Origin of the sequence: Streptomyces sp. NPDC097619 (genome assembly GCF_040302735.1) — a bacterium.
Classification (GTDB): domain Bacteria; phylum Actinomycetota; class Actinomycetes; order Streptomycetales; family Streptomycetaceae; genus Streptomyces.
Map to the genome: position 1 here is coordinate 1 of NZ_JBEOSD010000016.1, position 57,671 is coordinate 57,671.

At 71.2% G+C, this 57,671-nt stretch carries 46 protein-coding genes (1 of these 46 running past the window's edge); 36 read left to right on the top strand and 10 right to left on the bottom strand.

The window, feature by feature from the left end:
* Positions 1-164, bottom strand: a 164-nt coding sequence (locus tag ABTZ17_RS06845; protein ID WP_352194516.1) for a DUF397 domain-containing protein, incomplete at its 3' end; no start/stop codon positions are given.
* A gap of 5 nt (positions 165-169) precedes the next feature.
* On the bottom strand, positions 170-1,039 hold the full coding sequence (locus ABTZ17_RS06850) for a helix-turn-helix domain-containing protein (RefSeq protein WP_352194447.1): 870 nt from the start codon (positions 1,037-1,039) through the stop codon (positions 170-172).
* 377 nt (positions 1,040-1,416) lie between these two features.
* Between ABTZ17_RS06850 and ABTZ17_RS06855 the strand changes: the two genes are divergently transcribed.
* The 8 genes from ABTZ17_RS06855 to ABTZ17_RS06890 all read left to right on the top strand — a co-directional run bounded on the left by ABTZ17_RS06855 (position 1,417) and on the right by ABTZ17_RS06890 (position 7,111).
* On the top strand, positions 1,417-1,905 hold the full coding sequence (locus ABTZ17_RS06855) for a hypothetical protein (protein ID WP_352194448.1): 489 nt from the start codon (positions 1,417-1,419) through the stop codon (positions 1,903-1,905).
* Positions 1,906-2,201: 296 nt separating this feature from the next.
* Positions 2,202-2,771, top strand: coding sequence for a class I SAM-dependent methyltransferase (locus ABTZ17_RS06860; protein ID WP_352194449.1), 570 nt, complete (start codon positions 2,202-2,204; stop codon positions 2,769-2,771).
* A gap of 341 nt (positions 2,772-3,112) precedes the next feature.
* Positions 3,113-3,544, top strand: a complete 432-nt coding sequence (locus ABTZ17_RS06865) for a hypothetical protein (protein ID WP_352194450.1) — start codon at positions 3,113-3,115, stop codon at positions 3,542-3,544.
* Positions 3,545-3,767: 223 nt separating this feature from the next.
* The gene (locus tag ABTZ17_RS06870; protein ID WP_352194451.1) at positions 3,768-4,400 is read left to right on the top strand and encodes a hypothetical protein; all 633 of its coding nucleotides are present in this window, start codon (positions 3,768-3,770) and stop codon (positions 4,398-4,400) included.
* On the top strand, positions 4,397-5,005 hold the full coding sequence (locus tag ABTZ17_RS06875) for a hypothetical protein (RefSeq protein WP_352194452.1): 609 nt from the start codon (positions 4,397-4,399) through the stop codon (positions 5,003-5,005). Before ABTZ17_RS06870 ends, ABTZ17_RS06875 begins: the two co-directional genes overlap by 4 nt.
* On the top strand, positions 5,002-5,841 hold the full coding sequence (locus ABTZ17_RS06880; RefSeq protein ID WP_352194453.1) for a Scr1 family TA system antitoxin-like transcriptional regulator: 840 nt from the start codon (positions 5,002-5,004) through the stop codon (positions 5,839-5,841). The genes ABTZ17_RS06875 and ABTZ17_RS06880 overlap by 4 nt, the downstream gene beginning before the upstream one ends.
* 107 nt (positions 5,842-5,948) lie before the next feature.
* Complete coding sequence (locus ABTZ17_RS06885; RefSeq protein ID WP_352194454.1) at positions 5,949-6,548, top strand: zinc metalloprotease; 600 nt, start codon at positions 5,949-5,951, stop codon at positions 6,546-6,548.
* Positions 6,549-6,553: 5 nt separating this feature from the next.
* The gene (locus ABTZ17_RS06890) at positions 6,554-7,111 is read left to right on the top strand and encodes a hypothetical protein (RefSeq protein WP_352194455.1); all 558 of its coding nucleotides are present in this window, start codon (positions 6,554-6,556) and stop codon (positions 7,109-7,111) included.
* Between the two features lie 109 nt (positions 7,112-7,220).
* Here the strand turns inward: ABTZ17_RS06890 and ABTZ17_RS06895 are convergent, their stop codons facing one another.
* Both ABTZ17_RS06895 and ABTZ17_RS06900 read right to left on the bottom strand, forming a co-directional pair.
* Positions 7,221-8,540, bottom strand: coding sequence for a UDP-glucose dehydrogenase family protein (locus tag ABTZ17_RS06895; RefSeq protein ID WP_352194456.1), 1,320 nt, complete (start codon positions 8,538-8,540; stop codon positions 7,221-7,223).
* 100 nt (positions 8,541-8,640) lie between these two features.
* Entirely contained in the window at positions 8,641-9,876 is a 1,236-nt protein-coding gene (locus ABTZ17_RS06900) for a hypothetical protein (RefSeq protein ID WP_352194457.1), read from the bottom strand.
* 159 nt (positions 9,877-10,035) lie between these two features.
* Here ABTZ17_RS06900 and ABTZ17_RS06905 point away from each other — a divergent pair, with 159 nt between their 5' ends.
* Positions 10,036-11,223 (top strand): helix-turn-helix domain-containing protein, encoded by a 1,188-nt coding sequence (locus tag ABTZ17_RS06905; protein WP_352194458.1) that lies wholly within the window; start codon positions 10,036-10,038, stop codon positions 11,221-11,223.
* 389 nt (positions 11,224-11,612) lie between these two features.
* On the opposite strand, the gene ku is transcribed toward ABTZ17_RS06905, so the two are convergent.
* Positions 11,613-12,434 (bottom strand): non-homologous end joining protein Ku, encoded by an 822-nt coding sequence (ku, locus tag ABTZ17_RS06910; RefSeq protein WP_352194459.1) that lies wholly within the window; start codon positions 12,432-12,434, stop codon positions 11,613-11,615.
* A gap of 208 nt (positions 12,435-12,642) precedes the next feature.
* On the opposite strand from ku, the gene ABTZ17_RS06915 reads away from it, so the two are divergent.
* From ABTZ17_RS06915 to ABTZ17_RS06935, 5 genes are all read left to right on the top strand, one after another.
* Positions 12,643-13,098: a hypothetical protein gene (locus tag ABTZ17_RS06915; protein WP_502994611.1), complete on the top strand. Its 456-nt coding sequence runs from the start codon at positions 12,643-12,645 to the stop codon at positions 13,096-13,098.
* A gap of 64 nt (positions 13,099-13,162) precedes the next feature.
* Complete coding sequence (locus ABTZ17_RS06920) at positions 13,163-13,522, top strand: hypothetical protein (RefSeq protein ID WP_352194461.1); 360 nt, start codon at positions 13,163-13,165, stop codon at positions 13,520-13,522.
* Position 13,523: 1 nt separating this feature from the next.
* Complete coding sequence (locus ABTZ17_RS06925; protein ID WP_352194462.1) at positions 13,524-15,929, top strand: phage portal protein; 2,406 nt, start codon at positions 13,524-13,526, stop codon at positions 15,927-15,929.
* 56 nt (positions 15,930-15,985) lie between these two features.
* Complete coding sequence (locus ABTZ17_RS06930) at positions 15,986-31,669, top strand: helicase-like domain-containing protein (RefSeq protein WP_352194463.1); 15,684 nt, start codon at positions 15,986-15,988, stop codon at positions 31,667-31,669.
* 13 nt (positions 31,670-31,682) lie between these two features.
* Positions 31,683-31,907 (top strand): hypothetical protein, encoded by a 225-nt coding sequence (locus ABTZ17_RS06935; RefSeq protein WP_352194464.1) that lies wholly within the window; start codon positions 31,683-31,685, stop codon positions 31,905-31,907.
* Here ABTZ17_RS06935 and ABTZ17_RS06940 read toward each other — a convergent pair.
* Positions 31,897-32,145 (bottom strand): hypothetical protein, encoded by a 249-nt coding sequence (locus ABTZ17_RS06940; RefSeq protein WP_352194465.1) that lies wholly within the window; start codon positions 32,143-32,145, stop codon positions 31,897-31,899. The genes ABTZ17_RS06935 and ABTZ17_RS06940 overlap by 11 nt on opposite strands.
* Entirely contained in the window at positions 32,142-32,384 is a 243-nt protein-coding gene (locus ABTZ17_RS06945) for a hypothetical protein (RefSeq protein WP_352194466.1), read from the bottom strand. Before ABTZ17_RS06945 ends, ABTZ17_RS06940 begins: the two co-directional genes overlap by 4 nt.
* An 84-nt stretch (positions 32,385-32,468) precedes the next feature.
* Between ABTZ17_RS06945 and ABTZ17_RS06950 the strand changes: the two genes are divergently transcribed.
* From ABTZ17_RS06950 to ABTZ17_RS06970, 5 genes are all read left to right on the top strand, one after another.
* On the top strand, positions 32,469-33,029 hold the full coding sequence (locus ABTZ17_RS06950; protein ID WP_352194467.1) for a hypothetical protein: 561 nt from the start codon (positions 32,469-32,471) through the stop codon (positions 33,027-33,029).
* A gap of 176 nt (positions 33,030-33,205) precedes the next feature.
* Positions 33,206-35,191 (top strand): HK97 family phage prohead protease, encoded by a 1,986-nt coding sequence (locus tag ABTZ17_RS06955; protein WP_352194468.1) that lies wholly within the window; start codon positions 33,206-33,208, stop codon positions 35,189-35,191.
* A 165-nt stretch (positions 35,192-35,356) separates the two neighbouring features.
* Complete coding sequence (locus tag ABTZ17_RS06960) at positions 35,357-36,658, top strand: phage major capsid protein (protein WP_352194469.1); 1,302 nt, start codon at positions 35,357-35,359, stop codon at positions 36,656-36,658.
* Between the two features lie 82 nt (positions 36,659-36,740).
* The gene (locus tag ABTZ17_RS06965; RefSeq protein ID WP_352194470.1) at positions 36,741-37,010 is read left to right on the top strand and encodes a hypothetical protein; all 270 of its coding nucleotides are present in this window, start codon (positions 36,741-36,743) and stop codon (positions 37,008-37,010) included.
* On the top strand, positions 37,007-38,254 hold the full coding sequence (locus ABTZ17_RS06970; RefSeq protein ID WP_352194471.1) for a hypothetical protein: 1,248 nt from the start codon (positions 37,007-37,009) through the stop codon (positions 38,252-38,254). The genes ABTZ17_RS06965 and ABTZ17_RS06970 overlap by 4 nt, the downstream gene beginning before the upstream one ends.
* Before the next feature lie 11 nt (positions 38,255-38,265).
* On the opposite strand, the gene ABTZ17_RS06975 is transcribed toward ABTZ17_RS06970, so the two are convergent.
* Positions 38,266-38,919, bottom strand: coding sequence for a hypothetical protein (locus ABTZ17_RS06975; RefSeq protein WP_352194472.1), 654 nt, complete (start codon positions 38,917-38,919; stop codon positions 38,266-38,268).
* Between the two features lie 111 nt (positions 38,920-39,030).
* On the opposite strand from ABTZ17_RS06975, the gene ABTZ17_RS06980 reads away from it, so the two are divergent.
* From ABTZ17_RS06980 to ABTZ17_RS07025, 10 genes are all read left to right on the top strand, one after another.
* Positions 39,031-39,513 (top strand): IPT/TIG domain-containing protein, encoded by a 483-nt coding sequence (locus ABTZ17_RS06980; protein WP_352194473.1) that lies wholly within the window; start codon positions 39,031-39,033, stop codon positions 39,511-39,513.
* 105 nt (positions 39,514-39,618) lie between these two features.
* A complete protein-coding gene (locus tag ABTZ17_RS06985) occupies positions 39,619-40,080 on the top strand; it encodes a hypothetical protein (RefSeq protein ID WP_352194474.1) in 462 nt (153 codons plus the stop codon).
* 59 nt (positions 40,081-40,139) lie between these two features.
* Positions 40,140-41,870: an SGNH/GDSL hydrolase family protein gene (locus tag ABTZ17_RS06990; RefSeq protein WP_352194475.1), complete on the top strand. Its 1,731-nt coding sequence runs from the start codon at positions 40,140-40,142 to the stop codon at positions 41,868-41,870.
* A gap of 11 nt (positions 41,871-41,881) precedes the next feature.
* Positions 41,882-42,748 (top strand): hypothetical protein, encoded by an 867-nt coding sequence (locus tag ABTZ17_RS06995; RefSeq protein WP_352194476.1) that lies wholly within the window; start codon positions 41,882-41,884, stop codon positions 42,746-42,748.
* Between the two features lie 2 nt (positions 42,749-42,750).
* Positions 42,751-43,080, top strand: coding sequence for a hypothetical protein (locus tag ABTZ17_RS07000; protein WP_352194517.1), 330 nt, complete (start codon positions 42,751-42,753; stop codon positions 43,078-43,080).
* Positions 43,080-43,610: a putative phage head morphogenesis protein gene (locus tag ABTZ17_RS07005; protein WP_352194477.1), complete on the top strand. Its 531-nt coding sequence runs from the start codon at positions 43,080-43,082 to the stop codon at positions 43,608-43,610. The genes ABTZ17_RS07000 and ABTZ17_RS07005 overlap by 1 nt, the downstream gene beginning before the upstream one ends.
* Positions 43,611-43,719: 109 nt before the next feature.
* On the top strand, positions 43,720-43,959 hold the full coding sequence (locus ABTZ17_RS07010) for a hypothetical protein (protein ID WP_352194478.1): 240 nt from the start codon (positions 43,720-43,722) through the stop codon (positions 43,957-43,959).
* Entirely contained in the window at positions 43,956-44,405 is a 450-nt protein-coding gene (locus tag ABTZ17_RS07015; protein ID WP_352194479.1) for a hypothetical protein, read from the top strand. The genes ABTZ17_RS07010 and ABTZ17_RS07015 overlap by 4 nt, the downstream gene beginning before the upstream one ends.
* Complete coding sequence (locus ABTZ17_RS07020) at positions 44,402-44,692, top strand: hypothetical protein (RefSeq protein ID WP_352194480.1); 291 nt, start codon at positions 44,402-44,404, stop codon at positions 44,690-44,692. Before ABTZ17_RS07015 ends, ABTZ17_RS07020 begins: the two co-directional genes overlap by 4 nt.
* Positions 44,693-44,763: 71 nt before the next feature.
* Positions 44,764-45,357 (top strand): phage tail tube protein, encoded by a 594-nt coding sequence (locus ABTZ17_RS07025; protein WP_352194481.1) that lies wholly within the window; start codon positions 44,764-44,766, stop codon positions 45,355-45,357.
* Between the two features lie 98 nt (positions 45,358-45,455).
* On the opposite strand, the gene ABTZ17_RS07030 is transcribed toward ABTZ17_RS07025, so the two are convergent.
* Positions 45,456-46,394 (bottom strand): ParA family protein, encoded by a 939-nt coding sequence (locus tag ABTZ17_RS07030; protein ID WP_352194482.1) that lies wholly within the window; start codon positions 46,392-46,394, stop codon positions 45,456-45,458.
* Between the two features lie 10 nt (positions 46,395-46,404).
* Positions 46,405-47,856 carry a ParB/RepB/Spo0J family partition protein gene (locus tag ABTZ17_RS07035; RefSeq protein WP_352194483.1) on the bottom strand — a complete coding sequence of 484 codons (1,452 nt, stop codon included), beginning with the start codon at positions 47,854-47,856 and terminating at the stop codon, positions 46,405-46,407.
* Positions 47,857-48,086: 230 nt separating this feature from the next.
* Between ABTZ17_RS07035 and ABTZ17_RS07040 the strand changes: the two genes are divergently transcribed.
* The 7 genes from ABTZ17_RS07040 to ABTZ17_RS07070 form a co-directional block, all read left to right on the top strand.
* Positions 48,087-48,611, top strand: coding sequence for a hypothetical protein (locus ABTZ17_RS07040; protein ID WP_352194484.1), 525 nt, complete (start codon positions 48,087-48,089; stop codon positions 48,609-48,611).
* 65 nt (positions 48,612-48,676) lie between these two features.
* On the top strand, positions 48,677-48,892 hold the full coding sequence (locus ABTZ17_RS07045; RefSeq protein ID WP_352194485.1) for a hypothetical protein: 216 nt from the start codon (positions 48,677-48,679) through the stop codon (positions 48,890-48,892).
* The gene (locus ABTZ17_RS07050; RefSeq protein WP_352194486.1) at positions 48,885-52,901 is read left to right on the top strand and encodes a phage tail family protein; all 4,017 of its coding nucleotides are present in this window, start codon (positions 48,885-48,887) and stop codon (positions 52,899-52,901) included. The genes ABTZ17_RS07045 and ABTZ17_RS07050 overlap by 8 nt, the downstream gene beginning before the upstream one ends.
* Positions 52,888-53,835, top strand: coding sequence for a hypothetical protein (locus ABTZ17_RS07055; RefSeq protein ID WP_352194487.1), 948 nt, complete (start codon positions 52,888-52,890; stop codon positions 53,833-53,835). The genes ABTZ17_RS07050 and ABTZ17_RS07055 overlap by 14 nt, the downstream gene beginning before the upstream one ends.
* A gap of 134 nt (positions 53,836-53,969) precedes the next feature.
* Positions 53,970-54,950, top strand: a complete 981-nt coding sequence (locus tag ABTZ17_RS07060; protein ID WP_352194488.1) for a hypothetical protein — start codon at positions 53,970-53,972, stop codon at positions 54,948-54,950.
* The gene (locus ABTZ17_RS07065) at positions 54,950-56,146 is read left to right on the top strand and encodes a hypothetical protein (RefSeq protein WP_352194489.1); all 1,197 of its coding nucleotides are present in this window, start codon (positions 54,950-54,952) and stop codon (positions 56,144-56,146) included. The genes ABTZ17_RS07060 and ABTZ17_RS07065 overlap by 1 nt, the downstream gene beginning before the upstream one ends.
* A 62-nt stretch (positions 56,147-56,208) precedes the next feature.
* Positions 56,209-57,671, top strand: the start of a protein-coding gene (locus tag ABTZ17_RS07070) for a hypothetical protein (protein ID WP_352194490.1). 1,504 nt of this gene lie beyond the right edge of the window; only the first 1,463 of its 2,967 coding nucleotides appear in the window; it begins with the start codon at positions 56,209-56,211; its stop codon lies off the right edge, out of view.

Consider the following 57,671-nt stretch of genomic DNA (forward strand, 5'->3'; position numbering starts at 1 on the left):
GAGAACGACAGGACGGTGTACCCGTCGGCCTGGTCGAGCTGCTTGGAGTCGCGGATGAAGACCGCGCCCGGCTGCGGGCACGCCTCGACGCACTCGCTACTGGGGTTGCCGCTGTACGAGGACTTGAACCACTGGCCGTGCTCGCGTCCGTTGGTGGTGCTCATGCTGTCTAGACCTCTTTCTTCAGTCGTTGGAGGAACTTCGGGGTTTCGTGGGCCGGCAGTGCACCTCGAACGAGTTCTTCGAATCGGCGCGCGAACTGGTTCGCCTGCCGCTCCTTGGACGAGACCCGGGTGGTCCCGTCCACCGTCCCGCTGGCGACGATCGGCGTCGGGAGCTGCTTGGGGTCGAACCCGAGGATGTAGAAATCCCCGCCGGTCAGCCGGTACGTGTTGGCAGCCTTGGGAATGATCTGCACGGTCACGTTCGGATGCTTGGTCATCAGCTCGATGATGTAGTCGAACTGGTCGCGCAGGGTTTTGCTGCTGCCGACCATGTTGGTCAGCGCCGACTCGTCCATCACGCAGTTCAGCTTCATGCCCTGTTCGGTGATGCGCTTCTGCCGGGTCATGCGGATCTCGACGGCGTTCTCCACGAACGCGTCGGTGGTGTCGTTGGCGAACTTCGCCTTGCTGATCAGGGCGTGTGCGTACTCCTTGGTCTGGATGAGGCCGTTCACGACACCGGGGCACCAGGCATCCACCGTCTTGGCGCCCGACTCCATGGCCAGGAAGAGGTTCATACCCGAGGGCATCGTGGAGAGGCCGGTGCTCCACCAGTCGTCACCCTTGGACTGCCGGTGCATGTCCATGAGCCATGCCTGGCCCTCTTCGTCCACACCGTAGGCGTCGGTGAGCCTCGCGAGGTGTTCTATGCGGCGGAAGCCGGTCTTGCCCTGCTCCACGCTGCTGATCGTGGTCGGGGAGCAGCCCGCGTGCCTGGCCGCTGCCTCGCCCGTCAGACCGGCTTGATCGCGTAGCCGGGCGAGCTCTGCGCCCAGCACGATCCGAAGGAACGTGGACCCCACGTTCGCCGCCATGCCGATACCTCCCTCTCGGTTGTCCTGCCCTGGGCGCCGGCCTGTCTGGTGGATACCCCGGTTCGTGTCGAGACTCCCCCGGTTCGCCTCGAAGAGCCGCCGGTGCGAGCCGCAGATTCGACGGTTCACCTTCAACAGGCTTCGGTGCACGGCAAGTTGCCGTTGGTTCGCATCCTTGCATATACCAATTCCGGCCCGGCACACAATCAAATCCGGATTTGGATTGCGCCCCGAATCGGCTCGGTACGAGGGTAGTTGTGTCGCCGGTTGCCAGTCCACGGCAGCGGCCACACCCCCCCCTGGGGGAGCAGGGTCGAGGCCGCGCATCCGCAGCGTCTGCCCTGCTCCCCACCCCCCTCGTCGTGGAAGGGACCGCTGTGGACTGGATGGATCGCGACAACGAGCTGTACGGCCTCTTCGGTTCCGCGCCTCCGGCGCCGCGGAGACCGGGGGCCCGGCTGCAGCAGATGCGGAAGGACTTCAACCAGCGGATCGGAGATGTCCGGCCGATGGGTGGAGCGATGGACCTGACCGGTCCGGCCCGAAGACGCCTGCGGCTGATGGCGTACGCCCTGGTGGACCAGGAGAACCCGCCGTCGGTGCCGCTGGACATCGCGACCGCATTTGCCGAGGGCCTGGGCCATGCGGTGGTCCATCGCTCCTGGGACGTGACCGGTACGCCGGAGCCTCTGCTTCGGCCGGGTTACGAGGTAGTACGCCGCATGATCACGGGCGGAGATTGCCACGGCCTGGTGGTGGAGGGGCGGGCGCACATCAGCGACCGCGACGACCTGTACGAGAGGGAGCTGCGCTACTGGGGCGGGCTCGGCGTGATGGTGCTCCTGGCGAACCCGGAGCGTGACTGAGGTGGACGGCTTACGGGCCCTGAAGACGTGGATGGACAGGAGAGGATGGGGATGGAGGCAGTGGGCGCTTCAAGCGCTGATCGTGGCCGGGGCGCTGTTCCTGGTGGTACCGATGGTGGCGGCGCAGTCCGGGTGAACCTGCCGGTGCGGGAGAAGGGCGCGGCGCTGCCGGTGACACCCGCGCTCCCCAGCGTCGAGGGCCTGGACCTGTTCGCCTCGTCGGGGGTGCCGCGGAACTCGTGCGCGAGGCCGTCGTACCGGGTGGCGCGGTTCTTCGAGCCCGGACGGGGGTCGCGGTGAGCTTGACGACGGTGGCCGACTGGGAGCGCTGGAACGAGCGCGTGACGGGCCGGTGCGTCGGAGAGACGGAGATGGCGGAGTTCCGGCGGCGGGTGCCGTTGGCGCCGGGGGCCCGGGTGCTGGACATCGGCTGCGGGAACGGGTCCTGGACGCACGAGCTGGCCAGGCTCGGGATGAAGGTGACCGGCTACGACTGGGCGCCGCGGACGATCGATCGGGCGAAGGCGACGCCGACGCTGTACGAACGGCCGGCCTTCGCGGTGTGGAGCTCAGGGCACGACGTACCGGCGGACATCACACCCCGATCGGTGGACCTGATCACGTTCCGGGACTCGCTGGCGTCGATGGACTGGCGGGACCTGCTGCCGCGTCTGGGGCCGCTCCTCACCCCCGGGGGGCAGGTGTACGTGCTGACGGAGGTTTCCGTGCCGGGAGTGAACGTGCACCGGCCGTTCCCGGCCCTGTCGAACGACGAGCTGTTCGAGATGCGCCGGGGATGGGGGCACGCGGAGACGTGGCCCGCGGGTGTCCGGACGGGGATCGTGCTGTCCGGGTACGGCATGTGAAGGATCCCGCGTGCGTGCTGTGACTCCCGCGTCTGTGGCTTCGTGGTGGTTGCTCACGAACGCGGGTGTTCCCGGCGGCCGGCCGGTCCGCCGGGCGAGCCCGGTGCCCTGTCCCGCGCGCCCGAGTGCGGCGGGGCCTGCGGCTCCCGGGTGCCGTCTCGGTGCAGGACCGAGACGGCACCCGGTCGGACTTCCCCTGGACTTCCTCGACTTGGCCAGGGGACGCCGCCCTCCGTGGGAAACCACGGTCGGGCGGTATGAGGTGTGCGCCACAGGCGCCTGTGGCGCACACCTGCTCTCGGATTGATGGCGGTGTTGTGGACGGCGACGGAGGTCGGAAGATGACGACGCAGGAACAACAGGCGGGTCCTGGGCAGCGGCCTCGGGCGCTGATGCGGCCGGGCTACGACGAGCTGGCTTCGGTCATCCGCCACCACGGCCAGAAGCTGCTGGAACAGCTTCCCGACAAGGTTCGCGTGATGGTGTTCGTCCCCGACGGCTGGACGATGCCCGCCGCGCAGGACATCGCCCCCGCCGCCCTGGGTGGGCCGGAAGCCCGGTGGGACTACGAGGTCGCCCACGTGCGAGCCGGCGGATCCTTCGCGGACGCCTGCGGCGAGGCCAGGGAACTGGCCGTGAACTGCCTGCTGATTCCGTCGCTGGACTCGCTCGCCGAGAACATGGGCGTGGTCGCCGGCGCGGTGGCCGAGTTGACCCGGTCCTCCATCTGCCTCGGCATGATGCCGCCCGGCCTGGCCACCCCGACCACCTGACCCCTGGCCCCTCTGACCCGCCGCCCTGTCCCGAGGGCGGCGTAGAACGGGGTCCTCCCCCGAGGCACTCCCGGCCACCTCTCTCCGGCCGGCCAGGCCTGGGGGAAGGATCGGCGCCGCCCGCGTGCAACCCCCCGCACGCGCCCGCGGCGCCCCGGCCGCCCCTCCCCCTGGGGCGGCCGGCCCCCTTTCCTCCCTGTCTTCCTTCGATCGGAGTCCTGCCTTGACGCTCTTCGACCGCATGAAAGGCCGGTGGACGGGCGACCCCGAGGAACACATGGCGGCGATGGTCCGCGCCCTCGGCCCGAAGGACGCCGCGGACACCGCGCTCATGGCGGGCGAGCACCTGATACACCTCGTGCAGGCGCACCTGCGGAAGAACGAGCGTCAGTGGCTCGCGCCCCGCCGGATCGCCGTCGCCTGCGGGATCGCCCCGACCCACCTCGCGCAGACCGTGATGGCCCTGAACCTGCTCGTGGACCGGCGCCAGCTCTTCGAGGGGGTCTGCTCGCAGTTCTCGTACCGGTGGCCCCGTACCCTGCCCGTCCCCCACGGCTACCGGCCGCGCTGCGCACGCCCGGCCCCCGCGCCGCCCAAGGACCGTCGGCACCGGCAGGCCACGGCCCTCATGCCGGATGTCCTGCGGGCCTTCGCCCGTCAGCCCCCCGGCTACCAGCACTGCCTGACCACCCTCGCAGAAGCCGTGGACTGCCAGGACCTCAAGGTGCTGTGGCTGGCCGTGGAGACCCTGGTCGCCGACCGCTACCTGGAACCGCTGCCCTCCATCGACCCACGCGGCCCCCGCTTCATACGCCGCCCCTCCGCCGCCAGAAGCACCCTGGACCTCGCCGGATGATCACCACCACGCTCCGGAGCGTCCCCGGGGTCCTCGCCCGGACCGACCGCCGGCCCCGCACCGAGCACGTGGTCCTCGGACCGGAAGGTGTGCGCTTCCCCGGCGGCCGCCGCGCGGACCAGGTGGACGAGGACGGCATCCTGTGGCGCCCGTGGACCGGCCCCGACACCGGCCCGGTCCTGTGGAACCGCTTCGACGACGAACGGCAGCGCGAACTCCTGGATCGGCTGCTGTGCGCCCACTGCGGCCGAGAGCCGGACCGCACCGAGGCCGGGATGCTCTGGCTGCTGCCCGCCACCGAAGCCTTCACCTCGGGTCGGGACGCCCTCACCACCATCCCCCCGATATGCCGCCCCCACGCAGACCGCGCCCTCGCCCTCTGCCCCGAGCTGGGCCAGGGCCACACCGCCGTTCGGGTACGCCGATCGGACCGGTGGGGCGTCCGCGGCACCGTCCACCACCCCGACGGCACCCGCACCGACGAGGACGTGCCCTTCACCGACCCCATGCGCATACGCCGCACCGTCGCCCACCAGCTCATCCGCCGCCTCTGGGACTCGGTGCCCTCCGTCCCCGACCGCCCCCTGCACGAGGAAGTCCTGTGACCCAGACCGAAGCCGGTACCGCCGTCCGCCGCACCGCCATGAACTACGTCCTGGGCGCCTACCTGCGCAACGCCCGCACGAAAGCGGAGATGACCCTCCTGGACGTGAGCGAGCGGATCGACAAGGACGTGGCGACGGTGTCCCGCTGGGAGTGTGGGAAGACCCACCCCAAGCCCGCGGACGTGCACGCCTTTCTGACGGCCTGCCGGAAGCGCGGGCGCACCGTCCGGGACCGGCACGAATTCAAGGTCCTCACCGGGCCGTCGTATCGCGACGACCTGTTCATCGACGTGATGGGCGAAGCCTTCGAGATCAACGACCGGCTCACCGCGGTGGAGTCCAACGCCAAGAAGATCATCATTGTCAGCGACTCCCTCCTACCGCCGAACCTGCAAACCGCCGACTACTCCACCATCGCCCACGAGAACGGCGCCTGCCTGCCGCAACGGCCGCTCCCCAAGGCGCCCGTCGTCCTGTACATGGCGGAGAGCTTCCTCACCAACCGGTGGCCCGGCTACCCCGTCCTGGCAGAACAGCTTCGATACCTCGTGGAGCTGATCCACGCAGGCCGGCTCACCTTGCACCTCTACCCGGACGACACCATGCTCCCCCGCCCCACCACACAGGAGCTGCACATGGGTGAAGGGGATCGGCTCGTGGTCGAGGAGGTCCACGGTGCAAGCGTGGCCTACCGCCTGCCGCCCTACGCCCCGGCATTCGGCGCACGGTACCTCGTCAACGACTGCGCCGACAGCGCCGACCACTCCCTGTCACACCTCAAGTCCGTCGCCCAACGGTTCACGATCGTGGCCAAGGCAGAGGCGAGGACCTCCTGACCTCCTGGGCCCCGCCCCGTCGGCACCATCCCAGAGCACCCACACGGGGGACCCCGTGGGGAATCCACGCCCGCAGTCCCGGGCGACGTAGAAGGATGAGGAGCACCATGCGAAGAAGGTTCTTACGGCAGTTGCTGCCCACCACGGCGTTTGCCCTCGCCGCCCTGCTGGGCTCGGCGCAGAGCAACGTCGCGTACGCGGCCCTGGCCGACGATGCGGCGGCCACACCGGCCGCGTGTATCGCCGGTGAGGGGCCCGAGTCCCGATCCAGGAACAACGCGGTCGACTCGGGCGAGATCCGCTACACCGACGGCACCGTCTACGACGACGCCCGCAACCACGGCATGGCGACGTGGAACGCGGTCGGGCCGATCAAGTACCGGCCCGACACGGTCACCACGTCCAACGACCTGAAGATCATCGACGCCAACCTCGGGACCAGCGCGGACGCGCCCCTGGGGAACTACACCTGGGACGGCGGCTGGGCGGCCACCGACACCCTGCGCATGAACCGCCAGAAGCTCAACGCCTGGCCCTACACGCAGCGGGACTGGCGCCGCTACGTGTTCCTGCACGAGGGCGGCCATTCCCTCGGTCTCTGCCACAAGAGCGACCGTGTGGCGAGCCTGATGTGGAGGAGGTCCCCCACACAGATCACCTGGGTCCCCGACGTGGACAAGGCAAACTACAAGCGGCTCTGGGGCTGATGATCATGAAGAAGCGCAGCATCCTCACCGCCGCGACGGCCGCGGTGATCGTGGCCGGAAGCATGGGCGCGTACGCGGTCAGCCAGAGCGGCCCCGTGGTGACGGAGTACCTGTGCGGGCCGGACTTCTCCACCGACCCCGTCGCCGCGACCAACAGCCCCAACATGGCGCTGGTCACGGTCCTGGACCGCGGCTCGTACACGCCGGACCCCGACGGGCTGGCCATCGGCACCCAGACGTTCAGCGTCAGGATCGACCGGACCCTGACGGGAAGCGCCCTCCCCGCTCGGATGGAACTGGTCCAGGGCGCCGACGGGCCCGGCGGGCCGGTGAGCGTGCCCGCGAACCCCCGTCAGGCCACCTTCGTGCCCGGCCGGCAGTTCGTGGTCGGCATCCAGAGCGCCACCCCCGAATCCGGTGCCGCCCTGTTCTCCCTCCAGCGGCCCGAGGTGTCCACCGACGAAGACCTCGCCTCGTACTGGGCCAACGCCAAGGCGCAGAACGCCCAGCAGGGCGAGTGCGCGCCGGACACCGAAGAGACCACGGGCGGGGAAGAGTCCTGACCACCCTCACCCGTTCGGGCATCAGCCCCGCGTCCGGTCCATGACCGGCTCTGCCCGGCCCTCCGCATTTCGGGGGCCGGGCAGGTGCGTTCGGTGGGCGCGGCCCCGGCTACCGGGTCGGGCGTCCGATCTGGTGGACAGTCCAGCCGGCCGTACGCCAGCGGTCGGCGTCCAGGGTGGTGCGGCAGTCGACCATCACGGGCCGTACCGGGCGGGAGGCGAGGGCCGCGGGGTCGGCCTGGCGGTACTCGGGCCATTCGGTGGCCAGGACCACGGCGTCGGCGCCGGTCAGCGAGGCATGGAGGTCGTCGGTGTATTCCAGCTCGGGACTGCGGCGCATCGCGGTGGCGGTGGCCTGGGGGTCATGGACCGTCACGCGGGCCCCTGCCTTCCGCAATGCCTGCGCCAGGGCGAGGGCGGGGGACTCGCGGACGTCGTTCGTCCCCGGCTTGAAGGCCGCCCCCCACACCGTCAGGGTCGCGCCCTTGAGCGGCCGGCCCAGGGCGTCCGCCACCAGGGCCAAGGCGACGGGCACACGGGCCTCGTTGATCTCCTCGGCGGCGCGGAGCAGGCGGGCCGCCGCTTCGGCGCCGAGATCCCGGGCGGATGCGGTGAAGGCCCGTACGTCCTTGGGGAGGCAGCCGCCGCCGTAGCCGATGCCCGGGGACATGCTTCCGCGTCCGATCCGGGCGTCGATCCCGAGGATCTCCACAAGCTCGGTCACGTCGGCGCCCGCTGCCTGGCACATGTCGGCGACGGCGTTGACGAAGGAGATCTTCAGCCCGAGGAACGTGTTCGCGGCGCCCTTGGCGAGTTCCGCGGTCTCGGGCGAGGTCACGAACAGCGGCACCCCGTCGGCCAGCAGCGGGGCGTACACCTCCCGGACGGCCTTCTCAGCCGACGCGGTCGTCAGCCCGGCGACGAGCCGGTCCGGGCGCAGGCTGTCCTCGACGGCGTGCCCTTCGCGCAGGAATTCCGGGTTCCACACCACGTCGACGCGGTCGCCGGCGGGGGCCAGGCGTTGGGCGAGTTCGGTGAGTCGGCTGGTGGTGCCCGCGGTGACGGTGGATTTGCCGACGATGGTGCACGGGCCGGTCAGGTGGGGTGCGAGTTGCCGTACGGCGCCGAAGACCTGGCCGGTGTCGTAGGAGCGGCCGTCCGCGTCGATGGGGGTGCCGACTCCGAGGAAGTGGAGCTCGGCGAACTCGGCGGCCTCCTGGGCGCTGGTGGTGAAGCGCAGGCGGCCGCTTGCGGTGTGGCGGGCGAGGAGTTCGGGCAGGCCCTCCTCGAAGATGGGGCACTGGCCGGCGTTGAGGCTGTCTACCTTGGCCTGGTCGGTGTCGACGCCGATGACCTCATGGCCGATCTCAGCCATCGCGGCCGCGTGAGGGATGCCGAGGTGGCCGCAGCCGATCACGGATACGCGCATGCTCGTCCTTCGTTGGGATCGTGGGGCCGCGCCCGGATGGCGGGGGCGGCCCCACGACGCTATCGCCGCGGCCCCATCGTGCGGGCGCGGTTGACGGGGCTCAGAGGCAGATGCCCAGGAGATCGGCGAGTTCCACCAGGGCGGGGGCGGCTTCGCGGCGGACCACGATGTCACCCTCGCGGGCTCCCTCGACGGGGTACGGCTTGTAGCGGCCGTTGTCGGTGACGCCCTCGGTGTCGAGGTAGATCACCTTCAGGCCCTGTTTCCTGGCGCGCTCCTGTACGGCGCGTCGGTCGGCGTGGAGGCCGATGACGAGGACGGACCTGGCCTCGCCGGGGATCGGCCAGTGCGGGATGCGCTGGTCGTAGCGGCGCATGGGCGTCTCCGGCAGACCGGCACGGGCGAAGAGCCGGTCGAAGTTGTGGTTGGCGACGGTGCCGACCATGTGGCCGGCGGCGTGCATGGCCTTCAGGGCCCGGTGGGCGGCCGTGGGCCGTGCGGTGAACGCGGCCTTGAACATCGCCGTCATGTCGCCGATCTTGCGGTCGGTGTCGGTGAGGACCTCCTTGACGAGGATGTCGGCGGACGGGGAGAGGGTGAAGGCGTGGCTCTGGGTGAGTGCGTCGTCGGCTCGGGCGGTGACCCGGTAGACCTCGTGGAGGAAGTGCAGCGGCGGCACGCCCGCCTCGATGCTGGTTCCGCACCCGGCCTCCACCGCGAAGGGAAGGTGGTCCAGGAGGGCGGAGAGGTCATCGGCGTAGTCGGGGTTGCCCCGCTCCTCCTTCACCCGCATCCCGCCCGCCAGCACGTCCCAGGGCAGGTTCCGCACGGGACGTGCGATCCGGTAGTCCTCGGAGGTGACCACCACGTCCAGCGACCGGAACCCGGTCGGGGTGTCCCGGCCCGCGCGGGCGTCCTGCGGGTGTTCGTCGTGCTCCGTGACGCACACCCGCAGGTCCCCGCGCCGCCAGGAGCCCTCCGTGACCGGACGCCACCGGCCGGTCTCCAGCCAGCCGTCCAGGCTCTCGCGGTAGGCGGCGATCTCCTCCACAGGGGCCAGCAGGGACACGAACAGGTACAGCTCGTCCAGGGTGATGCGGGCGACGGGCTGGGTGCGGTCCAGCCCGTAGTGCAGCGAGTAGTGCACGATCCGGCGGCGGCCGGACTCGTCCTCGCTCCATCCGGACTGCGCACGGTTGCGGGGGTCCTGGGTGCGGCGCCAGATGCCGTGTTCGACGGAGGGCCGGAGCCCGTCGCGCTCACCCTGGAAGTGCTGCTCCCACAGGTCGACCTGATCGCCGGTCAGCGAGTCGATGACGGGGAAGGGCAACAACATGGAAGTCCTCCTCAACGGGGTGGGATCCGCCCGCCATTCCTTTTCGGGACCGGGCCGGTCCCCGGGGCGGAGTGCGACCAGTCAACGGCGCGCCGAAGGCCCGCGGTACGTCCGGCGAAGGGCCTGCACAGGGTGTGCGGCAGTCGGCACAATCTGTGCATGGACACGCAGTGGTACGTGATCCTGCGCCGGGCGCGGGTACTCAAGGGGTGGAGCCAGGCACGGGTCGGAGCCGCCATCGGCTACTCCGCCTCCTGGGTGTCGCGAATGGAGAGCGGGAGGATCCTCGCGGACCCGGCCACGGTGAACCGCATCTGTGATCTGCTGGGGGTGCCTACCCAAGACCTGGACGAAGGGGCGGATGTGCGACGACGCGAAGCGCTGGGACTCGGACTCGGACTGGGGGCCGCTCTCGCCCTCCCCGCCACACCCGCGGCCGCCACCACCCCCGGGCCCGAAGCGGCCGTGGAACGAGCCCTCTTCGCCCTCCCCGACTCCCCTCCGCTCCCCCGCACCACCCTGGCCGAAGCGCTGACACGGGCACGCGCCCACTTCCACGCAGCCGACTACGCCCGCCTCGCACACCACCTACCGGGCCTGATCGCCGGCGCCCAGGCATCCCGCGCCCACGACATCGCCGCCCGCGCCCACGTCCTCCTCGCGCAACTCGCCCTGAAGGGGTACGAGGGCTACGCGTGGGTCGCCGCAGACCGGGCCCGCGCCCGCGCGGAGCAGAGCGGCAACCCCGTCGTCATGGCCGAAGCCGACCACGCCATGGCCATCACCATGCGCCGCTACGGCAGGTACGAAGCCTCCCTCACCCATCTGCGCACCGCGGCCGGACGCCTGGGAGACCAGGCCGACCAGCTCGCGATGCGCGGCTCCCTGCTCCTCACCGCCGCCTACACGGCCGCACAGACCCGCTCCAAAGGCCAGGCCCTCGCCCTCATGGAGGAGGCGGAGGAACTCGCCGCCCGCCCCACCCTCGACGCCCAGCGCCTCTACATCCCCGGCGTCTTCGGACCCGCCCAGGCGTCGGGATTCCGCATCTCCGTCCACCACGCTCTCGGCGAAGACGAACAAGCCCTCACCCACGCCCGCGGAATCGACCTGCGCACCCTGCCGAACGCGGAACGCCGCGCCCGCGTCTGCATGGACCTCACACGGGTTCTCCTCGACCTCGACGAACCCGTCCGCGCCTTCCGGGCCCTGCGCACCCTCGAACGCCACGCCCCCCAGGAAGCCCGCCGCCCCAAGGTCCGCTCCCTCACGAACGAGCTGCTGACTGCGAACGGAGAGGTTCCGGGCCTACGGGTGTTCGCCGAACGCATCGGCCTGACAGCCTGAGAGAACAGGTCCGCGCCGTCCCCCGCCTGTCCATCCACCCCACCGGCGACCTCCCCGCAGGACACGTGATCACCAAGGCGGACAACCACATCGTCCTCTCCTGCTGACCCACCGGCCGCGCATCTGCCCTGCCCGGCAGCCAAGGCCCCGGGCGGGCCCCGGCGGTCGCTTCCTGGGCCCGCAGGTATCTGTGCGTACGGGCTCTCCACCGCCACACAGCGCGGTACGGTGAAGGCCACGCCGGATCGGCTGTGCTCCGCCTACGCGGGGCTGCACCGTGGCGTGCTGCGATGCAGGGCCCCCTGCATCACGTGCTCCGCCCACGCGGTGCTGAGGGCCCCTCTTCGGAGGGGCCTCGGCCGTTCACGGCCCGGTCCTGACGCACACGGTCAGGCCGTCCGGCGCCGGGCCTTCTTCTTCCTGCCGCCATCGGTGCTCTCGCCCCGGGCCGCCTGTGCGTCACGGACGGACGCTTCCAGTGCGGCCATCAGGTCCACCACCTGGCCCGGCGCGGGCTCCTCCGCGGCCGGGGCCCGCTCCCCGGTCTCCTTCGCGGCGAGCATCGCCTCCACGGCCTCGCGGTAGGTGTCGCGGAACTCGTCCATCGGGCGTCCGGACATCGCGGCCGCCAGGTCCACGGCCGCCTGCACCTCCGACTCCTCCACCACCACCGCGGGCACCGGCACCCCCGAGGCCGGGCGCAGCTCGTCCGGCCAGCGCATCGCGTGGAAGACCATCACGTCCCCGAGGGTGCGGAGCAGCCCCAGCCGCTCCCGGCCGCGGAATGCCACCTTGGCGACGGCGACCTGTCCGGCGCGATCCAGAGCCATACGGAGGAGGGTGTAGGGCTTGGCGGCCGCGGGCCCGTGCGCGGTGACGTAGTAGGAGGCCGCCAGCGCCATGGGGTCGATCGACGCCACCGGAACGAACCCCAGCAACTCGATCGTCTTCGCCGTGGGCAGCGGCAGGTCGTCCAGATCTGTGTCCGTGACGGGGACCAGAGTGCCGGTGGCGGTCTCGTAGGCACGGCCGATCTGGGGCTCGTCCAGGACCTCGCCGTCCAGGTCGCACACCTTGCGGTTGCGGACCCGGCCGCCATCCGTGGTGTGGATCTGCCGGAACGCGACGGACCGGTCCTCGGTGGCCGCCACGAGCTGGATCGGGATGCTGACCAGCCCAAAACTGATCGCGCCGCCCCACAAGGGCCGCATTTCGACCTCCGTACGCCTTGCCCCTCTCCAGCGTCCCACGTGCTGGTCGCATCGGCCCCGGGGAGGGCCGGGCCCACCCTGAGGCAATCAGCGTCCCCGCTCCGTGACGGAATGCTGTCGGAGGGTGTAACACCTGAGGCCGTCACTCCGTCAATACAGGCGGCCGGGTGATGGACAGCGGCCACGTCGACCGTCTCGCCGCTGGAGGATGCCTGTGCCGACCCCCGTAGTCAGCGAAGACCAGCTCTTCTTCGAAGCCTTCTCGGACCTCTTCAAGCGCCCCTCCGACACCACCCCACCATCGGCGGATCAAGAGCCTGAGCAGTCGCTTGCGCACGTCTGGATCATCGCTGCCGAGATCAAGGTCGAGGAGCGAACCGCGAAACTGGCCGAGGTCCGCGGCTCGATCACCACGGTGGCGGGTATGCGGGTCGACGCACTGGAGGTCTACTGCCGCAACTGCCGCCGCCCCTTCGAGGACATCGTGGGGACCGACTGCGCAGCGCAGATCGACAACCGGCACCTCATCGGCGGCGACCAGTCTGTGCGCGCGAAGCGCAAGATCCCCCCGCTGTCTGCGACCGCACGACTCATCCCCGGCGGCCGGATCCAGCGCCGAGGCATCAGCGCATACGTGACCGGCGTGTCCCGGCCCGTCCGATGACCCGCTCCGCAGCCCCGCCGGGCGGGCCGAGACGCTACCTCGCCGAGTCCGTACGGTCCGCCGCGTGAACCTCCCAACGCTGCCTCCGTACCTCGGCCACCAGCCGCCCCGACGTCGCATCGTCCGCGACATCGCCGGACTCCTACTGGTCAGCACCGGAACCGTCGGCCTGCTCGGGGCCCTCTACGTCACCGTGCCTCTGGCCGCGCTCGCCCTGGCCGGGGTCATCCTCACCGTTGGTGGGATCGGTGTTCTTTCCATCAGGCCACCGCTGCATCCGGCCATCCGGCTGATCGGCGGATTCGGTGCCCTGGCCGTCGGGAGCTGGATCTTCGTCGGCATCGCGGTGTACCTCACGCCCTGGACGCTGCTGTTCGGCCTGCTGCTCGCCCTCGGGGTCTTCCTGAGCGGTGAGGAGGCCTGAAGTGGCCCGGCGGCGATGGCTCCCCGCTCTCCGTTCCCTGGGCCGGCCCTCGCGGCAGGCGCCCGAGTCGAAAGCCGTCACGTGGAGCGGGGGCTACACCTCGACCAGCTACGCGGGCACCTCCAACATCTGGTCAACGGAGGGCCGCGCGGACGGCTGGGATGTCGGCCGCGTCGTATCGGAGGGCTATGAGCGGGTCGTCTGGGTGTACAAGGCGATCGACACCATGGGCAAGCACGCCGCACGCCTACCCCTGGAGATCGGTGTCGGGCTGACCGAGGACGGTGAGTTCGAGGAGCTCATCGAGGACCACCCGCTGCTGCGCGTGCTCAACGGCCGCGCCAACCCGGTCGAGACCGGTGCCCAGTTCCGCAAGCGCCTGAGTGCCCAGATCCTGCTTTCGAAGAGGGGTGCTTTCGTGGAGATCACCAGGTCGAACCGGGGCACCATCACCCGGCTCGACCTGCTGCCGCCCGACCGCGTCGTACCGGTCCCGGACCCGCGGGGCGAGTACATCGCTCACTACGAGTTCACCACCCTGCACGGGGAGGTGCGCGAGCTCGAACCCGAGCGGGTCCGCTGGATCCGCGACCCCCATCCCACCGACCCGTTCTCCGGCGTCACCCCGCTGGAAGCGGCCGGAATCAGCATCGAGCTGGACCACCTGTCCCGCCTGTACAACGTCGCCTTCATCAAGAACGACAGCAGGCCGGGCGGGATCGTGGCCGTAGACACCTCCTCGTTGAGCGAGCGGGAGATGGACCGGCTGGAGTCCCGATTCCTGCCGGGTTCGGAGTACGCCGGGCACGTGTCCGTCGTCGGCTCCGGCCCCGGCGGCATGAACTACGTCGACCTGGCCGCCCGCCCTCGCGAGATGGCCTACGAGGCCGCATCGCAGAACGCGAAGGTCGAGATTCTGGGGGCCTTCGGGGTACCGGAGTCGGTCACCGGCAACGCGTCGGGGCGCACCTTCGACAACGCGGAGCAGGAAGAGTACGGCTTCTGGATCCACACCGAACTGCCGCACCTGGAACTGATCTCCAACGCCTTCGCGTCGGACCTCGGCGGCGTGGACCGGGCGATCCGGTTCGACACCAGCACGGTGGAGGCGCTCGAACTGCCGCGCAGAATGCGCCGCGCCGAAGCCCGCGAGGAGTGGACCGCGGGCCTGATCACGCTGGACGAGTACAGGCGCCGCGCAGGCCTTCCCGCCTTCGACAATCCCCACACCCGGGCCCTGTGGATCTCCCCACAGAAGGCCCCGGTGCCCGCGCGACCGGAGGATGCCGCCGCGCTGGGTATCGCCGGGCCCGACGGGGCCTCCAACGTGCCGCCGGGGCAGACGCCCACCGGCCCCAACGCCGCCGCACCCTCTGCGTCCGATGCCGATGGCGACGCAGCAGCAGCAGTTGCACAGGCCCGCGCCGATATCGGCCCGCCCCCCGAAGCTGGGATCGCCGCGGCCGCCGTCGAAGCAGCCCAGACACAGGCAGGCGCCGCCCCCGCAGCGGCGGCCGCGGCAGTCGACGCCGCCCGTCAGGGCGAGGACCGCGGCCCCGGGGAGGCGGCGGCCGCCGTTGCCCAGGCGCTCCGCGTCGAGGTGAAAGCCCTCCCCGATTCAGCGCCCACCTATGAGGTCACCGATCGTGATTTCGACCGGGCCCGGTCGGCGGTGACCGCTGCGCTGTTGCCGCTGTTCGAGCGTCAGGAGGGCGTCATCACGGCCCGCCTGCGGTCGCCCAAGCAGCGCAAGCACACCCGTTTCTGGGCCGCGGACGGTCCGTCCGACACCCGGGGCGGGGCCGAGCCTCTCGATGTGGCCCGGATCGGGGGCACCGGCCGGTGGTTGGTCGAGATGGCCGAAGCGCTCGTCCCCGTACTGACCGGCATCGCCCAGGAGACCGCCATCGCCACCGCCTCGGCGCTCGGCGCCCCGCTCCCGCCTCGCTCGGCGCCCGGGGCGGCCCTCGCCTTGGTCCTCGACGCGATCACGGCCGCCCAGGAGAGTGCGCGCGGCCTGCTGGACAGCCTCACCCGCCTTCTTGCCCAAGCCGAGCCGGTCGCCGACTCCGTTGAGGACCTGGTGGCCGTCGTTGGCGCGGTGTTCACCGACCTGGGGGCGCGCACCGCGGCCCAGATGGCGGAGGCCGCGGCGGTGGCCATGGTGAACGGGGCGGCCGAAGCCACCGCCACCGCAGTCGGTCCGGACGTGGTGCGGATGTGGATCACGCGACGGGACGACCGGGTGCGGGCCGCGCACGCGGCCACGGACGGGACGACGCTGCCGGTCGGGGCGCCGTTCACCATGGACGGCTTCCCTCTGCGGTTCCCCGGCGACCAGCTGGCCCCCCTGCACCTGACCGCGAACTGCCGCTGCCGTCTGCGCTACCGCACCGCAGGCGTGTGACCGGCGCAAATCTGTGCCCGCGACACTAGCCATTGCGGGTGTGCATGGTCCGCCGCATGCAGATCACGAACGCCGCCGCCCGCCTCGAAGCCGCCCTGGAGTCCAAGCGCACCCGGCGCCCCTGGAACCCCGATCTGCACCCGCGCGACTCCAAGGGCCGCTTCATCGAGACGGGTGGCATTGCTCGCATCTGGGGATCCGGCTTGGCCCGGGTCCTGCGCTCCCTGGGCGGCCGCAACGTCCTCGTGGAGAACCTCACCACCCGCGAGCAGTCCACCGTCCACGCCTCCCGCCTCACCATGGTCGCCCGCCCCGACGGCACCGCCCCGACCAAGAGCAAGAAGAAGGTCCGCGACGAGGACGAACGGCGCGCCGGCGACGGCCGGCGCGGGACCGGCCTGGACACCGACGACGAAGGCGACCAGGGCGACACCCCCGACGCCCCGCATGAGCAGGACGACCGCGGCGACGACATCGGCGAGGACAACGACGAGGACGACGACCTCGGTGAGGGCCCCGAGCCCGAGGACGACGACCCCGCCGTCCCGCGGGGCCGCGTCTTCCAGGACGGCGAGGCCGCCACCCAGAACCCGGCCGGCCCGAGGTTCGACGCCCTGAAGATCGCCAGCGGCGGCCGCCCCCGGGCGCGGCACCGCTTCGGGCAGGGCGACGCCCTCCGGGCCCCAGGGCCCAAGTCCACCAAGGACCCCAAGCGGCTGCGGTTCACCGACGACGAGCACGCCGAACAGGCACTGCTGGAACTGGACCAGCAGTACCTCGGGCTGCTGACACAGGAGTGGGACGAGGAGTGGGACGAGCGGGACGCGCGCTCGGTCTACGAGCAACTCCTCGAAGAGGTCAACGACCTCACGGATGCGGACCCGGAGATCGAAGAGGGCGAACTCGCGCACTTGGCCGGACGTGCGGACTGGCTCGGTGAGCTCGCCGAGGCCGCGGGCCGGGACGACCTCGCCGAGGCCGCGTTCACCCTCGCCGACGCCCTGGACCTGGCCGACGACCGCTTCACCGCCCACGGCGGCAAGCCGATCCCGGCCCCCCGCAAGGGCCGCACCCGGGCCAGCGCCTGGGAACCGGCCGCCCCCGCCACGCCTGCGCGGCCGGCGCGGAAGACCGCCGCGGCCGCGCCCCGCCGCCGCCGGGACCCCAACCGGAAGTTCCAGAGCCTGGACGACGTCCGTGCGCACTGGGCGTCGGGGAACCTGCCGACCGGCACCACCAGTGAGCGCCGGCAGGCGGCGCACGCCACTGCCGTGGCCGAGCTGATGGACAAACTGGACAAGCCGCAGCTCTCCCGCTCCGGTCACTTCATCGTCGGCCAGCTCACCGTCCGCGGCGCCGACGGCAAGGAGGACCGCGGGTGGGCGGTGATGCACACCGACAGCGGGATCCGGCTGACGCTGACCGGGCGGAAGGGCGAGGCGACCGAGTTCGCCAACCGTCTGGAGACGGTCGCCATCGGCGGTGACCCCGTCGACTGGAACGACCCCGACAGCCTCCAGCGCCTGAAGTCCCCCGAGGGCCAGGCCGCCGTCAATGAGGCCGCGGCCGCGGCCCGGGAAGCGTTCGATGCGCGCGCGGCGCAGAAGCGCTCCAGCGCCACCCAGCGGACCCGGCCCGCGCCCGAGACCGGCACGGCGGAGCAGGAGGCCGCCCGCACGATCGCCGCCCGCACCGGGGTCCCGGCCGGGAACGTCGTTGTCGGCCAGGTCGGCGGCCCGACCGCAGGCCGGCCCCGTACCGACGCCGAGCTCCGCGAGTTCTGGAAGAACGGCGGCATCAACGGCCGGTCCCGACAGCAGGCCCGCAAGACGCAGGCGGACATCCTGCGCCGGATGGCCGGGGATCCGGACCTGAACATCACCCTCGCCTCCAACCCGGGGTTCGCCATCGTGGAGAACACCGGCCGCGACGACGACTTCCGATACACGGTGATGACGGCCGGCTCCGGCCGCGGGTTCTCCGGGCTGGGCAAGCGCCGGATCCAGTCGCACGGGCACTTCGCCGACCGGGAGACCGCCGACCGGTTCGCCCTGTACCTGGGCAGCAACCTGCGGGACGGTGAAGGCCGCACGCTGGACTGGGGCGACCCCGAGATCGCCGCGGCCCTGCCCGACTTCCGCGACAAGGACGACCGACCCTTCGCCGAAGCCGTGTGGGACCTCGCGGGCCGCTTCGACCGCGAACGCGGCGCCGACACCTTCGCCGCCCGCTCCACCGCGCCCCGCGACGAACGCGCCGACCGCAACCGCCCCGCCTCGGGCCCGGACCAGGGGCAGGAGGAGCAGGGGCAGGAGAGGAACGCACCGGCACCGGAACAGCAGGAAGAGCAGCGCGAACCCGAGCCCGCCCCGGTCCCGGAGTCTGCGCCCGGCCCGGAGCCGGAAAGCGGGGCGGCCCGGCCCGCCTCCCAGGACCGCGAGATCGCCGCCGCCGACGCGCGCATGGCGGTGGACCAGATGATCCTGGGCCAGCGCGGCACCCTCCAGGACGAGGACACCTCCCGCAAGCAGATCGAGCGCGCCGAAGCGCTCGTGGCCGCGCTGCGCGACGGGGAGGCGGACTCCGTCGCGGAGTTGGGTGAGATCCTGTCCTCAGTCGAACAGGCCGTACGGTCGCGCACCGACGGCCTCGACGACGATTCCAAGCGGTACTGGCTCAACGAGATCGCCGAGGGCCGCCGGGCCCTGATGCGGGCCGAGGCGCGCCTCGGTGACGACGGCACCGACCGCGGCCGGAATTCCGCCCCGCCGCAGGACACCACTGGAGGAGACCGTGAACAGGTACGGCCGGCAGGCCAAGCGGTACTGGCAGACGTACCGGCCCGAGGCGCTGAAGAGTCTGGGCGGCCCGGCCGAGCAGGACGAGTTCTTCCGCGTGCTGGGGAGCCGAATCCTGACCAGGATCGGCGATCTCGCCGAGGAGCTGCGGGAGAAGATGCCGCAGGAGACGACCCAGGACGCTCTGGCGGCCCGGATGCAGTCCCGGGATCAGGCGACGGAGCTGATCCTGGACGAGGAGATGTACCTGCCGAAGGAGCCGGGGACGGAGCGCCTGGAGCTGGGCGAGACCCTGACCCGGTAGCCACTGCGGTCCGGTTCCGGCCGGGCTCGCAGAACGACCTCGCGCCCGCGGGCGAGCGGTCGAAGTCGAAGGCGAACGTCGCCGCCATCCGCGCGCTGCGCGACATCCAGGCCCAGGGTCGGCCGGCGACCGCGGAAGAGCAGCAGATCCTGGCCCGCTGGTCGGGCTGGGGATCGCTGCCGGTAGTCCTGTCCGACAAGCCCGATCCGGCCGATCCGCGGTTCCGCGACAGCGAAGGTGAGCCCGACCCGGCCGCCTACGCCCGAGCACTCGCCCGCTGGGAGTCCTTCGCCGAGGAGCGCGCCGAGGTCCGAGCGCTCCTGGACGATGCCGAGTGGGCGGCCGCCCGCAAGAACACCCTCAACGCCCACTACACCGACGCCTCGCTCGTGGCCCCGGTGTGGGATGCGCTGCGGGACCTGGGGTTCCGGCGTGGCCGGGTCCTGGAGCCGGGCTCCGGGTCCGGCAACTTCATCGGCCAGGCGCCCGACGGGGCCGAGATGGTCGGCGTCGAACTCGACCCGACCACCGCCGCGATCTCGCAGCTCCTCTATCCCGACGCCCGGATCGTCAACTCGCCATTCGAGAAGCTGCGCCTGCCGCCGGACAGCTTCGACGCGGCCGTCGGAAACGTGCCCTTCGGGAAATTCCGGCTGTTCGACCCCATCGACAACCCGGGCCGCCACCACTCCATCCACGACCACTTCATCCTCAAATCCCTGGCCCGGGTCCGCCCAGGCGGCTACGTCGCCCTGGTCACCTCCCGCTTCACCCTCGACTCCCAGGACGACAGCGCCCGGCAGGCCATGTACGACATGGCCGACCTGGTGGGCGCGGTCCGACTGCCCGCGGGCGCCCACCAGAAGGCGGCGGGCACCGACGTGGTCACCGACCTGCTGCTGTTCCGCCGCCGGGACCCGAACCGCTCGCGCACCGGCCGCGGTGACGACACCTGGCTGACGTCCACACCGACCAACGTCGGCGGCTACGAGATCCCGGTCAACAACTACTTCCAGGACAACCCGAAGAACATCCTGGGCCGGCTGGAGACCGAACGGGGCGCGTTCTCCGACCACGACCTGACCGTCAAGGGCGACGGCAACACCCTGCCGGCGCTGCGCGCCGCCCTGGGCCGGATCACGGCCGACGCCAAGGCGGCCGGACTGGAGTACGACGCCTCCTCGGAGAACCGGCGGCTGTCGCTGGACCTCGCCGACGATGCCCGGGACGGCTCGATCGCCCGCGGCGCCGACGGGGCGTTCATGACCGTCGAGGACGGCACCTGGGTGGAGCTCGACGTCCACCCCTCCCAGCATCAGCAGCTCGGCCGCCTGCTGGAGCTCAAAGACCTGTCGAACCGGCTCCTGGACCTGGAGCAGAACACCCGGGAGCCGGGCGAGACCGACGCCATGCGCGAGGCCCGCGCCGCGCTGGCGCTGGCCTACGACGCCTACGTCCGCAAGCACCCCTCCCCCAACAAGCCCGGCCAGCGGCGCCGGTTCTCGCCGCCGGAGGCACTGGCCCGCCGCAAGGCCGAGGGCCTGAAGGAGGTGCCGGACGAGTGGAAGCTGGACACCGCCCTCGCCCTGTTCGAGGACGACCCCGACGGCCACATGGTCTTCGGTCTGGACCGCTGGGACGCCGACGCCAAGGCACCCCGCAAGCTGGAGATCCTCTCCTCCCGGGTCCTCCAACCCCGTGAGATACCCGACCGGGCCGACACCCCCGAGGAAGCCGTCCCCATCGCCCTGGAGCGCGACGGCGGCCGCCTGGAGCTGCCCACGCTGGCCCGCCTCCTCGGCCTCGACCAGACCGCGGCCCGCGAAGCGGTCGGAGAGCTCGCCTTCGACGACCCGGCCACCGGCCGCCTCGAAGCCCGCGCCTCCTACCTGTCCGGCAACGTCCGCCGCAAGCTCGCCGAAGCCAAGGCGGCCGCCGCCGAGGACCCCAAGTACCAGGCCAACGTCGCCGCCCTCGAACGCGTCGTCCCCACCGACATCCGCGCCAAGGACATCCGCGTCAAAATCGGCGCCCCCTGGGTGCCCACCGACGTCTACGAAGGGTTCCTGCGCCACCTCGGCCTGTCCAACGGCGCCGTCAGCAACCTCGGCGGCTCCCGCTGGAAGGTCGTCGGCACCGACTCCGGTGAGATCGCCACCAAGGTGTGGGGCATCCCGCGGCGCAGCGCCTACGACATCTTCGACTCCCTGCTGCACCAGCGCCTCATCACCGTTGTCGAGACGCAGCGCCTGCCCGACGGCACCGAGAAGAAATTCGTCAACCAGAAGGCCACCTCGGCCGCCCGCGCCAAGGCCAAGGACATGGCCCGGGAGTTCCAGAAGTGGGTCATGTCCGACCCGCAGCGCGCCGTGCGCCTGGGCCGCATCTACAACGACAAGTTCAACTCGATCGCGCTGCGCGACTACGACAGCAGCCCGCTCACGCTGCCCGGGATCCGGACCGGCTGGCGGATGCGCCCGCACCAGAACGCGGCCATCCGCCGGATCGTCCAGGAGCCCACCACTCTCCTCGGGCACGTCGTCGGCGCCGGAAAGACCGCCACCATGGTCGCCGGCGCCATGGAACTGCGCCGCACCGGCCTCGCCAAGAAGCCGTCCATCGTGGTCCCGAACCACATGCTGGAGCAATTCTCTCGCGAAGCCGTCGCCCTTTATCCGGGCGCGAAGGTGCTGGCGATTTCCCGAAAGGACCTGCACCGGAAGAAGCGCCGCAAATTCATCGCGAAGATCGCGGGCGGCGACTGGGACATCGTCGTCCTCACCCACGACGCCTTCAACGCCATGCCCATGACCCCTGCCACTCAACAGGGCTACATGGACAAGGAGTTGGCGCTGCTGCGTGAGCAGATCGTCAAGCTCAAGGAGCGGGACGGCAAAAGTCCCACCCTGAAACAAATGGAAACCGTGCTCGCCAATCAGGAGGCGAAACTCGCAGAGAATCTGGAAAAGCTCAAGGACGAGCGCGGCATTTTCTTCGAGAACACCGGAATCGACTATCTCTTTGTCGATGAGGCGCACGAATACAAAAATTTGCGGACGATTTCGAATCTTCCGGGTGCGGCGATCGAAGGTTCCGGGCAGGCCACCCAGCTCCACATGGCCCTGGGATACCTGCGCCGGCACAACGAGTCCGGCCGCGTCGCGACCCTGGCCACCGGCACCCCCATCGCCAACAGCGTCACCGAGGCGTACGTCCTCATGCGGTACCTGGCGCCGGAGATCCTCGAAGACGCCGGGATCGAGGACTTCGACTCCTGGGCGGCCACCTTCGGTGAGGTCGTCACGAAGCTGGAGCAGGCCCCCGACGGCAGCGGCGACTACCGCGAGAAGGCCCGCTTCGCCAAGTTCTTCAACGTGCCCGAGCTGCTGGTGGGCTACCGGACCTTCGCCGACATCCAGACCGCCGCCGACCTGGGCCTGCCCACACCGACGGTGCGGGCCGGTGCCAACGGGCGCCGCGGCGAAGTCGTCGCCATCCCCGCCTCCGCCGAGCAGCGCCGCTATGTCGCATCCCTGGCGGACGAGGACTGGATCAAGAAGCCGGGCGGGGTCCTCAAGGCGATCGGGGCCGCGTCCCGGGCCGCGATCGACATGCGGCTCCAGGGCGGGTCCGGGCACGAGGGCGGCAAGCTCGACGCCGCCGCCCAGCAGATCGCGAAGATCTACGTCGAGCACAAGGACACCGTCTACCCGGTCTCCCGCAACAACCTCACCCCGCAGGAACTCCCCGGCGCCCTGCAGCTGGTGTTCCTGGACGACGGCACCCCCGGCTCCACCGGCCAGAACCCCTTCAACTCCTACGAGGCCATGCGCGACCTCCTGGTCGAGCAGGGCGTCCCGCGGGAGAAGGTCCGCTTCATCCACGAGGCCAAGGACGACAAGGCCAAGGCGAAGCTGTTCGAGGAGGCGCGCTCCGGGAAGATCGCCGTCCTGATCGGGTCCACGGCGAAAATGGGCACCGGCACCAACGTCCAGGACCGGGCCGTCGCCCTTCACCACGTGTCCTACCCGTGGCGTCCGGCGGACATGGAGCAGCGCGACGGCCGCATCGAACGCCAGGGCAATCTGCACGGGGCGAACATCCCCGCCGCCCCCGGGGGCCCGGCCGAAGACGTGCGGATCCTCTACTACATCACCGAGGGCACCTTCGACGAATTCCGCCTGGGCATCCTCGAAGGCAAGGCCGTCTTCATCAACCAGCTCGCCCGCCGCGACTTCAAGGCGCGCGAGATGGAGGACATCGGCGACATCGCCGTGTCCATGGGCACCTTCCGTGCCATCGCCTCCGGCAACCCCGCCATCGCCGAGCGGGCCCAGGCCCAGAGCGAACTGGTGGAACTCCAGCGCCTGTCCGCCGACTGGTACGAGCAGCAGCAGGACCGCCGTCAGCGCATCGACTACCTCACCGGCCGCATCGCCGGCCTGGAGGCGGCGCTGCCCGGGATGCGCGATGCCCTCACGCGGCGCCGCGACATCAGCGGCGACGGGTTCGAGGCCGTGCTCGACGGCGTCGACTACCGCAGCCGCCCCGAGGCCGCGCAGGCCCTCGGCGAGCGGATGGCGGCCCTGGCCAAGGACACCCGCCGGCGCGAAGGCAGCACCCGGCTCGGCGAGATCGGCGGTGTCGGTGTCCTCGCCGACATCGAGTACGACCGCGACGGCAACCGGCTGCTCCGGCTCCGCCTCGACCACGCCCCCGCCTACACCGGCACCGCGTTCCCCGAGACCCGCGGCCTGTGGTCCGCCCGCAAGGTGGACGACACCTCGGGCCGCGGCGGACTTCAGTCCCTGGAGAACCTGCTCCGGTCCCTGGACTCCGACGTCGACAAGCGACAGGCCGAACTCGACGGCGCCCGGCGCTCGCTCCGCGACGCCAAGACCTACCTCCAGGAGGGCACCAGCCCCTACGAGGAGGCCGCAGAGGCCACCGAGCGCCGCGTCCAGGCCCTCGGCGAGCTCGTCATGCGCCATCAGGAGGCCCGCAAACTCACCGACCGCATCAAGGCAGTCGGACCCAACCCGGACGCCGCCAAGTTGCGGAAGCGCCTGAAGGAACTCCAGCAGGAGACCGCTCTCCTGGAGAAGATGGCCGCCGAGGACCGCGCAAAAACGATTCCTCAGCCCGAAGCCGCCGGCCCCGAGGAGACGACACCGGCCGAGGCCGCACCCGCGGTGCGGCAGTGGCGGCCGGGCAGCCTCCCCGACGACCAGCTCGACCAGGAACTGCAGGAGATCGAAGGCGCCATCACCGACGGCACCGCGGACGACGCCGCGGTGGACCGGCACGCCACCCTCACCGCCGAGCGGGCCCGCCGCACCCGCGCCGCCCGCCCCCAGACCACGCCGGAAGCCGCACCAGCCGAACGGAACACCGACGCACCTGCGCCGCAAACCGCACCGCGGCCGCCCGCCGACTCCTCCCCCGCACCGAACCGCACCGCACCCCCCACCCCGGACCCGCGTCCGGCACCGGACCCGGATCCCACAGACCCGGCGCCCGAGTCGCCCGACACGGAACAGGACACCACCCCGGCCCCGGCCCCGGGCCCGGTCGAAGCCACGCCGCCTGCCGAACAGCCGACGCCGGACCCCGGCGACGGTGCTGATGAGCGGCCCGCAACGGACGGCCCAGAGGCAGAGCCGGAAGCCGGGCCGGACGCCGAGCGCCCGTGGGCCGAGGGCGACGAAGTCATCACGCCCCGCGGCCCGGGAACCCTGACCCACGTCGCCGACAACGGCTACGGTCTGGCCGAGACCGAAGCCGGCACCTTCCCCATCGCCCTGGCCGAGCTGCGCCGCCCCGGCGAGGACACCTCACAGGCCGACCGGGAGAAGGCCGCCAACGCCGAAGCCAAGCGGCAGCAGGAGGACGCCTGGCTCGCATCCGCCGCCACCCCCGAGGGCGCACCGATCCGCAGCATGGAGGACTACCGGCTGGCGGACCTCGACGTGGACGCCGGCCACGGCTCCGTCATGCGCGACGGACGGATGGTCGCCTGGATCCGCGCCCGCTCCCCCAAGGGCACCGCGGTCTGGCTGGCGCAGGACGCCCGCGGCGGCCGACCCCAGCGCAGCGCACTGCGCATCGATGAGGACAACCGCGGCCAAGGCATCTACCGGTCCATCGCCGAAGCGGCCTGGACCGCCGCCTACAACGCCGACAGCAGCGCCGATCCGTCGAGGGGCGCCGGGGTGACCCGGCCCGAGGACATGCGCGGCGTGATCCTCGGAAGAGCCCTGACCCAGGCGCAGTTCCGTGAGCTCGAAGACCTGGCGAAGCGGTGGGAGCGCGGCGACGACGAGGAACTGCGATACGTCGCCCGCAACTACTACGGCGGGCAGGTCTCCGCCCGGCAGATGCGGCACGCGGCCGACGCCGTCGACCGCGAAGCCGACACGCTCGACCTGGACACCGCGGACGGCCGGAGGAAGGAGAAGCTCTACCGGGGACTGGCCCAGGGCATCAGGCGGCAGGCCCGAGCGCTGGAGGCCGAGTCCACCATGCCGCCGCCCGGCGAGCCCGACCCGTTCAGCACCCGCGACGACTCCCCCGACACCGATTCCGCACCCGACCCCCAGGAGGACGGCGGGGAGGACGACAGCGAGAACGAAGGCCCCGACACCTCACCGGAGCCGGACCCCGCATCGGACGAAGAGCGCCCCGGCAGCGCCTCGGAGGAGGGCCGGGAGCCCACACGCAGGCCGCGGGAGGACGACCGCGGGGGCCGGGACGGCGGCGACGAGCCGCCGAACCCGCCGTCCGGAGCCACCGGCCCGGCCGACGACGACGATCGTGAGGACGACGACCGCGAAGGAGACGGGGAAGGCGACTCCCCCACCCCCGAGGGGCCGGAACAGGGCGACGACGACCGCGAGCCGAAGGACGACGAGCCCCAGGAGAGGCGTCGGCGCCCCAACTCCCGAGACCGCAACCGGCGTGACCGAGAAAGGGACTCCGGCCGCCCCGCCGGGCCGCGGCCGCGCGTCCCGGACACCGACCGCCGCAACCGCCGCGACGACGATGACGATGACAACGAGGGTCGCCGCGCTGTGGACCCGGGCGGCCCCGAGCGGCTGCGGGAACTGACCGGCCGCTACCGCTCCGGCGGTGCGCCCGTCCCCGCCGGAGCCGACCCGGACGCCCACGCCCGCTACCTGCGGGGCCTGGCCGACAACGACTCGCTGACCCTGTCGCCCGACGGGGGCCTGATCACCTGGACCAACAGCAACGACGCCGGCACGTGGCGGTACGGGCACGCGGCCAGCGGTCTGCACCTCGAAGGGTGGCAGGCCGACGGCAGCGCCATCGGCGGCCGGGAAGGAGCCCGCCGCCTGGCGGGCGCGTACGAACGGCTCCTCGACCGGGACGGTCGGGCCATCGACTGGGCGGCGCCGCAGCTCGACCCCCAGGCCCTGAAGACGTGGCGTGACGAGCAGGGCAACCCGCTCACCACCGCCGTCGACCAGGCGCGCCTGCGAGCAGCCGGAGCAGACGCCCCCGAGGTTCCGCCCGCTTCGGATCGCCCCGAAGCGCCCACAGCAACCGAGAGCGGCCCGAGCGCGGGGTCCACCGACACCGAGCCGGACGGCAGGCCGGACACCACAGCCGCGACCAGCGGGCCCGCCCCCACCGGCCGGAACACCCCCCGCGACACCGGCACACCGGGCGGCACGGAAACCGGTCGCCGGGAGGGCGCCGCACCCGGATCCCGGTATGCCGTCAACGCCACCGGCAGCACCGACGCCGGCACCGTCAACGGCCGCCGCGTGCCCACCCATCGGGAGATGGAGCAGTACGAGGACGGCCCCGACCGGGTCATCAGCCGCGACGGGGAGCAGGCCCTGTTCGGCTCCCCCGAGGAGATGCTGAACCTCGCCGGCGAGGGGTTCGTCCCGTCTCCGCTGCTGCGCACCGACGGCGGGGGGCAGGTGTGGCGGGACGGGCGCCGGATCGGCGGTATCTCCCGAGACGGCGACGGCGCGGACCGCCCCTATCTCAGCGAGGGCCCCTTCACCCGCAACCCGCTGGTCTTCCGTACCCGTGAGGCCGCGGTCGCGCACCTGGTGCTGCGGGACATGGAGCGCGGCGAGCCCGACCTCGCCGTCGTCCACCCCGATCTGGCGGCCACGCTGGCCGGTCCCGACGTCCTCGCGGCGTTCCCCTCCGACACCGACCCCACCCGCGGGCCCGACTCCCTCCTGGACAACCCCGAAGACCTGGAGCGGTACCGGGCCCTACGGCGCCTCCTGGACCAGCTCGGTGCCGGTGTGACGCCCAGCGGCAACGTGGCCGACGACCTGGCCCGCCTGCACGCCGAGGCGCGGTGGCTCGACGGGGCGCACTCCGAGGAACGGGGGCCCGGCCGCACGCAGCAGCCCGTCACGGGGGCGGGGTGGCTGGCGGACAGGGCCGGCGAGTACCTGGACGTGCTGCGCCCGGAGGATCCGCGGGCCGAGCACCACGACGCGGCCCGCAACCGTGCGGCCCGCCAGTTCCTCGACCGGCTGCTCGCCGACGGCGACCCGGACACCGCCGAGCGCGTCCCGGCGGACCGGATCCGTGCCGGTGATGTCGTCCGGCTCGACGGCCGGGTCATCAGCCAGGGCCCCGGCTTCCGCGGCAGCGGTATGGGGTTCGTCGTCGGCGAGCCCGAGAAGGCCACCCTGACGATCCCGGGCCGCCCGCAGGAGAGGGCGATGCGCATCACCATCTCCACCGAACCGTTCGGCCCTCGCGACCCCCGGTACAACCACACCTTCCTCATCCCCGTGGACGGCCCGTCCGGCCTGCGGCTGGCCCGAGCCGAGGACACGGATCTGCCCTTCGAGCAGCACCGCTACGGCCGCCAAGGACAGACCCCGGCCCCGGCCGCCCCGGCACCGGCCGCCGACGCGCCTTCGCCGCGCCCCACCGACGGCGAAGACCGCCCGGGACCCGACGAGACCGACACCCCTACCCCTACCCCTGCCCCTGCCCCCGCAGTGGCCCCGGCCCCGGCGGGCGGTGCGCGGGCCGGAGTCGGTCGGGCCCCGGGCTCCCCGGCCCGGACCGCCGACGCTCCGCCCGGGCCCCGGCCGGAGGAGGAACAGCCCGGCACCGGGGACGCCTCTGCGGGCCGCCGCCGACCGGCCGCCCCCACCAGCACCTCCGACGCCGACCCGGACGCCCCGGCCGAGCCCGAGGAGATCGGTGGCCGCCCGGCGGAGTGGGTGAAGATCTCCGACCTGGTGCTCGGTGACCTCGCCCGCGTCGAAGGCATCACCTCCGGCGGCACGCCGCGGGTGGCCGCCGGGTACGTGGTCGACGGCCCCCGCGAGATCAACACGGTCGTCAAGAGACGGCTCCAGGGCATGCACCGCGTGCTGATCTCCGACACCCCCGACGGCCGCGGGCATCGGACCCCGGTGTGGGTCGTGCCGGACGCCGCCGTGGCCCGCGCCACCCGCGACACCGCCGACCAGGGCCCGCAGGAGCCGCTGACGGGCGCTGACTCCACCGTCCTGACCGGCAACCTCTCCGAGCGGGTGCCCACCGACCGTGCGGGCGTCGCCCTGTTCCCCGGATCGCTCGTGACCGACCCCGACGGTCGCGAAGGCATCGTCACCGGCGCCAACGCCGGGGCGGTGCGTGTGCAGTTCGGCGACGACCGCACCGACGACGCCCACGCCCCGACCTCCCTGACGGTGACCGACGGCGGGGCCGCCCGCGCGGCCGGATGGTCGCCGGACGGGCAGCGGATCCGCTCCGGGGCGATCGTCCACGAGCGCGACGGACGCCCGCTGGGCACGGTCGAGGTCGTGGACGGCGACACCGTCACCGTCGCGACCCCGCAGGGCCCGCAGGAACGCCCGGCCGCCGAACTCGGCGTCGCCCGACAGATACCGGCCCCGGGCGCGCCCGATGCCGGGGCCCGCCTGGACCGGGTGCCCGCCCAGGACCTGGTGGCGGACCGGGACACGATCCTCGTGGACGGCCCGGACGGCTTCGCCCCCGCCCTGGTCACCGGGATCGAGGCCGTCTCACCCACCCACACCCGGATCACCGCCGTGGACACCACCACAGGCGAGATCCACGACCTCCACGGCCGCCCCGACGGCGTCTACATGCGGGTGTCCGGTCCCGACGGCGGCCCCGTCGACCTCGGCCCGAACGACGTCCCCGACCGCACCGGGCCCGTTCGCGAGACGGGCCCGGCCCCCGAGATCCGACCCGTCTCCGAACCCACCGTCGCCCCGCAGCTCGGCCCGGCCGAACGGGCGGCCGTAGCCGACCGCGGCCGGACTGCGGCCGACAGCGACGACGCCACCCAGGGCGGCGCCCGCATCGGCCAAGGGCTGCCGGTCACCGCCGGACAGGCCCAGGCCGTCGCCGAGGGTCTGCGCCACGACGCCGACCCCGACACCCCCGAGGGCCGCGCCGCCCAGCGCGCCGCAGACGCCCTCGATGCCGCCGCCGGAATCCCCACCTCCCCCGACCCGGCCCCGGAGCCGGAGCCCCGACCCGGCACCATCGCCGGCGTCGGCGTCGGCGTGGGTGACACCATCGCCCTGCCCGACGAGTTCAACCCCGAGACCCTGACCGCCTACCGCGTGACCGACATCGAGGAGGCCCCCGCCGGAATCCGGGTCCTGACCATCGAGGACGGCGACGGGCTCCGCTTCACCCGTCCCCTGCCCGGCGCCACTGCCCTCCACCAGCTTCCCGACCCCAACCCGCCCACCCCCGACACCGACCCGGCCCCCGCCGACCCGGCCCCCGACTTCGAGGAACTCCGCCGCCAGTACACCGACACCGTCATCGAGTCCGTCATCGACAGCGCCCTCCAGGGCGCCCTCACCCCCGGCTCCATCCATCAACTCCGCGAGCAGATCGCCGCGCAGGTCGTCCCGGCCCGACTCGCCGGGGCCATGCGGCGGGCCCGCCGCGCCACCCTGGCGGCCATCGACGGCACCGGCATCGAAGGCGAAGCCCGCGACGAGCAGGTACGCCTGCTGCGGCCGGCGGCCGCCCGCGCCCGCCGGGACGCGATCCGGGCCGTCCTGCGCACGATCAACGACCTCGAACCCCTGCCGGACGAGTCGCAGGAGGACACCGCCCGCCGCGCCGCGGACCTCCTCCGCCTGATCCCCGAAGCCCTCCGCACCCGCCCCACCCCGACCCCCGATGCCGGCGGTGACGGGGTGCAGGAAGCCGTCACCGACCACGTGCAGGGGCCGTTGGAGGAGGCACTCCGGGAAGCCGGCCGGAACAGGCCGCTCACCGGCCGCCGTCAGGCCGCCATCCTGGAGCGGTTCGCCGCGGAGGTGGCCGCCTCTCGGCAGGCCGCCGCCGACCGCATCCTCGCGGGCCTGCCCACCCAGCGGCGGCGCCCCGGGGTCACCGTCCAGGTGTTGGCCGCGCTGGCCCTGCTGGCCCGCAAGCTCATCGCGCTCGTCGCCGCGTTCCTGAAGGCCCTGGCCGAGCTGTGGCGCCGCGGCCGCGCCCACCTCCAGGCGGTCCGGGCCCGCATCAGCCGGTTCCGCCGCACCCTGATGCAGCGGATCCGGTCGTGGCCGGAGTCCCGCCGCCTGCGCCGCCTGGCCGCCGCCACCGACCTTCCCGCCGCGGGCGACGGGCTGCCCCTCGCCGACCGGGTCGCGCACTGGAGCCGGCTTCTTCCGGCCCCGGGCCGCTTCGGCCAGGTCTCCAGGCGCACCCGCTGGTACCGGCCCGCCTCCCGGGACCAGTTGGACGCCCGCCGACTCCCCCCGGTCCAGGACTCGGTCCGCTGGGGCGCGGACCGGGCCGTGGACGGCGGCCCCGGCCCGCAGGCCCTGCGCCACCTCGCCGCGGTCCGGGCCGCCGGGCAGGACGTCGACACCGACCTGGCCTCCCGGCTCACCGCGGCCGCTCCGGAACTCGGCGACGACCCGCACGGCCTGGTCCGCGCGGCCACCGGCTACGTCGACAGCGCCGAACGCCGTGTGCGCGACCTGGAAGCCGCCGGCGGCGAGGACGCGGAGGCCGAGATCGCGGCCGCGCGAGCGGAGGCGGCCCTGGCACGGCAGGAAGCCGACCGGCTCACCGCCTCCTACGCGGCAGCACTCCCGGGCGCGGTCCGTGACACCCTCGCCGAGCTCCGCGAGATGGGGCAGGGGCCGACCGCCACCCTGGCGATCGCCTCCGGCAGCGACCCCGAGGCCGCCCGCGCCCTCCGCGAGATCGCCGAGTTCCTCCCCCGGGACTGGATCGCGGCCGTGGACGACCAGGCCCTGACCGCCCTCACCGGCACCGAAGGCGGCTACCGGGCCCCCCATCGGACCGCGACCGTCGCGGACCTCGCCGACGGCGGCCGCCGAACGGCCGCCTACGCACTGCTGGCCCACCTCCAGCAGCACCACCCCGACCTGCTGGCCGCCCAGGAAGCGTTCCACTTCACCCGCACCCACCGCGGGCGGGTCGGGGCCCGGCGCCGCACCGACCTGGACCGGCTCCTGGACCGCCTCTTCGGCGGCCGCACCGTCCGCGAGGACACCGGAGGGATCGTGCCGATGGGCTGGGCGAGCCTGTTCTCCGGCGACTGGTACAAGGACGACGACCTGCGGGCATTCCTCCTCGGACTGCTCGCCACCCGGTAGAAGGAGACAACGCATGAGGGTGACGGGCACCTGGGACGACGGCACCGCCTACGACGTACAGATCACCGACGGGGCGGTGACCGGCTCACGCCGGATCCGTGCGCTGGTCGGCCAGTTCACCGGGAAGCCGGTGCTGCTCGGCCCGCTCGGGCCGCAGCGTCCGGTGTCGGTCACGGACGGCGCGACGGTGTTGGGCCTGCTGCGCCGGCACACGACGGTGGTGGAGGTCAGACCGTGATCGCGAAGACCCACAGGTGCGGGTCGGCCCCGGGGATGATCGCGTAGTGGACGATGGCGGTGCGGGTCGAGATGACCCGCACCGTGTCGTCCATCTCGTATTTGTCGGCCTGCGGCCACGCCCACGGATCGGCACAGGCCCGCAAGACCGCTTCGTGCAGCTCCTCGCGCACAGGCACGGGAAGTTCCCGGATCGTCTGCCCGACATGGGCGGCGAACCGGGCCGGAATCGCGCTCACCGCCCGAAGACCTCGTCCATCGTCATGGCCCCGTCCTCGGACCGGCCCTCGCTCTCCCACCGCCGGTATGCACCGCGGGCCAGCTCCAAGGCCAGCGCCTCACGGTCGGCGCCCTCCGGCCCCTGGGCCGCGCGCAATACGGCCACCACGTACGCGTCCACCTGCAATCCGGACCGTCGGGCCTGCTCCTCGACCCGGCCCGCCAGCTCGGGATCCACGGAAACCGTCAACACCGTCATGCTTCGAGGGTAACGAGCGGCCCGCCGCAGCGGGAGGGGATCGGCCCGAGACGTAAGGGGACCGGCCGCCGGACCCTCCCGGCTGTGGACTACGCATACGCCGTGAAGGCGCTCCCCCGGCCCGACGATCCGCAGCCCGAGGAACCGGTGGCGCCCCCCGAGCCGAACCCGCCGCGGGAGGACGACGCGCGTCCGTGGGCAGGCGACCTCTACGACGAAGGCGACGAATCCGACCCCGCTGCCGCCTTCGCCGCGTTCTCCGGCCAGAGCGGCGAACAGGCGTGGCTGGACAAGGCGGAGGACGGCACGCTGACCGGCTGGCTGCGCGACGAGACCGGGCAGGTGTACCGGTACGCGGACCCGGATGCTTGGGCCATCGACGTGGACGATGCCGGGATGGCCCAGACAGGCGGATCAGGGCAGGGCGCGGTCGAGCCTGGGGCCGGTCCGGACGGGGCCGAGGGTGCCGCGGAGCCCGCCGCGGCGGAGCCGGGGGAGGAGACGGGGGTGGAGTTCGCGACCGCGGACGACGTGGTCCTCCCGTCGGAGTCCGGCCCGCCCGAACCGGGGTCGGAAGAACCTGCGGACGAGGACGAGGAGGACGACGACGAGGGGTTCCCCAAGGGTGGCAAGGTGCCGCGCTAGCAGTCTCCGGCTCCGCGCCCCACACCCGTTCTGTATGCCCCTCGCCGTTCCCACCGCTCGCTAGTCCGCGGCCCGGCACGGGCCCGTCGTCCCGACCCGGCCCTCCAATGGGGGCCGGGACAGTAGCAGTGCGGCGCCCCCACGGTGCAGGTCCCACCTGAAGGAGGACCCGCACCGTGGCTCGCAGCACTCCCCCCAGCCCAGGCCGTACCAGGCCGCCCCGCCGCCGGGGCGTGATCCGGGCCATCTTCGCCGTGACCGGCGTCGTGGACGAGGTCAACGACCTGATCGTGCCGGGCGCATTCACCCGCACCCTCGCCACCCGGCGCGTCAAGGCGGTCTGGCATCACGACTGGACCAAGCCCGTCGGCACGGTCCTCGACGTCGAGGAGTGGAAGCCCGGCGACCGACGGTTCGCCTCCATACCCGGCGGCGCCGTCTGGCCCGCGGCGGCCGGCGCCCTGGTCGCCACGATCGCGTTCAACCTGCGCACCCGCCGGGGCCGGGAAGCCTACGAGCAGGTCCGGCAGTGGCACGACAACGGCGAAGCCGCGTTCTCCATCGGCTACAAGGTCACCTCCGGCGGAGCCTCCAAGCGCCACGACGGCATCCGCGTCATCCACGACCTGGAGCTGTACGAGGTGAGCCCCGTCCTGCACGGCGCACACCCGATGACCCGGTCCCTGGAGGTCAAGGCCGTCACCGACGGCCCGCCCTTGGAGTACAAGAGCACATGGTCGGCGGTGGAGCTCAAGGCCGCCGAATCCCAGACCGGGCGCGGCGTGATGGTGGCCCTCCAGGTGCCCGAGGACATCGCGGCGCAGCTCGCCCGGCCGGACGGCACCGCGCCCGAAAGCCTGCACGTCACCCTCGCCTACCTCGGGGCCGCCGACGCCCTCGGCGGGAACCCGGACGACCTCGGCGACCTCGTGGCCCAGGCCGTCACCGGCGCCCCTGCCCTGTCCGGGAGCATCGGCGGCATCGGCCGGTTCCCGGACGCCGGAGACGGCGAGCCGGTCTGGGTCCCGGTGGACGTGCCCGGCCTCGCCGAGCTGCGCCAGCGCATCGTGGACGCCTTGAGCACCTCCGTGTACTCGGGGAGCCTGCGCTCCGAGCACGGCTTCACCCCGCACATCACCCTCGGCTACGACCTGGCCGATGTCGCACCGGTCCCCGCGACCCCGATCGAGTTCACCCAGGTCGCAGTGGTCCTCGGCCCGGACACCCGACTCGTGCCGCTGTCGGCCCCCGAACGGGACCCGGAACCGGGCGGCTTCGAAGCGAAGTCCGCAGCCGACATCGTCCTCGAAGCCAAGGCCCTGTCCCCGTCCGCCCCACCCACCCCGGGCCGCGACGGCGGCCGGTCGGCAGCCAGGGCCGTCCTCGAAGCCAAGTCCGCTCCCCTACCCCCGGAGGAACCCGTGCCCGCCCCCCTGCCCTGGTCCTACGAACAGCTCCGTGACCGCCTCTCCGACGCCGCCCGCACCCTGCTGGGCGAAGGCGACGGGTACGCGGTGGTCGAGGCGACCTACCCGGACCACGTGATCGTCTCGGTCGGCCCCGACGACCCGACCACCTACTCGATCCCCTACACCGCCACCGCCCGAGGTGTGGATCTGGGAGTCCCGGCCCCGGTGGAGCTGACCACCGTGGCCGTGCCGGTGACCGGCGAGCAGCGCCCGGTGGAGGGCGACGAGGCGATCGAGGCCCGGTTCATCCAGCCGACGGCCTCCGCACTCCGCGGGGCCACCGCCCTGATCGGAGTGTCCGGCGCGGGCCCCGGTCACCTGGAGTCCCTGAAGCCGACGATCACCGGCCTGTTGACCAGCCTCCGGGAGAAGGGCCTCCCCATCCCGGACATGGACGACGACCAGGCGCCCGAGGGCTCGTCCCTCGACCTGTGGGCCGACGAGGACGACGAGTTCGAGGTCACGGACGGCTGGTCGGACGACGACCCCGACGACATCGAACCGGCGGCCTCCGATGAGGCCGCCGCGGGGGACCCGGGCGGCCCGGGAGAGGACGTGCCCCCGGGCGAGGCTGCCGACCCTGACCACGTTCCATCCGGCCCCGACGATGCCGCACCCGACGACGAGGAAGAGGAGATGGTCCGCCTGGAGCCGGACGAGGTCAAGGCGATGCTGGCCTTCCTCACCCTGTGACCTGCGGAAAGACCGTGCCGAGCCGCAGTCGGGACTCCGTGCCCGCCTGCCCGAGACGGTAGTGCCCTCACTGCTCTGGAATCCGCCTCGCGTTGAGGCGTCCCGGTGCTGGCCGGGCGAGCGACGCGCGCCATCGCCCGCCCAGCACAGGAGAGAGCACACCCCATGGCCCAGGCCAACGACAAGAGCCTCATCCGCTCCCTGAAGTCCCAGCTCGCCGAGAAGAGCGCAGAGGCCGAGCGCATCGCAGGAACGTTCCGGGAGGAGGACGGCGCTTTCGTCGTCTCCACCGAGCAGCGCACCGCCTACGTCAAGGCAGTCCGGGACGCCCAGGAGATCAAGGGCCTCCTCGACGCAGCCACCAACGCCGACGACCTGACCGGCTACCTCGACGCCCCCGACAGCCGACCGGCCGCGGGCGAGTTCTACGGATCCCCTCCGGGCGCCGAGGCCAAGAGCCTGGGTGAGATGTTCGTGGGGTCCGAGGCATACAGGCGGGCCGCAGCCAGCGGCTTCAAGGACCGCCCCTTCATCCGTGCCGAGATGGAGGGGAAGTCGATCTTCAGCCTCTCCGCCGGTACCCACACCCACCAGGCTCTCGGCGGCGTTCAGGACCTCGGCATCACCGAGGCCCAGCGCCGCAAGATGCACATCCGCGACCTGTTCCCTGCCGCCAAGACCAAGAACGCCGTTCTCCTCGGCATCCGAGAGACCGGCTGGGTCAACAACGCGGCGCAGGTCGCGGAACGCCGGGCCGCCGACGGAGTGTCCGCGCCGACCGGCCAGGACAGCGACGTGTTCGGCCGGGCCCCGCGCTCGAAGCTGAAGCTGGAGCCCGTGGCGTTCCCTATCGCCGAGATCGCACACATGATCGATGGCCACAAGAACATCCTGAGCGACGAGCCGCGCCTCAAGCAGTTCATCAACTCCAGGCTCGTCGAGGGCATCAAGTTCGCCGAGGACTACGACCTGCTCCACAGCGTCGGCGGCGACGGCACCAGCATCACCGGACTGTTCAACACCCCTGGCGTCCAGCAGTACAGCGGCAAGAGCACCGACAAGTACTCGATCCAGATGCGACGGGCCATGACCAAGGCCCTCCTGGCCGAGTACGAGCCGACGGGCGTCGTCCTCTCCCCGTCCATGTGGGAGGAGGTCGAGGTCGAGACCGACGACACCGGCGCCTTCCGTGTGGCGCTCCAGGTCGCCGTCGGCGCCCAGAAGAAGGTCTGGCGGATCTCCGTTGTCGAGACCACGGCCATGCCGGACGGGCAGTACCTGCTCGGCGCATTCGGTTTGGGCGCCCAGTTGTTCGACCGAGAGAACGTCTCCGTCACCGTATCGAGTGAGAACTCGGACAACTTCGAGCGTGGCGTTCTGACGTTCCGCGCCGACGAACGGGTCGCCCTCGAAGTCTCTCGCCCTGAGGCCTTCGTGATCGGCAGCTGGACCACCCCCACGGTCTGACGGCTGCTCTGAGCACAGACGCAAAGCGGGGCCGGGCCGTACGGTCCCGGCCCCGCCCCCATTGCAGAGAGCGAGGACTGTCGTGGCAGACGCCAGCAGGCTGATCGCGGCCCTCACACAACTCGCCGAAACCCCGGCCGCCTCGCGCGGGCCCAGGTGCACAGTCGGCACGATCCTCGACACACTCGACGTGGACACCACGAGCAAGGTCCGGGAAGTCCTCGACAACCCCGTGATCTCGTCCACCCAGATCGCGGACGTCCTGACCGGCAGCGGCCACCCCGTTCAGGCTCCCGCCGTCGCCCGGCACCGACGCCGCGGCGGCACCAACGGATGCAGGTGCCCGCGATGAGCCTCACCGACGATCTCAACGCGCTCCTCGCCCCCGCGTCCGCCGGGCAGAGCATGCCCCCCGAGACCACCCGCCCCGCCACGACAGCACCCAAGGGGTGGGAACCGGGCGTGCGGTACGAGCCCGGCGGCAGCATGCTCGTCACCGCCCCCGCCGCAGAAGCCCCACCCCAGGACGAGACCGGATGGCGGGCCCGCGTAGAGGCACTGGGCCTGGCCGTACCGGACGGCTACCGAGTCCGTCTGGTCGAGGCCCGCCACGACCCGGCAGCGTGGCACCGAGACGCCCACGGCGAGGACGCCGTCACCCGACCCGTATGGCGATGCCGCTACCTCATCGAGCCCACAGCACCCGGCTGGTCTTCGGCCGAGGACCTCAACGCCCTGATCCGGGACGTGATGCGGCGCCGCCGCCGGCCACGCACCGCTCCGGACCATGCGGCTCGGGCCCTCGCCGTCGTGTACGCCGACCCGCAAGCCGGAAAGGTGGGCCGGGACGGCGGCACGAAGGAACTCGTCGGCCGCATCGCCGACCGCTTCGACCGCCTGGACGACCACCTGCGCGACCTCGCGAAAATCGGCCGCGCCCCGGACTCGGCGTACTGGCTCGACGCCGGTGACTGCATCGAAGGCTTCGAGAACGTGACCAGCCAGGCGTTCACCAACGACCTGACCCTCACACAGCAGGTCCGCGTCCACCGACGCCTCACCTTCGAGGGCCTCGATCGGCTCGCCACAGCCTTCCCCCGCGTCGTCGCGGCGACCTGCGGCAGCAACCACGCCCGGATCCGCCGCGGGAAGGATGCCGTCGGCCCTCCGGAGGACGACTGGGGCATTGAAGTGCTCTCCCAGGTCGCGGACGCATACTCGAAGAACGCCGACGCCTACGGCCACGTCTCGTTCGTCACCCCGGAACCATGGCGTGACACCGTCTCCCTCGACATGGCCGGGACCATTGTCGGCCTGAACCACGGCCACCAGTACCCCCGCCCGGAGAAGGCCGCGGACTGGTGGCGGGGTCAGACCTTCGGCCGTCAGCCCATCGCCGACGCGAAGATCCTGGTATCCGGCCACTTCCACCACTTCCGCGCCCAACAGCTCGGCGCCGGGCGCCTGTGGATCCAGGCGCCCACCCTCGACAACGGCTCCGACTGGTACGCCGTGCGCTCCGGAGAGGTGTCCCAGCCCGGCCTTCTCGTGTTCTCCGTCACCGCGGACGGCTGGGACGACCTGCGCATCCTGTAGAGCTGCCCGAGCTAGAAGGGGGCACCCTGGTGGATCTCGGCGGCCATGATGTCCAACTGATCCAGCATGGACTGCAGCCGGCCCTGCCTTTTCAACCACACCCCCGCACTCGTCGGAGCCTTCGCCCCAGCGAACTCAGCTTTCAACTTTTCAGTGCCCAAGCTCTTCACCTTCTTCCTGTGCAGGAAGATTGCCTTTCTGACCTTCTCCTTGCTGTCCCGACTCTGATGGGCGGCGTAGTTCCGCAGGGTCAGCAGGAGTTCCAGAAGGTGGTACCGCTTCTCGTCGGACACGGCCGTGAGCAGGTAGTGGGAGTCGCCCGTGAACTGCTTCATGTCCTTGATCAGCCCGCTTCGCCCCTTGAAGTCGAAGTAGCCGCCCTTGGTGACAAGGTGCTCACAAACCCGCTGGTTCAGGTGCTTGGGGAACTGCGCGTTCGTCGCTTCGCTGAAGGGACCCGTGTCATGGTTCAGAGCCACGATCAGGCACTCCAGCATCAGGTGCTCGAACGCGATCGTGGTCCGCAAGAGGGCGGCCTCGTAGTTCCAGGTGAGTGCCCGTTCGCTGAGCCCGGATGCGTCCGTCTCGTCCAGGTAGTCCCTGATGAGCTTCGTGGTGGTTCTGAACTTGTCCGCGGCGTACTTGCCGCTCTTCTTTCGCCCCATGAACGCAGCCTAGGAGCGGCCGCAGCTCCACGCCCACGTTTCTGCCCGGGACGGTACACACGAACGAGGCACAGCATCGGGGCCCCTACGAACCCCGAAGGAGCAGACCTCATGGGCCTGTACAACGCTGCCGGTGCCCGCATCACGAAGACGGGCTTCCCTGCCACCCCCGTCAGTGATCCGCTGCTCAGGGTCACTGCGGACGTCTACGCGACGCGGACCCACGACGAGGGCACCCGACCGTTCGACAGTCGTGACGCAGTCCCCGAGGGGTCCATCAAGACCCTCAAGTACAAGGCGGGAGCAATCTTGCGGCAGTCGCAGGTCGACGCGCTGTTCCCCCCGGCCACGGTCGCGGCCGTGAGCCCGGCCACGGGCCCGGCGGCGGGCGGGACCGTCGTCACCATCACCGGCTCCAACCTCGACGGCGTCGACAGCGTGAAGTTCGGGGCCACCGCAGGCACCAATCTCAGGGTGTTCTCGTCCGGCCGCCTTCAGGTCACCACCCCCGCGGGCTCGGCCGGGGCCGTGAACGTGATCGTCGGCGATGAGGCAGGCGCCGTCACCAAGACCGCGGGCTTCACCTACGCCTGAGCCGCCTTGCGCGCCGCCGCTGCCCGACCTGGCAGCGGCGGCGCGACCTAAGCCTTCCGGCCGGTCCACAGTCCCTCCTCCACGCCCCAACCGGCAGGAGGAACCGTGCCGCCCCGTACCCGCAAGACCACTTCGGACGACCCCGAGCAGACACCGGAGACCCCCGTGCCCGAGGGCACCACCGAGGTGCCCGAGGACAAGGCGACCCTCCCCCACGAGACGAAGCTCCCGGAAGTCGCCCCGCTCGAACCGCCGCCGGCACCGGAGCCGCTGCCTGAGCCTGACCCGCTGACCACGGCACAGCAACTGCTCCCGGCCCAGCTCGGCGACCGGATCGTGGATGACGCCACCGGAGAGCCGCCGCCGGATCCCGACACCGTGTTCGTGCCGGTGCTCCCGCACGGGAACACCCTGCGATGCAGCGTCCGCCTGATCGAGCACGTGGGCCTGGGTCCCTACCGCTCCCCCATCACCCGGCTGCTGGTGCCGATCGGAGCCGAACTGAAGCGCGGCCAGGCCGCCCGCGTCGTCGCCCGGCTCCACGAACAGCTCGCCCAGGCGCGGTAGGGGGCCGAGGTGTACACCCACTCGAACGCCATCGCGCCCTCGGGGGAAGGTGCGGGCTGATGGCGATTCCTGCTGGCATCGCTGCAGTTCGGGTCACCGGACGGTTCCGGCGCCCCGACGGCACCCCGTACCGCGGCACCGTCGCATTCCAGGCCCCGGTCATGGTGGAGCTGGAGCAGGCCCTCACCGTGATCGCCGGGCGCGCCACGGCAGAACTCGATGCCAACGGTGAGTTCGCGCTGATGCTCGTCGCGACGGACAACCCGGGCATGGATCCCACCGGGTGGGTGTACACCGTCACCGTCGTCCTCGACGACGGCACCGCGCGCACCGGCTCCGTGGCGCTGTCGTCCTCGGTGACCGAGGTCGACATCACCAAGCTGCTCCCCGCCGACCCCGCGCAGCTCAACTACGTCCCGGTCAAGGGCGACCGTGGGGCGAGCATCCTGTCCGGCCCCGCGGCCCCGACGGCCGCTGACGGTTCGACCGGGGACTACTGGATCGACACCACCAAGCCCGACGCCTGGCTGCTGCACGGGCCCAAGAAGGCTTCCGGATGGCCGCAGACAGGTCTGTCGCTCGGGCCCGTCACCACCTGGCGCCTGCGCGACCTGCCCGATCCCGTGACCGCCGAAGCCGTCCACTCCGGTCCCGGCCCCACCATCACCACCGGCCTCGGATCCGCTGCCACCGCCGGGTACATCAAGTACGCCCCGGCACCCGTGGCGCTGTCCGGAACCGACCGGCGCGGGACCTTCACCTGGGCCGGTGCCGGAAACATGTCGATCGGGGTCGGAACGCCCGACAACACCTATGTGCTGCCCCTGTCGCGGTACCCGAACACGTACGCCTCCGGGCAAGCCAACTGGTCTGCGGAGTTCGGCTGCGACGCCGCAACGCTCCAGCTCCGCTTCAAGCACATCTCGCCGGCCACCATGTTCAGGCTGTCCGTCGACGGCCGGAAGCTGACCGACCTGATGCAGCCCTCAGGGGGCAACGTGGCAGGCCAGGGCCTCACCCACCTCATGAGCATCGACTTCGGCAGCCCCGGCCCACGCAGGATCCGGTTCGATTTCACGGCGATGCCCTTCGGCGGGATCTACCTTCCGGCCACCGCGAGCATGTGGGAGGTGCCCCTCCAGGGTGGGCGGTTCATGGTCTTGGGAGACTCCCTCTCCGACGGCTCGGCACACAACCTCGGGGCCGGATGCGGCACCTGGGTGGATCGCGTGGGCCGGATGCTCGGCTGCACCGACATCTGGCGGCAGAGCCGCGGCTCCACCGGCTACGTCGCGGCAGGCTCCACCGCGACCTTCGGCACACGCGCCGAGGTCGACGTGATCCCTTGGGCCCCGGACAGGCTCGTCGTTTGGGGAGGCTACAACGATGCCTCCACCAGCCAGGCACAGATCGCCGCCGCAGCAGCCGCGCTCTTCGACCGCATCAAGACCGCGCTGCCCCGATGCCAGGTGTTCGTGCTCGGCTGCTGGTCCCCCACCGGTACCCCGGCCGCCTCCCACGTCAACACCACCGCCACACTCCGCGCGGCAGCGGCCGCCGCCCGGTTCCCGTTCGTCTCCCCGCAGACCGGCCAGATCTACGACGCCTCGGGCGCCCTCGTTGCGACCCATGGGCCATGGATCACCGGCACCGGCACCGCGTCGGCGCCCCAGGCCGACGGCAACGCGGACCTCTACATCGGCAGCGACGGCGTCCACCCCACCGATGCCGGCCACGTCTACCTCGCCCGCCGCATCCTCGGCTTCCTCCGTGCCGTGATGCCCGCCTGAAAGGGGGCCCCATGGGCACCCACACCTACCTGCCGGTCCACGCCGGTCTCGTATGCGACCCCGAGGCCGACGGCGGCCAGGTCGTCAGTCTGGTGCTGTACTCCGTGCCCGACCGCGAAGGGACCCCGGCGGCCATGTCCACCGGCGTCTCCCGTCTCGCGGACGGCCGCTACACCTTCGCGCTGCCCGACGGACTGCCCGACGGGCGGTACTGGGCCGCGGCCACCTTCATCCCCACCCGCGGGGCCCCACCCGTCATCGACAGGACCGTGCGCCTAGACCTTCCCTCCGGAGGCGCCTTCCTCGTCTCCCCGGAGCAGGTCGCCGACGAACTCGGCGTAGCCCTCCCGCTGACCGCCGCCCAGCGCGAAACGTTCCGGACGGACATCGGCAAGGCGCAGTCCGATGTGGCCGGCTACCTTGGGCGACCACTTGTACCCCGGCCCGAGACCCTGCGCTCCGTCCAGCCGCTGTATGGCTACCCCCTGTCCGACTCCCGGGCCTGGCCCGCGCCGTCCTACGACGACATCACCACGGTCCTCTCCCACACCGCGACCAGCGACGGCCGGTACGACGTGCGGCTCCTCATCGGCCTGCACGCAGCTCGGGAGGAACCCATCGTGCGCTACGTCCTGGCCCACGCAGCCGAGATGATCCGCAACAAGCCGGGCACCGCAGACGGCGGGCGTCGGGTCTCCTCGGTGTCGGCGGAGGGGCAGTCGATCAGCTACGACTCGGCCCCTGCGGCCGGGCAGGCCGGTGCGCTTCCCTCGCTGGAGTCGCTCGCCGGGTACAGGAAGCGGCTGTACCGGCCCATCGTCGGCGCACCGGTCGCGGCCTGGCCGTACGGCCGCGGCCGCCGATACAACCGGTGGTGACCATGGCCGTCCTCCTGCCCGATCGGGACCTCACCGTGTACGTCCTGGCCCACCCCTGGGGCCGGGATGCCCACGGTGTCCCCGTGCCGCCCCCACCCGACGCGCGGCCCGCAGCCCGAGGGACCTGGCCGGGTGCCGCGAGCGAGCAGGCCGACAGCTCATGGACCCTCCGCGTCGATCCGGCCGCCTGGCCTGTCGAGCCCGGTGACATCCTCGACGACGGAACCCGCACCTGGACGGTGGCCACCGCGCTTCTGAAGCGGGTCCCCGGCTACGGCGCGGCCGATTACATCGCCGTGACGGCGACCCTCAACCCACCGGAGGTGCCCTGATGGCCCGGTTCCGTGTCGCTCCCGGCCTGGAGCGCAAGCTCGCGGCCCTCGTCGCTCCGAAGGTGCACGCGATCGCCCGCGAAGTGGAGCGCCAGGCGAAGATCTTCGCCCCACCCACCAAGAAGTGGATCACGGTCGCCGACGACAAGGTGCGGCCCACACACGTCGCAGCCCACGGCCAGGAGGTCCCCGACAACTTGCGGTTTCGGGTCAACTCGATGCGCTGGGACCGTGAGCATCGCGGCCTGGGGCCGATCACCTTCATGAAGGGCCCACGTGACGAGTCCTCCCGGGCCGTGGCCAACTTGAAGAACTGCCGGTGCCACGCCGTTCAGATCCGCGACGGTATCGCCCGGCACATCAACACCCGGCCTCCGGTCATCACCGGCAGCACCGTGACCGTCAAGGTGGTCGCCACGGGCCCGTGGGTGGTTCCTGCCGAGGTCGGAACCCTCTACCCGGGGAACCTGGAGGCGAAGGGCGTCTACTACATGGCCCGCGCCGCCGCGGCGGTCGCCGCCCGGCACTGACCCCGGCTCCACCCCGGCACCCTCACAGCAGGGGGGCTGTTCCCCGGGGGAACAGCCCCCTCTCGGGCAGGCCAGGACACAAGCGGCCGGATCCTGCACAGTCCCGCCCATGACGACAGCCAGGAAGACCACCACCCCGCCCACCGACTCCGAGAACGCTCCCGTCACCGCCTCCGAGCAGGTCATCGGGCCGCCGCTTCGGGACGGCCAGACCCCGGAGAAGGTGGCATTCGCCCACCACCTGCGCATCGGCGGCCGTGACTACATGCCGGGCGACAGTGCACTCGTCTCCCCGGAGTACGCCCGTCAGCTCCGCGGATCCGGCTACCTCGCCCGCGGACGCGCGTGAACGCGGAAGCCTCCTACGCGATCGCGGACGCCGACCCTGTGGCCGCGGTCCTGTCCTGGCTGGCCGGCCATCCCCGAGTCGAGGAAGCGCTCGGTGGCCCGGGTCGCGTCTCCGGTGCCCGGGAGGCCCCTTGGCCGCACCTGCGCGTGGCCCTCGGCCCCGGTGGGAGCCTGGGGGACCTCACCTGGCTCACCGAGCCGGAGATCACGTTGGAGGTGTACGGCGACCCGGGCGGCTGGCCGGGCCCGGCCGCTCTCACCCGCATCCTCAAGATCTGCGCGGTGGCCGCCTCCGAACTCTCCACCACCACACGGTCGGACGGGCAAGCCGTGGTGAGCGGGGTCCGCCCGTCCGGCGTCCTTCTCGAATCCCCCCTTGAAACAGGTCAGCCCCGCTGGGTGATGGGCCTGCTGGTCTCCCTCCACCCCAACCCGGAGTACTCGTGAACCTCATTGGCGCCATCGTTGCCGTCGCCCCCGTCGGAACCACCGCGGACGACACGGATGCCTGGACCACGATCGGTACCGTCGCCGATGTCCACTTCGACACGGACGGGCCGACCTTCGGCGCCGGCTTCCCTGTTCGGATCATGCGGTTCCCCGCCCCCGTTCCGTGGGCCTGCCTGAACGCCCGGCGCGACATCGAGGAGTACGCCGAACGCCTGCGCATCGGCCGGCTCCTCACCACCGCCCTCCGCGAACCGGTGCTTCTTCCGTGCCCTGGCCCTTTCTGAGCCCGAGACGATAGCCGGCTCCGCTCCTCACCGTGGCCAGCCCTTGACCACAGGCCACGAGGAGTACCGCCATGGCTGGCGAGATCACCAATTCGACACAGATCGTTGTTCCCGCACGGACCCGCGTCTGGCTTGCCCCGGTCGGCACCGCGGCCCCAGCCGACGCCACCGTGGCGATGCCGTCGGCCTGGTACTCGGTCGGGCTCACCACGGAGGACAGCCTGAAGTTCAACGAGGAGCCGAGTTTCGAGCAGGTGAAGTCCGCTCAGATGGACTTCCCCTCGCGCACGTTCCAGACCAGCGACAGCGCGACGATCGAGGTCGATCTCCAGCAGTGGAACGGCCGCAACTTCCGTGCGGTATTCGGCGGAGGCACCATCACGGAGATCACCCCGGCCGGCGCACCGGCCGGCGCCAAGCACTACAGGTTCGCGCCCCCGCGGATCGGCGGCCGCTCCGAGGTCGCAGCCTGCATCGAGGTGATCGACGGGGAGAAGGTGTACCGGTACATGGTCCCGCGGGCCATGCAGATGGAGGGCGTGCAGACCGACCTCCAGAAGGCGAAGGAAGCCGTGCTCCCCCTGCGCCTGGCGGTGCAGGGCGGCGACGAGGCAGATGCCTGGTACTTGATCACGAACGACCCGAGCTTCTCCAGCGCGGCGTAGTCTGGGCCGGGTACGAATGAAGGCCCGTACCGGGCGCGGGAGGTGACGACTTCCGCGAACGGTATGGGCCTTCCTGTTCCCCTGGGGAACAGCGCGGGCTACGGGTTCAGGTCAACGAACCCCAAAGCGGTGGCCACCTTGTTGTAGTCCTCGATCGGGGCAGCGTTAGATGGCCCGAAGGTGTGGACCGGAGCCTGCCTGCGGTGCATCTGCCGGACGAAGCTGCTCCAGCGAACCTTGTGGAGCCCGACGTGCTTGCTATACGTCTCGGTCATGGAGGCCACCGTCAGTTCCCCCTCGCTGTCCGGACGTCCGGGCGTCGGGGTACCGGCCATCACAATGTGCTTGATCGTGGGCAGCGACTTCCGTCCGCGGCGACCCGAGTTCTGTTGCTGACGCATTTCGGCGAGCTCTTCGAACGTCGACTTGAGGTCCATCTGCTCTTTGCTCGTGACGAGCACTGGAGGCACGATCTCGTCGTCTTCCCCGAACGGGGTCAGCGCCGAGACACCCAGCTTGCTGAGGGAGGCGGGCAAGTCGAGCAGCCAGACGTCATCGTCGCCCTGATAGGTGTCGCACAGGTCGCGGAACCACGCAATGAGGAACTCGTTGCCTGGCTGCGTGGTCTCGACATCGAAGTTCTTGACGTGCTTCGAGCCCGGCACGATCTGAAGGCCCTCGATGGTCTCGTACTCGGGCGGGAGCATCCTCCCAGGGTTCTCCGGGTCGGGGAGCTCGGGCGTCACCACGTAGCGGAAGGGCACGGTGCAGTCCTCAAGGGAAGCCCCATGCATGAGTTCGTAGATGGTGCCCTGCCCTGCGGGCAGCTCGTCCATGGCGCAGGCGATGTGACTGACGCTGCGCTGGTGGTCGAAGTCGAAGACGCGGACCTTGTAGCCGCGCAGTGCGAGAGTGACGGCCAGCATGACGATGCTGGTCGTCTTCGCGCTTCCACCGCTGATGATCAGTGCGGCGATGAGCAGCGGCCAGTTCCGGCCCCCGGGCCGTGTGTTGCGAGGCAGTGTCTTTTTGGACATCGGTCTCCTGTCAGAGCTGAGTGGTGGGTGCGGTGGTCGGGAAGGGGATCCCGTGCTTGGTGAGCTGCGCTGCTTCCCATGAGGATTCCGGGTGGTGCTGGCCGACCTCGATGAGGAGCCTGACATGCTCGGCATCGTGCTGGTCCCACGGGCGGCGTCCGTCGCGGGCCCTGATCTCGCCTGCCGCCAGGGCGGTAGCAATGGTGACCGTCTTGATCAGTTCGGCGTTCCCGGACGACAGCACGGCTTCGAAGTACGAGTCGGTGTCGCTGATGGAGAACCCGGCCTTGCCGCCGTCGCGCAGCCACTTGTGGGCACGGGTGCGGGCGGGTCCCTGCTGGGTGGGTGCCAAGAGGGTGCGCGCAAAGAGCGCGTCCGCCTGCTGGGCTGTCAGTTCGACGCCTGCCTTGATCATGGCCAGGCAGGTCTGCTCGCGGTCCGCCGACGCGTGGTTGCGCGCCGCGGAGTGCCGATCCGCCGCTGCGACCGCCTTGCTCGGCTGCACAGCTGGGGCCGACGGCTGCGCGGAGGGATCCGCCGCCTCCGGATCCGCGTTCGTCTCGGAGCCTGCTGATGCCGGCGAGAGGGTGGTCTGCTGCTTGGTGGGCTCCGGCATTCCACCCTTCGCCGGGTCCACGACCTCGGCGGGGTCGACTCGGCGCGGCTCGGGAACGTTGTTCCCCGGGGGAACAGTGTCGCCGCTTCGGATTTGCTGGATCGCCTGCTTCAGAGACAGGCCCTCGTCACAAACCAGGTGCCACGCGTGGATCTGCTCCTCCGGGTCCTTCAGCGCGGCAGCGATCTTCCGGGCGTCGGTCACACCGAGGCCGTCTTCGGCTCCGATCAGCTCCTGGAGCTGGGCGGGGAGAACCATCAGTTCCAGCCTGCGCGAGACGTAGGACGGACCACTCAGGCTCAGGTCCTCGGCGATCTCCCGATAGGTCATGCCCTCCTCGTTGTGCATCCGCTGGAACTTGCGGGCCTCTTCCATGGGGGAGAGATCCTTGCGGTGGAAGTTCTCCACGAAGAGGACGCGTCGGATGTTCGGAGCGATGTCGTTGCGGAGGACGGCCTGGATCGTGCCGATGCCCGCCACCTGCGTGGCGCTCCATCGGCGCTCGCCCATCGCGATGACGTACTTGGTCCCGATGGTTTCGGCGAAGTCCGGGTAGTGGCTGACGAACGCGGCCGTGTGCATCACGACGATGTCCTGGAGGAGACCGTCCATCTTGATGCTGTCGGCGAGACCGGTCAGATCCCCCAGGTCACGGTCGTTGAAGGGGTTCGCGGAGATGTCCGATACCGGGATGCTCAGCCCCTCCCCGTTTACCTCGTTCGTCGGAACCTTGAAGAAGGTCTGCGACCGCGAGGCTGTAGAAGCAGCGACCTCCTGCTCGGTGGGGACGGCAGATGCCGGGCTGCTGCCGCTTCGCTTGGCTGTCCTCTTCAGTTGCTGTGCCACAGATGTCCTTCCGATCGTGCAGAGATGCCTTCGCGGTAGAGGCTAGCGCCGAAGACCCCCCGGAGCTGATGTCACCCGGTCTAATCCGGGCGTGCTGTTCCCCCGGGGAACAGCCGGGCGCCGCCCGGTGTCCGGGGCCGGGCACAATCCGGTGCCCGCTGGACCAGGACAGTAGGGACATCGGCTGTCTACGTTCCCCCGGCTCGATACCGAACCGGGAGGACCACCCCATGAGCTTCGCCATCGATCTCGACGCCGAGCGGCGCGAGGTGCAGCACCCCAACGGCATCCCCGTACTCCTGCGCGGCCGACAGTTCCTCTTCCCGCCCGAGGTGCCGGTCGATGCCCTCGACCCGCTGTTCTCCCCTGAGCTGGACCTCATGGGGGTCCTGGGCGACATCGTGACCGTGGAGGGCACGACGACGACCGGGGAGATCATCGAACTTCTGTTCCGCCGTCCGTCGCTGCCCATGCGATTCGTGGGCGCGGTGAAGGAGATCTACCGCGTGCTGCTCGGGCCCGAGGCGTTCGAGGAGTTCACCGCGGCCCGGCCGTCGATCGGTGACTACGTTCGCCTGACCAAGGGCCTCGTGACCCTTTACGGAGTCGACTTGGGAAAGCTCTTCGGGCCGGCCGGCTCCTCCGCGAGCGCTGGCCCGACGTCGAATCCGACCTCTCCCGGTTCCACCGACTCGACGCCCGAGGCATCTGGCTCCGGCCTGGACGACCTGGCTTCATCGGTCTCCGCCGGCTGACGGTTCTCCTGGACGGCCTGCCTGAGCAGTCCCGTGTGGCCTCCTCGCCGTACAACGGCTGGACCGTGCACACCGAGCTGCTGGCGCAGGTCATCGAGGAAGTCGCCCTGCTTGCTGCCGACAAGCGCCGCACGGAACCCCGGACGGTCACGCGCCCCTACGATGCGGCGGCTGTTCCCCAGGGGAACAGCTCATCGGCGCAGCAGCCCACCCCCATGACCGGCCACCGCAAGATGCTCGCGGCTGCCGCCCGGAGAGGAATGGTGCGCCCCAGTGGCTGAGGGTTTGCAGGCCGGACGCCTGGAAGTCACGGTCGTTTCCGTCCTGGACGGCTTCGCCCGTGAGCTGCGGACGAAGGTGGAGGCGGCCGCCGAGGGCCTGGCCGCGAAGGTCAAGCTCGAAGTGGACGACAAGGGCCTGCGCCGACGGCTCAAGAGCGCCGTGAAGGAGGCGTCCAAGGGCCTCAAGGCGAAGGTCGAGGTCCGCGTGGACCGCGACGGCCTGCGCGAAGAGCTGGACACGGCTGCCCGCCAGGCCGCTGACAGCGGGATCCACGTTCCCGTGCGGCCGGACGGCGAGTCGGGCAGAGAGGGCGGGTTCCTGGGCAGGCTCCGCCGGCTCTTCCAGCGGGCCCAGGCTGACGCCGAAATCGAGCCGGTCAGAGTACCGGTGGAGTTCAACCTGCCGGGCCGCGGCCGCCGCCGCGGAATGCTGCGGTCGCTGGCACTGGGAGCGATCGTCTCGCTGGCCCAGCCCGCCATCGCGGCGATCACCCAGTACGCCGCAGGGCTTACCGCGATGGTGTCGGCGGCGCTGCCCGCGGTCGGCGTGCTCGGGGCGATCCCGGGCCTGATTGCCGCAACAGGCACGGCGGCCATCGCCACACGGGTCGCCTTCGGCGGATTCGGGGAGGCGCTGAAGGAAACCCTCAAGGCACAGAGCCAGCTCGCCGACGGCACCGAGCTGACCGCCGCGCAACAGGCTGCGCTCGACCGGTCCCTTCAGGGCCTGTCGGTGTCGGCGCGCGCGTCGGTCAAGACCGTCGCCGGTCTGAGCGGCGCCTGGCGGTCGATGCGCCAGGCGGTGCAGGAACGATTCTTCTCCAAGGTCGCGGACGACATCGCGCCCTTGTCGTCCGCGGTCCTGCCGCTTCTTCGGGACTCCCTCGGGGACGCCGCAGGCCAGATGGGCAACCTGGCCAAACGAGGTGCGCAGGCGATGCGCAGCGGGCCGTTCGCCCGGGACTTCAAGACGGTCGCCGCATCCAACAGCAAGGTAATCGGCAGCGTCAGCAACGGCGTCGCCAACCTGGCGGCGGCCACCGGACACTTCCTCGTGGCATCCGGCCCGTTCGTGGAACGGGTCGCCAAGGGCGGCGAGAAGTTCACCCAGTGGATCCGCGGGTCCGCACAGGCCGGTCGCGAGACAGGGTCCTTGGCCCGATTCCTGGATCACGCCGCCGAGAAGGCCAAGCTGCTCGGCCGAACGACCCTGAACCTCGGCAAGGGCCTGGCGGGCGTCGCACGGGCCGGAATGGACACCGGCAACGCGCTGCTGGGCGGGCTCGAAGCGTCGATGCTGCGGTTCAACCGCTGGGCCAACTCCGGTGAAGGCCAGCGGTCGATGAAGAAGTTCTTCAGCGACGCGGCACCGACCTTCACCGAGCTGAACAAGCTCGCCGGCGACTTCGTCCGCGGCCTGGGCCGGATGTCGAAGGACAACGGCATACGGGACCTCATCGTCCAGATCCGAACCGAGCTGATGCCGGCCGTCGGACGGTTCCTGGATGTCATCGGCGGATCCATCGGTCCGGCGATCATCGGGCTCGTCTCGAACATCGCCAGCCTCTTCGCGACCCTGTCCGCGGCCGGGTCCGGGCTGGGCCTCATCCTGAGCGCGCTGAACGGCCTGCTCGTCATCGTCAACGGCCTGCTGAACGTGGTGCCCGGGGCCGGAACAGCGCTGGGCCTCCTCCTGGGTACGATCCTGGCCTTCCGGATCGTGAGCAGCGTGACCGGTCTCCTCACGGGCCTGGCCACGTCGATCCGCAGCGTCGGCACCATCTCCACCACCACGGCGGCCGGGGCAGCCGTGCAAACGACCCTGTGGCAACGGATGGGCGCCGCCTACACGACAGCCGCGGCCGGAGGCGGCCGCCTGACGGGAGCGATGCGCGGAGTCCAGGGTGCCGCCCGCGTCGCCGGCGGCGCGATGACCGGCCTCGTGGGGGCGCTCGGCGGCCCCCTGACCGCGGTGATCGCAGCCGTCACCATCGGCGTCGGCCTGCTGGCCAACCGGCACGAGAAGGCCGCGCGAGCCGCGGAGCAGCAGCGAAGCCGCATCAGCTCGTTGACACAGGCCCTGCGCGAGTCCAATGGGGCGATCGACGCGAACGTCCGCGCCCAGGCCGTGCTACTGCTGCAGGACTCCAAGCTCGGGGACGGCAAGACCAAGCTGGTGGACAAGCTGCGCGACGTCGGCGTCGGCCTGACCGAGCTGACCGACGCCTACCTCGACGAGAGCAACGGCGTGGCCGACCTGGAAGCCCGACTGCGCCGGCTGGCCGATGCCAAGCAGGAGTACATCGAGAAGGGCCGTGACATCTGGGTCAAGGGCGACGGCCCGAATTCGAAGCCGTACCGCGAGGCCGCAGAAGCGCTCAAGAGTCTCAACGGCGAGTTGAACACGAGCATGCGGGACGCCCGCGAAGGCGCGGCGGCCATGAACGACGCCGGGAACAAGGGGACCGACTCCTTCACTCGTCTCAAGACCGCCGTCGAAGGCATGTCGAACTCGACGGCAACGGCTGACGACCGCGTCAACAGGCTCAAGATCGCGCTCGATGCCCTCACCGGGGGCACCCAGTCCTTCCACGACGCCCAGACCCGGGTCAACGCCGCCGTCCTCTCGGTCAACGACGCCATCACCAGCAACACCCAGCGCCTCAAGGACGCCAACAAGGAACTGATCAACCAGGACGGTTCGCTGCGCACTGTGACCCGGGCGGGCCAGGACTACAACTCCCACCTGGCCGAGCTGCGGGACTCCTCCCTCGGGGCCGCGAACGCGGCCTTCGAGATGGCGCGCGCCAACGACATCACCCTCCCCGAAGCCATGAAGAAGGCCGAGGCGGAAGTGCAGCGGGCCCGGGACGCGGCGATCCGGTACGGGACGGACCTGGGGCTGACCGCCGACGAGGCCGCGGGCCTGGCCAACAAGATGGGTCTGATCCCGTCCTCGGTATCCGTGCTTCTGCAGTCCAACGGCATGGAGAAGGTCACGGCCGACATCCTGAGCCTGTCCACGCGGCTCCTCAACCTGCCGAAGAATCAGACCATCACCGTTGCCGCGCCGACCGGGGCCGCCGTCACCGCGCTCCGCAACCTCGGCTTTCAGGTGCAGATGCTGCCCGGTGGCAAGCAGGTGACGATCTCGGCCCCGACGGACGCCGCCCGCGCTAGCCTCGGTGCGCTCGTGGGTGACCTGGCGGCCACCCCCGGCAGCAAGACCGTCACCGTGCAGACCCTGGTGCAGAAAGCGACCGCCGACCTCACCAGCGTCCAGAACAAGGTCGCAGGGATGAAGGGCAAGAGCATCAAGGTCGATGCGCCCACGAATCTCGCACGGCAGGAACTGGAGAACCTGGGCTACAAGATCCGCGACTTGAAGGACCGGAAGGTGGAGATCAGCGCCCCTTCGGGCACGGCCATCAGTCAGGTGCAGGCGATCCAGAGCCGCATCAACTCCCTGACCGGCAGGGTCGTCACCGTCACCATCAAGTACAACACTGTCGGCCAGCCGTATGTGGCACCGAAGGCGGACGGCGGCATCGTCAACTTCGCCGACGGCGGGATCCGCCGGGCCGCCAGCCGTGTCAGAGCCTTCGCACAGGGCACCGAGCGGCACGTCGCACAGATCGCCCGGCCCGGCGAGTGGCGGGTGTGGGCGGAGCCTGAGACAGGCGGGGAAGCGTATATCCCACTAAACCCAACGAAACGCAAGCGCTCTGCGGAAATTCTTGACCGTGTCGCAGCGATGTTCGGCGGAAGGGTCGTCTACTTCGCCGACGGCGCACTGCGCCAGTACGGCAACGGCGCCATGAACACCCGCCGCAACACCGGGGGAACCACCTCCGCACGGCGTGCCGCGGACACCCAGGCTGCCGCGTTGATCGGCGGCGACCTGAACCTGACCATGACCGGGGCGCCGATGAGCCCCAGTGCGGCCATCGGAGACACCATCTTCGAGCTGCGCCGAATCCAGCGTGGAGGTGCGTATGCCGCTGGCTGAGGGCGAGTGGATGCTCTCGTACCCCGGGCGCGGAATCCACCGCGGTGCAAACTACGTGATCGGGTCGGCCCGCAGCGGGTTCCCTCTGTTGCAGCCGTACGAGATCCGGTACGAGAACCGGTCGGGGTCCGAGTCCGGGCCCGCGGTGCTCCCTGGGGAGGACGGCGTCCGGTTCGGGCAGGACCGGCGTGGCGCCGCCAGCATCACCCTGGAGGTGGGCGTGGACACCGTGGACGCCGTCGGGGGCGTCGGGGGACGGCACGGCGCGAACCTCGCCCGCGTCTCGTCCCTGTCCCGCGCCTGGGACGCGGAGGCCGTCCGCGGAGAGTTCGGTGCGGTCTGTGAGCTGACCACGATGCAGGGAGGCCGGGAGAGGACCTTCTTCGGACGGCCCCAACCTCTCCAGCCGGCGAACGTCCGGTTCACCAGGCAGGGGTGGACCTCGGTACTGCTGAAGTTCGACTGCGTGGACTCGCTGTCCTACGGGGCAGAGCAGACGATCCGGGTCGGGATGCTGCCCGCCTCCCACCCCGGACTCAAGGGGCCCTTGAAGGCGCCTTTGATGCTGAGGGGTCCCGGCGCCTCCCGGGTCCCGGGGCAGGCCACTGTCGCAGGCACCACCCCGACGTGGCCGGTGATCACGTTCCACGGACCGATCGTCCTGCCCATGATCGATGTCTACGGGTACTGGCATGCCCAGCTCAACGTCACGCTGGGGCGGTCGGAGTACCTGACCATCGACACCCGCCCATGGAGGAGGACCGTGCTGCGCAACGGGAACGCGAACGCCGCGGGCTGGCTCATGAGGCCCGCCCCGTTGTTGCGGGACATGCGGTTGCCGACAGGAAACGTCGACTGCATCCTCCGCGGCACCGACGACACCGGCAACTCGTACATGACGATCACGTGGCGGGACGCCTTCGCCTACCTGTGAAACTGGGCGAATTGCGTCGGATGCAACATACGACGTACGAGCCGGGACCGGGACCGGGACCGGGACCGGGACACAAGCCTTCTGCGCCCCGCACGCTCCTCGCTCGCCAAGATCAGCGAGCGAGGAGCGGCAGCATGACATGGGACAGCGTCCCCTGGTTCGTAGAGGGCGGAGCCGAGCATTCGAGCGAGGTCGCCCGCCTGCTGGCGTTCGCCAGTTTCGGAGGCGCCGAAGGCATCGTCGGGTCCACCAGCCTTCAGGTGAAGTCCCTGAGCGCCCCCGCAGCACGGATCCAGGTCCGACACGGGGCCTGCGCCATCCTGGACCGCTCCGACGGCTCGTCGTACCAGGCGTATGCGGCACGCACGATCAACAACGACGAGGTGGCGGTGGCCGCCACCGGTCCGGCCGCCCGCTCGGACCTGGTCATCGCGCGGATCGAGAACCCATACACCTACGGGGAGACCTGGCCGAACCCGCAGAACCCTGCTGTCGGCCCGTACGTCCACACCCGGATCCTGTCGGGTGTCCCGAAGACGACCACCAGCGTCCGGCAGATCCGGCCCCAGGACTCCGCAATCACGCTGGCCAGGATCGACATACCGCCGAACACGAACGCCATCACGCAGGCGATGATCCGTGACCTGCGGCAGATGGTGAATCCGCGGCAGGATCGCCGCCTCTACACCACCAGCCCCCTCGGCGATCAGACCTGGCCCGGCAACTCGAAGGGCACGTGGGTGGCGTGGCCCCCGATGGCCCGTTGGACCATCGAGGTGCCTCCGTGGGCCGTACGGGCCAGGATCCGCATGGACATCCTCGGCACCCAGGTCATCGGCGGAGGGGTGTGGGGGGCCTGCGCCTGGAAGCTCGGTAGCAGCGTGCAGGGCCAGAGCGTCCAGATCGACACCGCCCGTTCCGACGGCTCCCAGCGCATCAACATGATGTCCGCGGACACCGTCAGGATCCCGCCCGCGATGCGAGGCACCGTCCAGACCCTGAGCGCCCTCGTCCAGCTCGATTCCAACAACGCCGGCATCTTGCAGGCCGACGTGGTGACCACAGGCGTGGCGGATGTCCAGTGGGTCGAGGACCCCGACGAGGACGAAACCTGATGCCCGCCACCTGGCGCTTCATCGCGCAAAGGGTGTTCAGCACGCACATCATCGACCCGGAGATTCCCTTCACCCTGACCTCGAACCCTCGGCGCGAGTTGTCGGGGCCCGGGTCCCTGACCGGGGTCATCGACCCGGAGTACGCCCGTCTTCGGGGCCCCGACGGCCAGCCCATCCTTCAGGAGTGGTCCACCAAGATCTACGTCGAGATCGACCGGGCCATTCGCTGGGGCGGCATCATCACCAAGGTCTCGTACGACGGGCCCAAGGCCACCGTGATCGCCGAAGGGCTGTCCTGCTACCCGCACGGCATTCCTTACGAGGACTACATGATCAGCGGCGCCCTGATCACCCCGAAGGATCCGTACGCGGGGAAGGACCGAAACGGGGACGGCTGGGTGGACGGGCAGAAGGGCAAGGTACGAGTTCCTCCACCGCCCAAGCCCTACGCCGGACCCCGGATCGACACCTTCGACGCCTTTCGGAAGATCTGGGCTCATATCCAGTCCCGCCCCTACGGCAACATCGGCCTGGAGATCGACGGCCACGCCCACGGCGAGCTCCTGGGCGCCGCCGACGGCACGGACCCGTGGGAACTGGCCTGGTGGGACAACCCGGACTGCGGGCAGACCTTGGACGAGCTGACCCGGAGCACGCCCTTCGACTGGGCCGAGACGCACTCCTGGGGCGCCGCCAACGAGGTCGTCCACCGGATCCGGCTCGGAAAGCCTCGCCTGGGCCGCAAGAGGCCCGACCTGCGGATCGCGGAGGGCGAGAACCTGGTCGCCATCGCTCGCCCGGAAGGACTGGGGGACGACTTCGCGAACGAGGCCGTCGTCCTCGGGCGGGGGCAGGGCCGCAAGATGAAGCGGGCCCAGGTCCACCGCTACGACGGCCGACTGCGCCGCGTCGCCGTCGTCACGGACAAGACCCTCGCCTCCGACAAGGCCCTACGCACACGAGGCGAGCGGGAACTCGCGGGCCGAACACAGGGCCTGCAGATCCCTTCGGTGGAGATCCGCCACCACCCCAACGCTCCCGTGGGGTCCTGGCAACTCGGCGACGACGTCCGAATCCAGGTAACGGTGCCCTGGGTCGGGGAAGTGGACATCTGGCACCGGATCGTCGCCGACGAACTGTCCTCCTCCGACACCTGCCGTCTGGACCTGCGTCGAAGCGACTCCTTCCACTACTGACCGCCGCCCTCCGGACAGGCGGCCCGGGACAGTAGCCACCCGGGCCGCCCACGGTCCGGCCCGTGGTGAACTTCCTGGACGACCAGCGTGCGACCCGGCAAATGGCCGGGCTGCTCGCCGACTTCGACAAGCGCCTCAAGGCCCTGGAGCGGACCACCCAGGGCGCGCACAGCTCCATCGAGGGCGGTTCCCTCGACGTCTACGACTCTGACGGCACCTACCGCGGGTCCGTGGGCATCCAGCCGGACGGGTCCATGGCCGTGGCCCCGGTCAACGCGCCGCCTCCCCCGACGCCGACCACGCCCTCGGTCGCCCCCGTTCTGGCGGGCCTGGTGGTGTCCTGGGACGGACTGTGGGACGACGCCCACGCCGCTCCCGCGGACCTGGCCCGCATCCAGGTCCACACCGGACCCACGGCCGGCTTCACTCCGGGCCCGGCAACGCTGGCGGGCGCCATCGGGAACGCCGCAGGCGGCTCGGTCACCCTCGCCATCGAGGGCTACACCCCGGTGTGGGTGCGGCTGATGGCCGTCAACACGGCTGGGGTGCTCGGTCCGGCTTCCGCCGCCGTCTCCTCGACGCCACGACAGGCGGTCGGCGGGGACCTTCTGGACGGCATCGTCAGCGAACTGAAGATCGCGGCCGGGGCCGTGACAGCGGCCAAGGTCGCCGTCGCGGCGATCGACGCGCGGGCGTTGGCGGACGCCGCAGTGACGGCGGCGAAGATCGGCCACGCTGCGGTGGAGGCGGGGAAGCTGGCCACGGGGGCGGTGACGGCCGCTTCCATCGCCGCGAACGCCGTGACCGCGGCAGCGCTGGCGGCGGGGTCGGTGACCGCCGGGAGCTTGGCCGCGAACTCCGTGACCGCCGGGGCCCTCGCCGCGAACTCCGTGACCGCAACGAAAATCCTGGCCGGGGCTGTAACGGCAGGGTCTCTCGCGGCGGACTCGGTGGTCGCGGGAAAGATCGCGGCGGACTCGATCACGGGCCGGGAGATCCGGGCCCTGGCCGTCACCGCCGCACACCTGGCCGCCAACTCCATCGAGGCCACCCACCTCCGAGCGGGCGTGGTGGAGGCCACGCACATCAAGGCCGCCGCCATCACTGCAGGCAAGGTGGCGGCGGACGCTGTCACGGCGGGGACCATCGCAGTGGACGCGGTCACGGCGCGAGAGCTGCGCGCCGGGGCCGTCACCGCGGCCGCGATGGCCGCAGGGTCGGTGGTCGCCGGCAAGATCGCGGCGGACGCAGTGACCGCGGGCACGATCGCAGCCGATGCCGTCACGGCACGAGAACTCCGGGCCGGGTCCGTCACCGCGGCCGCCGTGGGGCCCGGGGCGATCGGAACCGAGCAGCTCGGGGTGGGTGCGGACGGCAACCTCATAGCCGACGGCGGCTTCGAAGGGCAGACGGCTGCGGCCCGGCTCCCGACCGGCACGGGGTGGAGCATCGTCTCAGGGGGCAACGGCTCTCCGCGGGCAGCGATGGTCGACTGCACCTCGGCAACCGCGGTGGACCGCACGCA

What these genes read in the sequence shown, in the direction of transcription:
- ABTZ17_RS06850 (WP_352194447.1), bottom strand. Translation starts at nt 1,039, where the DNA reads ATGGCGGCGAACGTGGGGTCCACGTTCCTTCGGATCGTGCTGGGCGCA.
- ABTZ17_RS06865 (WP_352194450.1), top strand. Translation starts at nt 3,113, where the DNA reads ATGACGACGCAGGAACAACAGGCGGGTCCTGGGCAGCGGCCTCGGGCG.
- ABTZ17_RS06875 (WP_352194452.1), top strand. Translation starts at nt 4,397, where the DNA reads ATGATCACCACCACGCTCCGGAGCGTCCCCGGGGTCCTCGCCCGGACC.
- ABTZ17_RS06885 (WP_352194454.1), top strand. Translation starts at nt 5,949, where the DNA reads ATGCGAAGAAGGTTCTTACGGCAGTTGCTGCCCACCACGGCGTTTGCC.
- ABTZ17_RS06890 (WP_352194455.1), top strand. Translation starts at nt 6,554, where the DNA reads ATGAAGAAGCGCAGCATCCTCACCGCCGCGACGGCCGCGGTGATCGTG.
- ABTZ17_RS06895 (WP_352194456.1), bottom strand. Translation starts at nt 8,540, where the DNA reads ATGCGCGTATCCGTGATCGGCTGCGGCCACCTCGGCATCCCTCACGCG.
- ABTZ17_RS06900 (WP_352194457.1), bottom strand. Translation starts at nt 9,876, where the DNA reads ATGTTGTTGCCCTTCCCCGTCATCGACTCGCTGACCGGCGATCAGGTC.
- ABTZ17_RS06905 (WP_352194458.1), top strand. Translation starts at nt 10,036, where the DNA reads ATGGACACGCAGTGGTACGTGATCCTGCGCCGGGCGCGGGTACTCAAG.
- ku (WP_352194459.1), bottom strand. Translation starts at nt 12,434, where the DNA reads ATGCGGCCCTTGTGGGGCGGCGCGATCAGTTTTGGGCTGGTCAGCATC.
- ABTZ17_RS06915 (WP_502994611.1), top strand. Translation starts at nt 12,643, where the DNA reads ATGCCTGTGCCGACCCCCGTAGTCAGCGAAGACCAGCTCTTCTTCGAA.
- ABTZ17_RS06930 (WP_352194463.1), top strand. Translation starts at nt 15,986, where the DNA reads ATGCAGATCACGAACGCCGCCGCCCGCCTCGAAGCCGCCCTGGAGTCC.
- ABTZ17_RS06935 (WP_352194464.1), top strand. Translation starts at nt 31,683, where the DNA reads ATGAGGGTGACGGGCACCTGGGACGACGGCACCGCCTACGACGTACAG.
- ABTZ17_RS06945 (WP_352194466.1), bottom strand. Translation starts at nt 32,384, where the DNA reads ATGACGGTGTTGACGGTTTCCGTGGATCCCGAGCTGGCGGGCCGGGTC.
- ABTZ17_RS06960 (WP_352194469.1), top strand. Translation starts at nt 35,357, where the DNA reads ATGGCCCAGGCCAACGACAAGAGCCTCATCCGCTCCCTGAAGTCCCAG.
- ABTZ17_RS06970 (WP_352194471.1), top strand. Translation starts at nt 37,007, where the DNA reads ATGAGCCTCACCGACGATCTCAACGCGCTCCTCGCCCCCGCGTCCGCC.
- ABTZ17_RS06975 (WP_352194472.1), bottom strand. Translation starts at nt 38,919, where the DNA reads ATGGGGCGAAAGAAGAGCGGCAAGTACGCCGCGGACAAGTTCAGAACC.
- ABTZ17_RS06980 (WP_352194473.1), top strand. Translation starts at nt 39,031, where the DNA reads ATGGGCCTGTACAACGCTGCCGGTGCCCGCATCACGAAGACGGGCTTC.
- ABTZ17_RS06990 (WP_352194475.1), top strand. Translation starts at nt 40,140, where the DNA reads ATGGCGATTCCTGCTGGCATCGCTGCAGTTCGGGTCACCGGACGGTTC.
- ABTZ17_RS06995 (WP_352194476.1), top strand. Translation starts at nt 41,882, where the DNA reads ATGGGCACCCACACCTACCTGCCGGTCCACGCCGGTCTCGTATGCGAC.
- ABTZ17_RS07000 (WP_352194517.1), top strand. Translation starts at nt 42,751, where the DNA reads ATGGCCGTCCTCCTGCCCGATCGGGACCTCACCGTGTACGTCCTGGCC.
- ABTZ17_RS07005 (WP_352194477.1), top strand. Translation starts at nt 43,080, where the DNA reads ATGGCCCGGTTCCGTGTCGCTCCCGGCCTGGAGCGCAAGCTCGCGGCC.
- ABTZ17_RS07010 (WP_352194478.1), top strand. Translation starts at nt 43,720, where the DNA reads ATGACGACAGCCAGGAAGACCACCACCCCGCCCACCGACTCCGAGAAC.
- ABTZ17_RS07025 (WP_352194481.1), top strand. Translation starts at nt 44,764, where the DNA reads ATGGCTGGCGAGATCACCAATTCGACACAGATCGTTGTTCCCGCACGG.
- ABTZ17_RS07030 (WP_352194482.1), bottom strand. Translation starts at nt 46,394, where the DNA reads ATGTCCAAAAAGACACTGCCTCGCAACACACGGCCCGGGGGCCGGAAC.
- ABTZ17_RS07040 (WP_352194484.1), top strand. Translation starts at nt 48,087, where the DNA reads ATGAGCTTCGCCATCGATCTCGACGCCGAGCGGCGCGAGGTGCAGCAC.
- ABTZ17_RS07055 (WP_352194487.1), top strand. Translation starts at nt 52,888, where the DNA reads ATGCCGCTGGCTGAGGGCGAGTGGATGCTCTCGTACCCCGGGCGCGGA.
- ABTZ17_RS07060 (WP_352194488.1), top strand. Translation starts at nt 53,970, where the DNA reads ATGACATGGGACAGCGTCCCCTGGTTCGTAGAGGGCGGAGCCGAGCAT.
- ABTZ17_RS07065 (WP_352194489.1), top strand. Translation starts at nt 54,950, where the DNA reads ATGCCCGCCACCTGGCGCTTCATCGCGCAAAGGGTGTTCAGCACGCAC.